A 44,318-nucleotide genomic window follows, 5' to 3' on the forward strand; every position below is an offset into this window, starting at 1 on the left:
AATTTTGTAATGATTTAATGCGCTATTCTTTCTAAAATAATCAATATAAATAGAATTTGATATACCCCGTTCTTTCGTCATAATTCCAGTTGACTGATTATTTATTGTTTTTAAGAAAGTTGTTCCAACCCCCTCACCTTTCAACTGATATTGAATGCTATCCCCTATAGCGTCATTTCCAACAGCACTCACAAATTGTGAACCAACACCTAATTTAGCTAAACCAATCATTGTATTTGCTTCAGCACCTGCAATGTAAAAACGAGCAGTATCACTATATTTTAATTTATTATCGTTAACTGCAAATACACCCATAACTTCTCCGTATGAAACTATATTCAAAAGATATCCACTCCATTTCTAGTTAACCCCATGGCTTTCGAAATAAAATAAGCATTTTTCTTCATTTTCATTGGGATATTCTTATTTTTTATTATTCTATGCTTTGGACCAGCACAGCTAATTGCCCCAATAACATTTTTTTCATCATTCACAATAGGTGAAGCAATACAGTATAGTCCTTCTTCATTCTCCTCATCATCAATTGCATAACCTTGTTTCTTAAATAACATTAATTGTTTTTTCAATGCTTCGTAATCTTTAACAGTATTGCTGGTTATTTTTTCAAATATTACGTTTTTAAATAGACTATCTAAAGTTTCCGAATCATACATCGAAAGACAAGCTTTACCCAATCCAGTAGAATATATAGGTTTGTTAGCTCCCGGTTGTGCATTTGTTCTAATAGACCTATTACTATCGAGTTTCGTTAAATAAATCATTTCATTATATTGAGGATATGCCAAAAAAATAGTTTCATTTAATTCCTCATTTAGACGTTTTATATAAGTCAAACTCTCATTATATAAATCTAAGTCTTCTCTTGCCCTATTTCCTAAGCTTATTAATTTATATCCCAATACATATTTATTTTGATAGTCTTTTCTTAGATAATTAACTTCTAACATAGATTTTAGTAAGTTAAATAAACTACTGGGTGGAATGTTTAAAGCATCACCGATTTCTTTTTCACTTAATGGATTTCTTGAATCTTTCAAAAGTTCTAAAACCTCAAATACTCTTTTAGCAGACTTAACGATTATCAACACCCTCTTCCTATTTCACATATATGAAATGAATTTATGTATATGAAAGCACATGAATATAATCATATAGATTAAAAAAAGTCAATAATCTATTAGTTATTTAATTACAAAATATAAACCTAACTACAATTATCTAAAAATTAATATTTTATTAATACAAAATTAAAACTGTTTTATTGGATAAATTATAAAAAAGTAATATTGTTTTTATATGAAAGGGGTTACATAAAATGAATGAATTTAAAGGTTTCGACATTAATTTTAATATTACAGACAAAGTTGCAATCGTTACTGGAGGCGCGAGTGGTATCGGGGAAGCAATCACTGACCTTTACGTTAAAAAGGGTGCTCAAGTTGCTGTCATCGATATGAAGGAAGATATAGCAGACATTGAACATCATAAAGACAATGTTTATGGCTTTAAATGTGATATTACAAATACTAAACAGGTAGAAGATACGGTAAACGCTATTAAAGAAAAATTTGGAAAAATAGATATTTTAGTAAATAGTGCGGGCGTTGCGCTACTTGATAAAGCAGAAAACATATCTGAAGCGCTATGGAATAAAACACTCGATTTAAACTTAACTGCCTCATTTAAATTAGCACAAATCGTAGGTCGCATTCTTATTGAGCAAAACGAAGGCGGCAAAATCATCAACATGGCTAGTCAAAATGCATTAATTGCTTTAGATAATCATATCGCTTATGGCGCAACAAAAGCTGCGATTGTTAACGTAACTAAAAGCTTAGCCTATGAATGGGCACAATACGGTATCAATGTGAATGCTATCGCTCCAACTATCGTTGCCACTGAATTAAGCGATAAAGCTTGGGTAGGAGCAAAACGTCAAGAACAACTTGATAGTATTCCTTTAGGTAGGTTTGGTGATCCATCTGAAGTCGCAGCTGTGGCACTATTCTTAGCAAGTGACGCCACTAATTTCATCACAGGTGAAAACATCGTCATTGATGGTGGAAATACGATAAAATAGATCTTTATGACTGAGGGGAGACTCACCCCTCTTCTTTTTTGCATAAAAAACACACCAAACTGCGTTTACAGTCTGGTGTGTCACCTTTAATATGATTAATTTAATCTTCTAATCGTGATTGATCGTAAATATAATTTCCAATAAACTTAGAAGCTTCGCCTGTTTCTAACGAACAGAATTTTTCATAAAACTGTTCAATTTTATCTTTATATTTCTCTTTATGCGCATCTAAATTTTTAAGCGCTTTAGCCAGTTTAAGTTCATCTGTGAAAATCTCACCCGGCAAATCTTTCATATAGTCCATATAGAATCCTCTTAAGCCCTTATCATATTTTTCGATATCATAAGCAAAGAAGAATTGAGGTCTTTTAAGAATACCAAAGTCGAACATTACAGAAGAATAATCAGTAACGAGTGCATCTGTGATTAAATATAGTTCAGAAATATCGTTATAATTTGATACATCGTAAGCAAAATCTTCATAGCCTTCTAAGTTTAAGGCGTTTGAAATCAGATAATGCATACGCAGTAAAACGACGTAATCATCGCCTAATTCTTTCTGTAAATTCTCTAAATTAATTCTTAAATCAAATAAGTATTTTCCCTTTTTGACAAACTCATCATCTCTCCACGTCGGCGCGTACATAATGATTTTTTTACCTTCAGGAATATTTAAATCTTTTCTTAGACGATTTTTAAAGTCTTCGTCATTAATTCTATTAACTAAGACATCATTTCTTGGATAACCGATTTCCCATACTCTTTCTTCATTCATCCAAAATGCCGATTCAAAGATTTCAGTAGAATACCTGTTAGGAGAAACAAGTTTATCCCATCTCATCGTTTCTTCATGAAAGTTCTTTTTATAATTAGCCGTTGTAGTGCCAGGCATTCTAACGACCTTCATATCATTACCTAAACGCTTCAATGGTGTTCCATGCCAAGTTTGAATATACTCTTGATTGTCTTTTTTATTTAGATATTGCGGTAATCTAGCATTTGTAACCCAATATTTAGCTTTAGAATAAGCATCATAATATGCCTCAGAACCTTTTTTAACTTTTTTAGCATTACCCATGATTAAATTCTGTTTGGGATTATTAAATACCCAAATGTAGTTTAATTGTGGGAAGTGATTTTGCATATATTCATAAATATATTTCGGACTATCACTATAATTTTTACCACCAAAAGATTCAAAAATAATCGTGTCTTTATTTACGTTTTCTTCCTTATCAAACAATAAGTACTTAGAACGATTTTTCATTTTATTCTTTTTCACTATATTTTTTACATGTCTACTTACATTTCTAATATTGTTAATAAATTTAGCATTTTCAGTCGAATTCATATATAAAAATAGCATTTCTAAATTATAAAGCACTTTAGAGTCTTTCAGTAAATCCCATTTTAAATATTTAACAACTTCTACGAGCGGTTCTTCAAGCACCTTGTATCTCGAGTCGATATCTTTTAATGATGGATCAAAACCATTTTTTATTTCATCTTTCATTTTGTCAGTTAAGAAGTTTTTTATTTTTTTGTCATCAGTTCTTTGAATAGCATCAAAGTAACTTTTAACATAATCGCCAAAAGTATAAATGAATTCTTGATTACTTAATGCATTGCCTTCAAATGGATCATATATTTCCCCCCTGAAATAGAACGGAAAATTCAACACTCTCACAAATTTTTCAGCGTATTTTACGTAATCAACTATGAATGAAGTATCAGTATATATATTTAAATCTTCATTAAATCTAATATGATGCCCTTGAATAATAGCCGTTTTAAATAAAATATTACACACAGTGTTTTTTCTTAAAAATGAATTAGGATTAGACTTTTGTGTTAAATATTTAACTCTAATTTGGTCTTTATCAATATATTGTGGTCTATCTTTAAGACTAAACTTATGAATAGGTGCCACGAGTCCATCTAAGCCATTAATATTAGATAGATAAAATTCAACGGCATAGCTAGCCAATTGGTCGTCAGCATCTAGGAACATAACATACGGCGTTTCAACCTCATCAAGTGCTTTGTTCCTAGCATAAGCATGGCCATGGTTCGTTTCCAATGTAATATAGTTAATATTTTTAGTCTCATTTTTAAAGGCTTCTTTCACTACGCTTGCAGATGCATCAGTTGAACCATCATCAACAATAATTAAATCAAAAGCTTGATTACGTTGCTTTTTCAAACTTTCAAGACAATCTAAAATGTGATCTTCCTTATTATAAAAAGTAATAATAATAGATAATTTATTCAATGTTATCTCTCCATTTTTTAAGGTTTACTGCTCTTACTTGTCTAATTATATTAATTTATAATTTTTTAATAAATATTGCTATTTATAGGTATTATTCTATAATAATATCAAATTCATTGTAGAATTTTAACATATTTCTTTGCAGTTAAATAATAATCTTTTAACAATAGTAACTTATTTGTTGATTTATTGGGAGCGCGACAAAAATCTTATTGTTATAAGAAAATTTTGTAGTCCCGCCCCGGCAAGGATGACTAGAGTTGAAAACAGCTTGATACAAGCGCATTTTCAATTCAGTCCTCTACTACCTATATAAAAATAGCTCCTGAATATAATATTATGTCTCGCTCCCAAATATGTTCACCTTGTTTGAGTGGTTGAGTTTTTTCTATTTATTTCATCCTAAACAAAGTAATTAATTAAAACTATATCAAGATCAATAGCTTTACATTCATGACAATTAACCTTATATTGAACTTTCAATTTTATGTAGTTAATTGTCTTCTATGAATAATAAACTGAAACAATTAAGTGAAAGGGATGACCTTATGAACTTCGGTATCATTGGCGTTGGAAACATTGGTTCCATTTTATCTGATAAATTATATGAAGCAGGGCACCAAGTGAAAGTAGCAGATGCAAGAGCTATAGGTCGTTTGGAAGGTAAATCATATAGTGGAAAAGCTGTGGAAATCGCAGAAGTTATTAAAGACATTGATATATTAATCATTAGTATACCTATTGCAGTAATACCTAAAGTAAAATCAATAATTCAAAAAGTGGATGCTCATGTTCCAATTATTGATACGTCAAATTATTATCCAGCTCGAGACAATAAAATTACCGCTATTGAAAACGGTATGACAGAAAGTGTATGGGTATCTAAACAATTAGATAGAGAAATAGTTAAAACATTTAATAACTTACTCGCATATACATTAAAACATAAAGGTCATCGAGACAAGACTCCCGGACGTGTAGCAACAACTATCGCTGGCAATAACGACACACAAAAAGACATCGTTAAACATATTATCAATCAATTAGGCTTTGATTACGTAGATACAGGAAACCTTGAAAATTCATGGCGCCAACAACCAGGCACACCAGCATACTGCACAGAACTTACTAAAGAAGAATTGAAACAAGCATTAGAACAAGCAGACAAGGAGAAAGCACCTAAACGACGCGATAAAATATTAGAACTCGCCATACTGAACAAAGATAAAACATTAAGCCATGAAGAACGAATTCACTTAAATAGAAAAATTTATAATTCTTAGTAATTTAAGGAACCGCAGAATTTAAAAATTAAACAACTATGATGAATGGCTAATGGACAATATCCACTAGCCATTTTTATATGATGATATTTTAAAACATTTGGGATACAACAAAGTGTATATTCAACGTCTCACTTTATATAGCACACCATCTTTATTTGTGCTTCCAGTTATCTTTCATGATTGTTATAATGCACTAATAAGTGTGTAAATGGACGACGTGTTATTTCTTAATTTTGTGACACGATTATCAAGTGTTTTTCGTCCTTCTTAACGTATTCATTGGCATAACTTCTACATTCTATACCAACACCTTAGTTAAACTTGAAAGAAAATTTATTAGGAGAAAGAACAAATCATCATGAAACATAAACTTAGTATTAAAGAAAATATATTTATAGGATCGTTGTTATTCGGCTTATTTTTCGGTGCTGGCAATCTTATATTCCCAATACATTTAGGTCAATCAGCTGGTTCAAATATTGTTCAGGCGGACTTAGGTTTCTTAATTACAGCTATTGGTTTACCTTTTTTAGGTATCATCGCAATTGGCATATCCAAAACAACTGGTATATTCGAAATTGTTTCAAGAGTTAATATTAAATACGCTTATATTTTCACCATATTGCTGTACCTAGTCATTGGTCCTTTTTACGCATTGCCAAGACTTGCGACAACATCATTTGAAATAGCTTTTTCACCATTTATTTCACAATCATCTGTGCCACTATATTTATCAATTTTTAGTATTTTATTCTTTTTTGTGGCATGGTTTTTCTCGAAAAAACCTTCCAAAATTTTAGAATATATTGGCAAATTTTTAAATCCAGTATTTTTAATACTGCTAGGCTTGCTTATTGTATTAGCATTTATTAATCCAATGGGTCATATTTCCAATGCTAAAGTTAGTACGGATTATGAAAATAGTGCACTATTAAAAGGATTTATAGACGGCTACAACACATTAGATGCTTTAGCAGCACTTGCTTTTGGTATTATCGTCGTTACAACGATTAAAAAGCTTGGCGTTACCAATCCAAGTCATATTGCGAAAGAAACGGTTAAATCCGGTACAATCAGTATTATTTTAATGGGAGTAATTTACAGCCTACTCGCATTCATGGGTACGATGAGTTTAGGCCATTTCAAAATGAGTGACAATGGCGGTATCGCACTAGCGCAAATTGCACAATATTACTTAGGTGATTACGGCATTATTTTACTGTCACTAATTATTATTGTTGCCTGTTTAAAAACAGCGATAGGTTTAATCACTGCATTTTCAGAAACATTTTCGGATCTATTTCCAAAACAAAATTATTTAATGTTTGCGACAGTCGTTAGTATTATTTCTTGCGTTTTTGCTAATATCGGTTTAACAAAAATTATCGCTTACTCAACACCAGTATTGATGTTCTTGTATCCGTTAGCCATAACGATTATTTTACTCACACTATTGAGTTCATTCTTTAACCATTCAAAAATCGTCTATCAATTTACTACGTATTTCACGATGGTTGCATCATTTGCAGACGGCATTAAAGCTAGCCCAGCGATTATTGCTAACACACAATTCGCTCATAGCATAATCACATTCAGTGAAAAATACCTACCCTTCTTTACGATAGGTATGGGTTGGGTAACACCTGCGCTATTAGGATTTATTATCGGGTTTATTGTGTACAAAGTTAAAAAGACGACCGTTAAAACATCTTAACTTTTAAAACAAAGCGACTAGATCCAAATAACTGCACAACAAAAATAAACAAGCATACCACTTAACCGATTTCCCAGGAAATAGCGTGGTATGCTTGTTTTTGTTTATTAAGACTTGTTATTTATCACGCTTTTTCCACGAGCATGCCCATTTTTGCTTATTTTATGCGCTTCTGGAACTTAAGATAGAAGACAGTTTTTATTTCAGCACATGCCTTAATGCTTTTAAATTATGCTAAGGTAATTTGTTTTTATATTTTAGCGAGTTTAGTATCGCTTTTAGATAGTCATTCATTCAATTTTTTGGAAAAGTTTACTTTCTGCTAATTTCTTTAAAGTTGAATTTATGAATATGCTTCGTACTTAATTTCAAAGATACTTTAATAGAAAATCTGTTTGTAATTTTTACTTTTACTTTTCTTCCCCAACTACTGTAAAACGTTCATTTATATTTTGTGGATTTTCAATTTCATCTACTAATGCTAGCGCAAAATCAGCATAGCTAATATAACTATTGCCATTAGCATTAACTAATAAATTGTCTTTTCCTGATTGATAGCTTCCTGTTCTAACACCTTCTGCATTAAAATCGGCAGAGGGACTTAGGAATGTCCAAGTTATATCTTGTGAAGCTTTTAAATCTTGTAAATTTCTGCCTTGTCCATTGGCAGTTGGTGCGAATGCCTCGGGAAATTCAGGCGTATCTTTCAATACAGTTGTTTGTGCTTCATCAACATATAAACTGCCTGCACCACCCACAACAATCACTCTAGTATCTGTGCCTTTTAATGCTTCAATTAATGCTCGGCCAGCTGTTACATGTTCTTCTTCCTCACCAAGCGGTGCACCAAAGGCGTTAACAACTACGTCTAAATCTTTTAAGTCATCTGAAGTGATGTCATATATTTCTTTTTCTATTACTTTGACACTACTATCAGATATTTTTGATGCATTTCTAACAATTGCTGTTACATCATGTCCTCTTTCAATTGCTTCTCGTAATACTAAATTACCAACTTTTCCACTTGCTCCAATGATTCCAATTTTCATAAATAAAAGCCTCCTATTTTTTTAAAATTAATGCTAATCGTGATAAAACAATAATTCCTTTCAATTACGATGATTGAGGGGGGTGATATTGTTTTAATATCATTTTGTAAACATCTTCTAGTTGTAATTGTAATAGTTACAGTTACATTATAGGTTTACGGATAAGTTTATCCGTTATTAACTAATATTTTATCTACTATACTTTGTAAAGTTACATTTTTTAATACGGTCTCCATTGCTTCTTGCGCATTTTCTAAAATAACTTCTAACACAATTTGAATGTTTGCACCGACTGTACAATTAATATTAGTATCTTCATGGATTTGAAATAAACGCCCTTTTTCAACAACTTCCACAGCATTGTACACGTCAAACAACGTAATTTCATCTAAAGGTTTCAAAAGTCTAACCCCTGAGTTGCCTCGAGAGACTTCAATATAACCAGCATCTTTAAGCTTTCCCATCAGTCTGCGTATGACTACCGGATTCGTGTTCACACTATTTGCTATTTGATTTGACGTTAAATTATATTCTCTTTCTACTTTAATCAAAGTTAAAATATGAACAGCTACCGTAAAACGACTGCTAATTTTCAAATCAACCACCTCATGTAACCATTATAGTTACACCTTGAGTTAATGTCAATATAATTAATTCTCCTTCTTCATTGCTGAAAGTATTACCTTCAACTATATTTTAGACTACAGGAAGACATCCTTCGCCAAAGTTGTAACGAGACAAATTCCTTTTGTATAAGTGCACAATTTGTGGTAATATCATCATGGATAAAAATTCGATTATACTAATAAATAAGAAGGTTTAAATATATCATGAAAGAAAATTTTTGGAGTGACTTACCACGTCCTTTTTTTGTTTTGGCACCTATGGAAGACGTTACGGACATCGTCTTTCGCCACGTAGTCAGTGAAGCAGCTAGACCTGATGTATTTTTCACTGAATTTACTAACACTGAGAGTTTTTGCCACCCCGAGGGCATACACAGTGTTCGTGGACGCTTAACATTTAGTGAAGATGAACAGCCTATGGTCGCTCATATTTGGGGCGATAAACCAGATCATTTTCGAGAAATGAGTATCGGCTTAGCAGAGATGGGCTTTAAAGGGATTGATTTGAATATGGGCTGCCCCGTAGACAATGTAGCAAAGAAAGGTAAAGGATCAGGCTTGATTCTACGACCTGAAACTGCGGCCGAAATTATTCAAGCAGCTAAAGCTGGAGGTCTACCCGTAAGCGTTAAAACGCGTCTTGGTTACTATGAAATAGACGAGTGGAAAGACTGGTTAAAACACGTCTTCGAACAAGACATTGCTAACTTATCTATCCATCTACGTACTCGTAAAGAGATGAGTAAAGTAGATGCACACTGGGAATTAATCGAAGCCGTTAAAAAGTTACGCGACGAGATTGCACCAGATACATTATTAACGATTAATGGTGATATTCCAGACAGACAAACAGGCCTAGAACTCGCCGAAAAATATGGTATTGATGGGGTAATGATTGGTAGAGGTATTTTTAACAATCCATTCGCTTTTGAAAAAGAACCACGTGTACACACGAGCAAAGAACTATTAGATTTATTGAGATTACATCTAACATTGTTCAATAAATATTCAAAAGAAGAGACACGCCAATTCAAAAGCTTACGCAGATTCTTTAAAATTTACGTCCGTGGCATTAGAGGGGCTAGCGAACTACGCCATCAATTGATGAGCACAGAAACGACAGACCAAGCACGCGCATTAATCGATGACTTCGAAGCTCAAATGGACGACAGTGTCATATCTTAATATAAGTTAAAGTGAAAAATTAGGAATTATTCTTTATATTTTATCGCATGAAAATCCCCTGCTAACATAATGGTTAACAGGGGATTTTTGGTTATATATGGCAGTATATGAATGGGTTGAAAATGCCTTGTATTGAGCTTTTTCAATTCCAGTCATCTTTGCCAAAGCGAAACTACAAAATCTTTTTTATACAAATAAGCTTTTGCTCAGCTTCCACTTTTTATATTACATTGTTTTTGTATCAATGACGAAACGATATTTAACGTCTGAAGATAGGACTCTTTCATACGCTTCATCGATTTGATCTGCTGAAATTAATTCGATTTGTGGTGTAATATTGTGTTCTGAACAGAAATCTAACATTTCTTGAGTTTCTCTTATACCACCAATGGCTGAACCTGCAAATGATCTACGATGACCAATTAAATTTGCCACATGCACAGATACAGGTTCTGCTGGCGCACCAACATTAACAATAGTACCGTCTAATTTTAATAATTTAAGGTAATCATCAATTTTTAAATTAGCACTTACAGTATTAATAATTAAATCAAATGAGCTTGCAAGTTGTTCGAATGTTGATTCATCACTTGTTGCATAATAATGAGAAGCGCCCAATTTCAAGCCGTCTTCTTTTTTATTTAATGTTCTTGATAATACAGTGACTTCTGCGCCCATACCATGCGCAATTTGAACAGCCATGTGTCCAAGTCCACCCATACCGATAACAGCTACACTTTTACCTTCATATGCTTTCCAATGATTTAAAGGTGAATAAGTCGTAATACCAGCACATAGTAAAGGTGCAGCCGCATCTAAACTAATATTATCAGGAATACTTAGTACAAAATCTTCATGTACGACGATATGTGTTGAGTAGCCACCTTGAGTGGGTTCACCATATCTATCCGTACCAGCATATGTACCAACCATGCCTTTTGTACAATACTGTTCTTCACCGTTTTTACAATGTTCACATTCACCACAAGAGTCTACCATGCAACCAACACCGACACGGTCATCTACTTGATATTTACTAACATCTGAACCGACCTCTTTAACAATACCAGCAATTTCATGACCCGGTACTAAGGGATAATGAACTGGTCCCCATTCCCCACGTGCAGTATGAATATCTGAATGACATATACCTGCATATTTAATTTCTATTAAAATATCATGTTTATCAAGATCTCGTCTTGTAATTTCTGTAGCATAAAAATCAGAATCCGGACTATTTACCGCTCTAGCTTTTGCATTTAACATCAATCTATTCCTCCATTAAAAACTTTAATAGAATACCTTCATTTGTATTCTTATTGCACAATATTAGACCTGGCATACCCCAACGTCAATTTATATGACTTGGTGTGATGTATGTTGTAAGTTTTGTATAAATCACTTTGCTTGATAGGCCTATAAATAAAAACACGACGAGACAAAAATGCAAAAGTTAACAGATAGAAGCAAAAGTGAATGACTCATCGTTACTACACTTAACTTTATAAAATACCGATTAATTTCATCCATACTGAGCCTAGACCAATCCAAATGATGAAATAGACGATACCTAATATGAAATTCATCGTCCACCAACGTTTTTGGGTGATATAGCCTGCTGAATATAGTATTGGCGCTGGACCACTACTGTAATGCGTCGTTGAAGCTAGCAAGTTACCGAAGAAACCTAACATGAGTGCACTGTATAAAGGTGGTGCACCTGCAGCAACTGCAACGCCTAATAAGGCGGCATACATTGCACTAACATGTGCTGTTGAACTCGCAAATAAATAGTGTGAATAAAAATAAAATAATATAAGAATAATTAGCACTATTGGCCAATTGAAGTTACCTAAACTTGTTGCTATGAGTTTACTTAACCATGGAATAAATCCTAATTTATTTAATCTATCTGCCATAAGAACAAGTACTGAGAACCATACTAACGTATTCCACGCACCTGTCTCGTTCAAAATATCTTTCCATTCTAGTACACCCGTTAACAATAATAACGATAATGCTATAAATGCTGTTAAGGTAGCATCAATGTGAATAAGGCTACCTAGCACCCATAAGGCTAATGAGATAATAAAAATAATAATCATGAATTTTTCTGAAGTTGAAATATTGCCCATTTTAGATAATTCAGTGTTAGCCCAATGCTTAGCATTAGGTGTTTCTTTAACAGCTGGGGGATAAATTTTATAAATAATGTACGGTACGACAATCAGTGATACTAATCCAGGTACTAAAGCGGCTAAAAACCAATCCATCCACGTAATATTTATATGGGCTGTGCTTTCCGCAAGGTTTTGTGCTAATGGGTTACCTGCCATCGCTGTTAAAAACATTGCGGCAGTAATTAAATTACCTTGGAATTCAGTAAATATAAGAAAAGCACCCATTTTACGTTCTGTGCCTTGTTTCGGATTTGAATCAAATGATTCCGATAAAGATTTAATAATTGGGAACATGATGCCACCTGCACGTGCGGTATTACTAGGGGTAGCAGGTGCAAGTATAAGATCAACACCGACAAGCGAATAGGCCAAGCCTAAAGTTTTTTTACCAAAGAGCTTTACAAATTGTAGTGCAATACGGCGACCTAAACCTGTTTTGACGAAACCTCTAGAAATAAAGAAGGCTATCGCAATAAGCCAAATACTGTTATTTCCAAATCCTGCTACTGCAGTTTTTATGTCCGTTACGCCAGTTAAAACCATTGCTGTAAAACCTAATATAGATACAGCACCGATAGGCATCGGCTGCGTAATACAAGCAACAATAGTTGTTACAAATATAGCAAACATTAACCAAGCTTGTGTACTTAAGGCATCCGGTTTAATAGGAGTAAGTGCACAAATGATTATACCGATAATTAGGGGTAAAATAAATTTACGGTATTTTATTGAATTTTGCATTTTGAAACTTTCCTTTCTTCCACACATTATTACTACTTACACATAATAATCTACGCCTATCGTTATAATATGTAAATATGAAATAAGAAAAAGCTTTATATCAACTCAGTTTTTTAAATGATTTATTTTAGTATTAATATAATCAAAAAATAATTTAAACACCGAATTCTCTCTAATATCACTTATTTATATTCATATAAATAAGCTCAATTTTCATATAAGCTGCGTATGATCTAATTTATACATATGTTACACTCGTTCTAATTCTTAAAACTTTTTATATAAGGAAAGACAAGGGGGTATCCGCATGAAAAGATTTTCTATATCTATAGTATTAATAATTAGTGCTTTATTACTTTCATCTTGTTCACATCAATCCGATAACCATCATAATACTAAAAATAAAGGGGAGCATACTGCTAAATCATGAAACAGTGATAACAATCAAAAGAAACATAAAAAGGTCGTTAAAGATGGTCGTACGTATGTAGATGGAATTTTAATTGTAAACAAAGAAAACAAATTACCCTCCTCTTATAATCCAGGTGAAAATCCAAAAGCACAAAAAGCGTTACAACAATTATTAGATGATGCACAAAAAGATGGTATTAATTTATATAAAATGAGTGGCTATAGAAGTTACCCTACACAAGTTAAGCTTTATGATAGTTATGCGAAGCGTGATGGTAAAAAAACAGCTGATAAATATAGTGCACGCCCAGGCTATTCTGAACATCAAACAGGTCTTACATTTGATCTAGGTGGAAAGAATTCAAATAAAAATCTATATGCTAGCTTTGGTAAAACTAAAGAAGGTCAATGGATCGCGAATCATGCATATAAATATGGATTTATTGTGAGATACCCTAAGGGCAAAGAAAAAATTACCGGATATCAATATGAACCTTGGCATATACGCTATTTAGGAAAAGATAAAGCCACAAAAGTACATAAATCTGGCAAAACATTAGAGGAATATGTAGGCTTAAAATAATAGAACCGTAAAACTCCTTCTATTCGAACTAAAATAAAGACGAAATGCTATCCAGCATTTCGTCTTTTTTTGTTCTCAAACGCTTTATCTTAAAATATAATAAAAAAGCAAAGTGCATTACATACCTTGCTTATTATTGGCAATTTAGACTTTTTATACTTAACAGATACTAAAAACACTTTTATTAATAAGCATTATTTATGATACGCTTCCCCTTATCAGTGATTTTGCTAAAATTTTTATATCGCTAAAAAATAGGCAAGTTAGTATTTAAATAACTCGCCTATATGTTTGCAGAAATATCATTTAATTCAAAAATTATGTTATTTAAATTCTAAACTAATATTAAATGATAGGTTTCTGTTTACAATAGATTTATCAGCACCTTGTTTGGTTCCTCTATTTTTATGGGATGCTTTATATTCCTGAGACTCTTGCCAATGTTTGTAAGCTGCTTCGTCTTGCCAAAACGTAATGATAACATGATGTTCATGTGTACTATGTGGCTTTAGAAATAATAGATTTTCAAACCCTTCAGTATTCTCTAGATGTTTATCTCTATTTAAGAACACACGCTCGAAGTCTGCCTCTAAACCAGGATTAGCATATAAATGGTTTAAAACTGCATAACCATATTGTGGCAAATCATTAATTTGTTCTAATATAGTATAGTGATATGTCACATTAAATCTATTAATAGTTACCTCATTATTATTTTTGTCTAAATAAATACGATGTATTTCATTTTTTAACAAATGAATCACTCCTTTTTATTGGATGACATGTCAAAATTGCTTAAATTTATCCATAACATAATCTCTACTATTTTTATGATTCACGATAGTCTGTGGATAATCTTTTCCAATTTCAATGTGATAAATTTCTTGTAACTTGTCTTTATATTTAGTTGGATCATGAATGTATTTTCTACTCACATCATTAAATATTTCTAGCTGTGTTTTAATAAAATACCCTTGCGCATCAAAGCGCTCACTTTGACGTATAGAATTAAACATTCTGAAATAAGGCACTGCATCTGTTCCGGTTGATGCTGACCACTGCCATCCATGTACATTAGATGCATTATCATAATCTATCAAATACTGTCTAAAGTACTCCTCACCCCAAGTCCAATCAATAAATAAATTTTTCGTTAAAAATTGTGATACGACCATTCGTAAGCGATTATGCATATATCCTGTACGATTCAGCTTCTTCATTGCAGCATCAACGATTGGGTAGCCAGTTTGACCTTTTTTCCATACTTCAAAATGTGTTTTATTATAAGACCATTGCATGTTTCGATATTTTTCAGAAAAAGATTTAGTTGCCGTTTCTGGATACTGCGTCATTAACACATAATAAAATTCACGGAATATAACCTCTCTTATAAAAGCTTCATAATTTTTTTCATCGCTCTCATAACCTTCAAGTAAATCATTTATAATTTCACGAATATCGAGTAGTCCATATGCTAAATATTTACCTAATCCACTTACAAAATCCTGCGACACATCGTCAGTCAATTTATCATAACGAGCTATGTCACCATTTAAAAAATCATCCCAAGCTTTACACGCTAACTTTTCTATATCTTTATTATTTTCAAATTTTAAGTCACTTTGATTTGAACCCTTTTCCGCAATTTGAGACAACTGCTTAAATTGATAACTTTTTTTAGGGGTGTGTACTAAATCCTGACGATTTGCTTTATAAAAACTAGTAAATACTTTATAAGGCTGTTGTTGTTTATTAAAAGTCTTTGTTGGCTCAAAATAATGATTCACGCGCTGTTCAATTACTGTAACTTGGTAATTTTCAAAAGCCTTTTTTACATGAGGATAGTCATATATTTCTTTGTGATAACTCATAATATCTTTTGCTACTAATACATGAGATAACGCCAATGTTTCAGCTAATTCACCTAGCTTTTCATATGTGACAATATGAGGTTGTATATCATGCTTATCTAAAGCATTTACAAATCCTTTTACAACTTTATGGTAATAGTCACGTTTTACTTCTGATGCGTCAGTTAAATCTTCTAAAGTTAAGATAAAATACAATTTATTTATCTCATTTTGATGCTTCACTATATATTGAAAAAGTGGATTATCTTTCGTTCTAAAAACTCTGTTAAGTATGACTCCTAAATGCATTTTATTGCCTCCCAGCTTGTTTCATACAAATTCACTTTATAATTGCCCTTTAACTTAAGATTGTGTTTTCAATCATATACCCGTTTTAACTTTTGTATAATTCACTAAAAAAAATAAATTTTAATACCTTACATATTATAGGCAACTTCAGGGTATATTATTATCAGAGGTGATTAAATTATGAATAACGAACAATTACAAAATGAAATTGAAAATATATTAAATACATCAAAAATAGGTGTCCTATCTACTGCACATAACAATACACCTAATAGTAGATACATGGTATTTTATAATGATAGCCACACACTTTATACTAAGACAAGCATTGAGTCTAAAAAAATTGCTGAATTTAAAGATAATCCCAAAGCTCATGTACTTATAGGTTACGATGAAATGAATAATCGTAGTTTTCTAGAAATTGATGCGAATGTTGAAATACTGAAAGATCAAGAGACTATTGATTGGATTTGGAACAAACAAGATAAGTCCTTTTTTGACTCTAAGGATGATCCAAACTTGTGTGTAATTAAAGTAATACCAAAATCCATAAAAATTATGAACGATAAAAAATTAGACACACCACAAACCATTACGTTCGATTAGTTAAAAAGGCGCTTAAAATCACATTATTAAAAAGTGATTTTAAGCGTTTTTTATATACCATTATTAATATCTTCTAACATAGCATCAACTGTAATTTTAGCACTCGTCAGTACAATTGGCACTCCTGCCCCTGGATGAACACTAGCTCCAGCAAAATACAAATTTTTGTAATCTCTACTCACATTAGGCGGTCTGTAATAGTTACTTTGCGCTAAAGTAGGCATTAAACCAAAGGCTGCTCCAAATTTAGCATTATAATCTCCTTCAAAATCCTTAGGCGTATAAATAATTTCTGTCACAACTTGCTTTTTCAAATCTTCTAACGCTTTAATCGTAGAAAGCTTATTGTAAATAATATCTTTCACTTGTGTGATTGTTGACTCATCAGACCAATCCGTATCACCTGTTTTCAATTCTGAAACGGGCATCAGCACATAAATACCTGTTTGACCTTCTGGCGCTAACGACTGATCTTCCACACTAGGAGCGTATACATATATTGATGGATCTTGGGATATTTCCCCGGAAAATATTTCATTGATATTATTATCAAAATCCTTTGAAAATATAACATTATGTAACAAGATATCTTCAGATAAATCTTTATCAACCCCTATGTACATTAAAAAGGCTGAGCAAGAATAGTCCATATTATCAATTTTCTGTGTCGTATACTTCTTAGGATGATGTTCATTTTTAATTAAAGATGAAGTAGCATATGGAAAATCAGCAGTACAAATTATTTTGTCATACTTTTCTATATGTCCGTTTACTTTTAGTCCATCCGCATGCTTATACCTACTATCAATGATAATTTCTTCAACGTTTGCGTTGGTATAAATTTGAGTACCTAATTCTTCATTTAGCGTTTGAAGCGCTCTGACAAAGCTATACATACCACCTTTTATAAAGTGAACACCAAACATTAACTCTATCATGGGTATAATTGAATACAATGACGGGCTTCGTTTAGGGTCGATACCTATATATAATGTTTGAAACGCTAAAATCTTTTGGATTTTTTTATTATCAACATATTTTTCAATTAAATTATCTGCTTTATCAAATGTTTTGAGTTTCATACCTTGATATATAGTAAAAGGATTATAAAAATCCGTAGGTTTCCTAAACGTACGTTCTAGAAAATATTTTCGTGCTATTTCGTATCTTTCGTATATATCTGTTAAAAAGGACATAAAACCATGCGTAGAGTTAGGTTCAATATCTTCAAGCATATCTCTTAATTGAGCAAGATCTGTAGGAACGCGAATTTGATCTGTTTCACTAAAATAAACATCATATATATGTGATAATTGTTTAATTTCCAAGTAATCATTCATATTTTTTTGAGCGTAATTAAAAACGTCTCGATAAATCTCAGGCATCATTACGATGGTTGGTCCCATATCAAATGTAAAGCCATCTTGCTTAATCTGATTCATCCTACCACCTATTTGTTGGTTCTTTTCATATAAATCTACTTGATGACCGTTTGCTGCTAATCTTGAAGCTGCAGCTAAACCTGAAACACCGCCGCCTATAACTGCAATCTTCATAATGTTTCACTCCTATTATATTTCGCACTAAGTTCACGATAAATTTTCATTTTTTTCAATTTACTCACATATACTTTCTTATGCAACGTATAGTTTGCCTTCCTTACTTCCACAAGTATTTCATGATAAGCTATCGCAGCTAATTCGATAATGTAACGTACCTCTTCGTCAAAATAATTAATACCGTTTAATGCAATATCATATAACCTAACTGACTCTGTAGCGTAACTTTCCCACAGTTCTATATAATTTGGCGTAATCCCTTCATAATATATAGAATGTAGATTAACTCGATATTGAGCTAATTTTTCTACACTTAGATAAATTCTTCCATTTTGAAAATCTTCGCCGACATCTCTTAAAATATTAGTTATTTGCATTGCCTTGCCTAAAGCAATCGCAGCTTCTTCAGCTTGCTCGAAATTATTTTCATTTGATGAAGTTAATATAGGAGTTAACAATTCGCCGACAGTACCTGCCACACCATAGCAATACTCATATAAATCTGAATCAGTTTGCATTTCTTTTAAAACTAAATCTTCCTTCACATATTGAATTAAAGATTCGAAAGGTTTTTTAGGTATTGAATATGTATTCAATGTATTACTTAAAGCATTCATAATAGCTGCATCACTTTGATACGCTTGAATATAATCACAATCGCTATAAATCACATCTAAATCTCTAGCTATGCCGTCTAATTGCTCAAGGTCTTTGTATTTATCAATACTGTCATCTATAATTCTGCAAACTGCATAAATAGCCCAAATTGCTTTTTTTCTTTTTAGATCCAAAAAATCAAAGGCATATGAGAACGTTTTTGAATGTTCTTTCATTATATTGTGACAATGGTTATAATCTCTCTCTAATTGATTCATTTATTGGCCTCCTCAGTAAGCCTAGAACTTCTTGACATTTGTATAAAAAACTAACCTATAAATCTATTCTACGGCCTTTCCAATATATACGTTTGAATACATTGATATCTAACCATGATTTAAAAAATATCACGACAAAGCATATGAAGAGCAGTGGATGACATAAACTCGCAACGATATTAAAATTTCCTGTTCTTCGAATAAATATATGAAATTGTATCGCATATATAAAATATAGAGTAACAGCTAATAATATATATAACGAGCCTAAATTAATTGAAAAAATTATCGCTAAAACTGTTGTAAGTGAACCAAATAGCCATAAAAATACAAACGTAAGCGTAGACTTTTTAGTTACTTGAGAGCCAAGTGCAAAGTGTTTACTCCAACCCTCTAATAGCGCTTTATATCCTTGAGAATACATTCTAAAATTCACTACACCTTGGCCTTCATGCAAACTAACTGGCAAACCTTGCTTATTATATGCTTTACTTATTGCAAAGCCTTCAATGATTTGATTTTTAGCTTTCAAATGTCCTTGTGTCAATTTATAATCTTGCTTATTTGTCACAAGGACGGGTCCAAACGCGCCTTGCTCATTATTTGCTGATTTCGTGATTGAAAATTGATTCATACCTACGATTGTCATTAAATTAAAAATCGCCGATATATTTTCATATAGCTTTTTTATCTTGTGATAAGGTTGTATTGATAACAAGCCTTTACCACCTTGTAAATCATATTGATTGGCTATATTTTGAATACTATCATCACAAGCAAACTGAACATCAGCATCAACAAACATCAATAAATCATGCGTTGCATATTTGCTACCTTGCCAACAAGCATGTGACTTACCTTGCCATGTCGTATCATTTTCAACAGTATATACGCTCGCACCATAATATCTAGCAACAACTTTTGTCTCATCAGTTGAACCATCATCCATAACAATTACTTCTATTTCTTGCTCTTTACTTATACTGTTAAGTAATTTAGGTAAGTTCTCCGCTTCATTTCTAGCAGGCACAATAATACTGACGGCTGTCTGACCGCTTTCTTTTTCGGAGCTATTTATTACCGCTCGACGTGTATACATACACATGCCACTAATTAGTGATAATATCGTTAATCCTATTGCTATTATATAAAGTATCATTTAATCTCAACTACTTTCTCCACTAAGAATAGCTTCTGCTACTTGCATACCGCTCAAAGTGACCATAGGCATGCCTGCGCCAGGATTTACGGATCCACCTACAAAATACAAATTTTTAAAATATTGACTTCTCTTAGGAAACTTGAAACCTTTATTTTTCTTCTTATTAGAAACTACGCCATATATAGCTCCTTTATTAGAATTGTATGTATTTTTAATGTCATGTGGCGTCCATATATCTTCATATACAATGTGCTTCCTCAAATCTTTTAAGCCCATAGACTCTAATTTATTCAATATACATTCTCGAAACTGCATATATTCCGCTTCACTAAATGGTTTATTCTGGATGTAGGGTATATGTGGTAATATCTTTATATTTTCGTGTCCTTCTGGTGCTTGCGTGTTATCTGTTTTGTTAGTATTCACTACATAAATTGTCGGATCTTCAGGCAAAACATACTGGTGAAAAACCTGTTCATAATTAACTTTAGAATGATTCGAAAAGAAAAAGTTATGATGTTGAAGCTCTGGATAACTTTTGTCCACACCAAGATGCATTACATAACCTGAACTAGCTGGCTCAAATTTACGTTCCAATTTATTTATTTGATTTGCATCAAAATTCAATAAATATTTATAAACAGGGATTACTTCCATATTAGATATAATGTAATCTGCATATATTTCCTCATTACTTTCTATTGTTATCCCTGTCACCTTATTTTGACTATTATAATTGATACGTTTTACAGGGGTGTTAAAATGTATGCCCACACCTAATTTTCTCGCTAATTGTTCCATCGCTTCCGCTAACTTATGAATGCCACCATCTACGTACCACAAACCTTCCTCATGTTGCATTTGAGGTAATAAACTCAATACAGCCGGAGCATCATAAGATGAGGAGCCTACATATTTTATGAAATAACCTAGCATTTCTCTTAAATACGGGTTATCCACCCTTTTATTAATGACTTGTTGCATTGTATGAAAATAGTCGAATTGTTTTAAAGCTGAAAATGGACCATGATAACGAATGATTGCATACATCGTATCTAACCCCTTATCAAAGTAGCTTTTTTCAGCCACTTGATGTATCTTTTGAGCATAACTAAAAAATGAAGAAAGTTGCTCTATATCTTTATTTGTTAATGTCTCGTTATTTGTTAACATATCTTCCATGGATTCATATAAATCTAAAATTTGGCCATCTGGATAGACGTTTCTAATCTGTAAACTTAACTTACGAATGCTAACATAATCTTCTAGCCTTTCATCACATCGTTGAAATAAGCGTTGAAATACTTTCGGCATGGTTAAAATTGATGGACCGAGATCAAATCCATAGTCATCTGTGTCTAACCTATTTACCTTTCCACCGATATGCTTATTTTGTTCATATAAATCCACTTGATAGCCTGCTTGAGCCATACAAATTGCGCTAGCAATTCCTCCCAAGCCACCTCCTATGACAACCACTTTCTTATTTCCCATTTAATCACCTTTTCTTTTTTGTAATTTATTATAAATACGTATTAACTTAGGGCGATTATAGCGCTGAACAATCATACAAGGCACATTAGCTATAATGACATATATAAAATTAATTATTTTAACGCTTTTTGACGCTTTAAAAAACGCAATAACAGGAAATATGGATAGCAGATGAACAATCTCTGCACGTCTAGTTTCTAATATAAATCGCTGTATATCATTCATATTTTTAGATAAATCGAATGTCGCTTTACTAATGATATTAGGGTTAAGATTTTGACCGTCTGGCAAATGATCTTTCCAATATTGTACTTTAACTAATTGTTGCCATAATTGACCCTCTTGTTCAAAATTCCAACTTCGAAAATACTTATTAACTTTTTCTAAGAACTTATAACTAATACGAGTACCCAGTTGAGCAATAATCATTTGAACTATAAACCAATATAGCGCGTTATATAACAGTTTTTTTATCAATTTAATTCTCAGATTTTCCTGTATAACTTGGGTTATCTTTATTTAAAAACCAGTTGCCCGCTGTTAAGTAAGTAGCAAAAGCGCTCCAAAGCATATATGGAACTAGTAAAATGCCAGCAACTTTTTTTACATTGAAAAATTTTACAGTTGTTGTAACTACTGCGCCCAGTAATACAACACTCTCTATCAACGCACTAAAGCGTAATTTATATTTGAAGTATAATATCGACCATAGATAATTCAGGCTTAATTGTGAGTAATAAGCACCTTTCAAAACCTTACTAGTAGATTTATTAGTCACTAATGCATAAGCTACGCCCATCGTTGTATAAAGTATTGGCCACACAATTGGAAAGACATAGCCGGGTGGTGAAAAAGGTGGTTTAACATTATTTTTATAATCTTTTCTCGCGTTTTTCACTGCAAATTTCCCTATAAATTTACCGCCTGTAATTGGTGTTATAACTTTTATAATTGTTTTAATTATCTCGTTTGCTTTCATAGTTGATCCCCTCTTTTTTGTAAAAGTAACTAGCTATTATATCTAATAGCTATAGTTCGGCATTAGACATGTTATTTTTTCTAGCTAAATACTTCTTCAATCCATATAATTTCAAGACAATAGCACCTGAAATAACAATTGGTAAAATAAATTTCTTCATATTTAATTGTTTTCCTTTGTTAGTTCTTTGAGTACTTATTTTAAATTTAAAAAGATTCATTACACTTTTATGAACTTTTGCTTGGGTATACTTACATACCCACCAAGGTAACGTCGGTTCATATTCTTGTAACGCTATGATACATGCGTCACTATTAGGTAATCTTCTAAACTCTAATCTCGCATTACCACCATCTGAATCTAAAGCGAAATCTCCACCAACAATTCGATATAAAATTCTCTCGTTATTAGAAGCTTTAAAATCTTTACTTAATAATAGTAAATCCTTATTTAAACACGGCACACTAATCGTAAAGTTATCTTCGTTAAAATCACTATTAACCACATTTAATGTAATTCTATTTAAAAAATTTGCATATGATTCTGCCAATTGAATCATATTTACATCTTTAGGTAAGACTACCCTTGATATTGCTCTAACATCTTTAATATCGCCCTTAGGTGATGACTTACCTTTCTTTTGTGTCTTATTTTCTTCTTCTAATGCATTACGCACACTTTCTTTATAATCAATTTTACCTATAGAAATATCTTTCACAATATTTTCATCGTTTCTAATCATATCATGAATTAAGCTATCCATTAACGGATAAACCATTTCTTTTGGTACCCCAGAAATAAGTTTCACCCAATATTTACTTAGCCAAATGGGAATAATAGGCAAATCTATCGTAGGTAATCGTTTATCTAGTACCTTTGCAGTTTGCTTGAAAAGGTCTTTATAAGTCATATGACTAGGTCCACCAATATCTATCGATTCATTCTTATTCGGCTGACGCTCTACAATTTTATATAAACCGTCAATCACGTCGTCTATTGCAACTGGCAATGTTGTATTATAAGCCCATTTTGGCAGTAACAGGCCCAGTAATCTATCTACTAATTTTTTTAATATAGGGTAAGAACTTCCTTTAGAGCCTATAATCAAACCAGCTCTTAAAGTACTTACTGGTACACCATATGATCCTAAAATCTGTTCGCACTCTAAACGGCTTCTTAAATGTGGTGATAATTCACTTGTATTAGGTATCAAACCACTCATAAATACAATATGCTGAACTTTGTTATAACTAGCGGCTTTAGCAAAATTATCAGCTAATAATGCATCCATATCTTCAAAGCTCGCCTGCGTCAACTTAGCTGAAGGCATCATAGAATGGACAAGGTATATAGCAATATCAATGTCTTCCATTACCTCTGTTATTTCATTTAAATCAAACAAGTCAGCTGCCTTCCAAGTAACATTGTGCTCATTTGATTTATTTTCTATATTTCTAGAAATTGCTACAATTTCATAGTTTTCTTTTAATTTATTCATTAAATGACTGCCGATATATCCCGAAGCGCCTGTTAATAATACTTTTTTCATATATTTAGCCTCCAAATAGAAAAAGGAAATAAGCTTACTCGCTTTAATTACATCACTAGTATAAAAAATTCTTTATCTTTTCCTGTATAAGCTGGAATTAGTACCATACTTACTTTAGCACTTTATAATCACTCTCGATTTAATATATATCTTGATATTCTTCAAAAATATTTGAGCAATTTAAGTTTATTTTTACAATGTATCTCCTATAACTATATATTTGAAAGTCATCATTTTCTATACTCCCTTATATGTTTCTACTTCAAAAAAGTTTGAAGAATGCATGTAATATTACTTTCACTTTATATTACACCGAAAGTCAAAGTTAAATTATATATATTTCAACTTATTTTCTCAGTGTCCTTTCGTCATTCAATAACATCTATCTAACAAATATCTTCAACACGCTAACTACTCATGACTCAATGTGAAGCTTATATTGATATGACGAAAGAACATCCCAAAATAAAATACAAGCGGGATAGTAACGGGATTGGATAACTTCATGTATAAGAAGGATTACGCAAGCGTAATCCCAAAATCCCGTTATTATTTATAAATAAATAATATAAAAAGAAAAAGTAAATCATAACCACACCTACAAATCCAAACTATATATAAATATATAGCTATATTTCCTAAGAAATGATCGGGATAACGGGATTTCATTGTCATATCAACAATTATCACGACTTTCGATTGGGATCTTTTCTGTATTTCAGTGGGATTTCTAAGCGAAACAAACGTTATTTCAAACTTATATTATCAATAAGATGTATCACGTACATACATCAATCAAATACATTAGGAGGTCATAACCATGACACTAGAACAACAACTCAAGCATTATATAACCAACTTATTCAATCTGCCAAAGGAAGAAAAATGGGAATGTGAATCCATCGAGGAAGTCGCTGATAATATCCTACCTGACCAATATGTAAGGCTTGGTCCACTTAGTAATAAAATACTTCAAACCTATACCTACTACTCTGACACACTTCACGAAAGCAATCTCTATCCTTTCATTCTCTACTATCAGAAACAACTCATTGCCATAGGCTATATCGACGAAAATCACGATATGGATTTCCTATATCTACACAACACCATCATGCCCCTTTTAGATCAACGATACTTATTAACCGGAGGACAATAATATGCATAAATATATCAAAATTACACAATTAGTCATCACAATTCTTAGTGAAGTTATTATTTGGATGAAAGAATCAGAACGAAAGGAAAATGCTTATGAATAGATATATCACCCGTGGTATTGCCAATTACTTACCTACCACATTACAACATCATTTATGGCAACTTGTAGCGCAACGTGAAAACGAACAGTCCAAGGAATTAGAAGCAATAGATTACTTTCACATCTTCCAGTTCAACATGCACAATAATCAATTATATATCAAACACAAACAAGAACGTCCTGAGTACATCAAAACACATAAAGCTAATTATTCAAAAGCTATCAATATGAATAAGGTCTACATTATCCGAGAAGATGATGTAGACCTTTCTTATTACGTCATGTTACTACCCGAAGAATATTAATAGGAGGCATCAATCATGTAGAATATACAATGTATATTAGAAACTGAAGCAATATTTAGTGACGATAATCAACATCGTTATTTACTCAAAAAAACGTGGGACAAAGATAAAAAGATAATTTCAGTTATAACTTGTTATACAAATTTTGAAGGAACCAAAAAATTAGATTTAACGACTCAATTAATTCTAAATAAAGTATCTGAAATGAAAGACTTCGGATCAATTAATTTTGTGAACCTATATTCAAACATGATAACAACCACAAATATAAAGCATATGGCAAATAGTCATGATAAGCATACTGACATTCAAATCATGAAGGCAGTGAAAGAATCAGATGCAGTGGGGCGCTTACGCTAAAAAACCGATTGTTGAAGCGCGTGTCAATGAAATATTAGAGATGTTGAAACCACATAAAAAGAAAGTGAAGCAACTCATGAACCCCGTAACTAATGAAATCATGCATCCCCTTAATCCAAAAGCAAGACAGAAATGGACTTTGAAAGCCTAACCTATATATGAAGGATGGAGGTAAATTATGAAAGAAATCAATATCGTTTCACTACAAATAATAAAAACAGATACATTAAGTTATCTAAAAGCTCGTATTTCAAACCCTGAGGATGCGGCAGAAATCATGCGTTCATTCATTGGAAACAGTGACCGAGAGCATCTCATTCTTATCTGTATGAATAATAAAAATGAACCTACACATATTCAAACACTATCAATTGGATCTATTAACCAGACAGTGATTCATCCTAGAGAAATATTCAAAGCAGCGATACTCAGTAACGCAAATAGTATTATGCTAGGTCATACTCATCCAAGTAGAGATGTAACGCCTTCTCCTGAAGATATCAATGTAACTGAACGGTTAATGCTCATCAGTGAAATGATGGGCATTTTATTTTATGACCATATTATTTTCTCTACTAGTCATACTTATTCCATTAGACAAAATGATTTAAAGTTAGAGGTTTAGCCGTATTTTGTCACTACCGTTAATTTATTAATTTCCAATATTTAAAAAAACCATTCATATCAATGCTTCCATATCAAAAATATTTTTCACAACTTTTATTAAATATGCGTAGGATTGACTTATTGTGACAAACCTATTTTGTAATATATAACTTAAAGGAGGTGACATATTGGATCGTGCATTTCGAATATTAACAATATACAATCGGTTACTACAAAATAAATCCGTCAACAAGCAATCACTTACATTAGAACTTGAGACAAGCTCTCGAACGATACAAAGAGATATCGATGATAGCAGAAACTTCTTATATGAAAGTAAATCATGGATAAGTGCACCTAAAGAAATTACGTACGATTATAAATCAGAAAGTTATAAGCTTGAACAAAATAAAAGTGAAAATATGCATTTTATGTATGATATTTTGACTGCTTTATACCTAACCACACCAAAATTAAGCCATTACTTTTATCAATATCTTAAATTGTTAATCGTCAAACATCATTCAGGTAATCGAACTGCATTATTAAAATATCTTGATTGGTTTGAAATTGATAAAAATCAAACAGGTATTTCGACATCATCATTAGTTGTTCAAGCAATGAATGAAAATAAATATCTTCAATACCATCAAAAACTATTATTACCCTTATCGATGTACTATCAAATGTATGCTTTTCACTTAGTATATCGAATGGACAATGAAATTTATATCGATGATATTAATCAAATGAATTTGAGTTTGTCTGAAAAATCTATAGACATACAAGAAAAACCAAAGGTACAAACTTATATTACTTTTGAAATTTCTAAAGATGTGTGGTTAAAAATGCATCGATATTATCAAATTCATGTAATAGAAAATTTTGATGCACATTATCTTATCGTCACTTTTAAGATGACAAGAATCGAAGCGATTCAACTCTGTTTTATGTATCGATCCAATATACGTATTATTTCACCTCCTGATTTGAGAGAACAAGTGATTGATGAATTACTTTTATTGCAGTCAACATATTTAAAACAACAGGTTCGAGAGTGAACAAAGCACACAATGCTTTACAAATAACCTTAATAATAATGAAAGGAATGGAAATCATGAGTAACATCATAAAAACGATAGGCAAAGGAATTGGGAAAGGTGTCGGGGCAGCAGCATATTATTCAGTTGCGACAGTTGGCGCTGCCATCGGTGCAATTTGGGAAACAACAGGCGATAGAGGTTTTATGAGAGACGCTTTAAGTGATAGCTCAAACCAAGACTTAATGGAAATATATGAGATACAGAAGAAAGATGACGGTGATTACGATACTTATCTTGCGGCTAAATCTCTATTACAAGAAAGAGGATTCACTTATAATCACGAAACGAATAAGTGGGAAAAATAGTAAGGAGTGAAATAAATGGAATTTGCATATTATGAAGCGAAATCTTTAAATGATTTTGAAAGCGAACTAAAAACACTTGCTTTAAATAAAAAATATACATTCAGTAAGGAAGCTGAAGTTCTAAAAGAAGAAGAAATTCTTGAAAAATCGAATAGCCATGAGCGCGAACTATTAAAAGTATTTAAAGATAATGCACAGATAACAACTTATCATTTTAAGAGTCATAAAAGTAATTATTTAATTATTATGGGAGAAACAAAAACACCTAATGTCATAGGTCTAACAGTTATATTTGATAAGAAGCCTTTTAAACAAATAGGGAAAGTTGCGTTGGGTTCCTTGATTGGATTAACTGCTATGTCTGGAGGTAGTCTTCTACTTGCAGCAGCTGGTCTTGGAATTTTAGGGTCTTATTTTAAAAGAACATTCACTATTAAAGGGCCACTAGGTAAAGAAATAACAAGAATTATAGAAAGTAAATTGGGTCAACCGATAAAAATTAAAGAACAATAAAGAAGTAATATTTTTCAAAGACATATTGACTTCAAAATATGTCTTTTTCAATTATTCTAATAATAAATATAGAAAAGCGTAGCAAAATAGATTAATATAAAATAATTTTAGAAAGAATGGGGATATTAAGTTGAAAAAATTTTTAGCAAGTTTAGGTGTTGTTTTATTGGTTGCAATATTGGGAGTTGCAGTTGTATTCGCGTATGGGAGTTATAAAGATTTAGAACTTAAAAAAGAAGAGGCTAAAGTAACTGAAAACAAACAAAAAGATAGTAAGAATAAAACTTCAAACCAAAATGAAAATCAAAAGTCAACAAACACAAATGAAGAACTCAATACTAATGATGTGCGAACAACAGAAGATGGTGAAGAAATTAAAAAAACTAAGAATGGTATAGATTATACTGGTGAATTTGATTCTCCTGAGGAAGAGGAAGAATTTGAAAAAGGTGTTATTGCCCAATCTGGTGGTGGAGCTACAAATGGAGAAAATACAGAAGAAAGCGCACCTAAATATACAGCTGAAGATGCTAAAAACATGTCTGATGATGAATTTTTAGAGGCATATAAAGAAGGCATGTCAAGCGAAGATGCTGATGCAGTCGATGAATTATCTAAAGATCCAGCTTATAAAGAATATTTAAGAGGTCAAGTTGAAGCACGTTCTAATGGTCAAGATGGCAATTATTAAATTTGAGGATGAATAGATTATGAAAAAATTATTAAGCACAATAACAATAATTTCCATCATTGGTATATTAGCAGCTGTTGGATTTTTTGGATACAACAAATATCAGGAAGTAGAGTTAGAAAAAAATAAATTACAAGCTCAACAAAAAGAAAACGAAGAAAGTAATTCTCAAACTACTAGTGAAACATCTAATAATGAAAATCAATCGAATCAAAGTCAAAATAATAGTCAAGATCAATCTACAACAGAAGAAGATACAAATGATGAACAACAAGTAACTAGAGATAATGTTTTTGATTACGCTATAGCTGCGGTGAATGAAGTTAGGGATGCTGATTTATTAAAATTTCAAGAATCAGAATACAATCGTTCAGAATGGACGATTAATGCAAATAATAAATCAGGAGCAGGCGCTAACACAATCTTAGTTAAAGATGATGGAACTGTTCAAATTTGGAACGGACCTAAAACATCTATCGACCATTAAACTAAAATAGAATTATAAGCAAAAATTAATAACTGCCTTAAAAATGTCTAATTATGATACATCTCAATAAACTGTACAGTTACCTTAACTACTATATTTAAATTAAAATCCAACAACTGAGAAATGGGAAATCTTGGCGAATAATAAAAGTAGTAGAGGGAATTATGTATTTAAAGTAACGCCTAATGGGATGTTGAATTTTATAATAGTACAGGGCAAGATATGAGATAAAGTGTACCGGTTGATACGTTAGCATATGATAGATAGGACATTCTCACTAGATAGTGAGAATGTCCTATTTTTAAGTTATTTTTTTATTTTTTACATACTTAGCAATAAGAATTACTATTGATTAAAGATTGGACCTAGGATCAATCTTTAATATTCAATCAATTTCTTTTCATTTATAAACTATCTCTATAACTCTGTGACAAGGTACGATACTACAATAAACAATAGATTTTAACAATTACTAAAGCAACTGTCCTAACTGAATTTAGTTTTTGAATGTCTTGTATAATATCACTACTTGATGCAGTTTAAAATAGCCGCTTATTCAATTCAAATCCATACAAAAGCATATGAACTCAACATTCTTAGTTTCATATGCTTTTTATTATTAATCTATCTCAATGTCTTCTGCAGGTAATTCTATTTGATTAAACATACTTTCTCCACCTTTAGAAGATGTTCTAACATCTGACATACCTCTCGTAATTGCATTTGTTTCATATGATCTCAAAGCATCCTCTAGTTTTTTATTTCCTAATTTGTAGTCAATAAATGCTTGGGTTAATTTGTATGCATCGTAAAGTGCAGCATTACCTCCGATACCAATTGGTGTCATTGGATGTAAGGCGTCTCCTAACAGTAAGATGTTTGTTGTTTCTTTCCAAGATTTGTAAGGAACAACATTTCTAATGTGGTACATGCCTGTAGACTCTGCCGATGCAAAATCTAACATTTTTGCTATTTGTGGATGCCAATGTGATGTTTTTGTTTTAGCTAAATCTAGTAATTCAGACCCACTTAAATTAAATAACGTCTCATCTGAATTATCGAACCATGTTTTATGTCCTGCGAAAACTACGTATAAATAGTCTTGTTGGGGCGTGATATGAACATTTGGTGCAATGTTTTGCGAATGTTGTTCTAACGGTTGATTAAATTTCATATCTTCTAATAAAAGCATAGCCGGTGCATTTTCATCTGACATACCACGCATTCCTATTCCAGTTAATGCACTCAAACTTTCTCTTCGCTGTTCATCCAAATACACTTTAGTATAAAGTGCTCGCCCATCGGTATCCATTACTGATATTTCGGGTTTATACTGTTTTCTTACTCGAGAATTCGCTCCATCTGCTCCGATTAATATATCTGTAATGTGACTTTCTCCATTTTCAAACCATATTTTAATTTTTCCATTTTCAATTTTTTCGTAACTTTTAAAAGTGTAACCATATTCTATTTGTCCATCTAGTTCACCTAATAATACTTCTCTAAAGGTAAATCTATTTACTGATTGATTTTCTTCAACTTGATCATCTTTATTTGAACTTTTTAATGTATATGCATCCAAAAAGAATGGATGTAGTGGGCTTTTCACTGATGTTTTGATGTAAAGTTCATATAAATGTTCTGGTAAGCAGAATTTTAAAGCTTCCGTACCATGCTGATTAATTTTTATACGATAACCTGTTTGTTTCATACTATTGCGTTCTTGACGTTCAAAAACTGTAACATCGATATTATGTTTTTTTAAACCTTGTGCTAAGGCAAGACCGCCTAATCCACTGCCAATGATTGAAATTTTTAAATTTTCCATAATTATAACCACTCCAAAATATTTATCCGATTTTATTTGTAACAATGTAACATAAATAATGTAACTCCGTTACAATAAACTGTCAAACTTTATCAATTACAATTTAACTTATATTCTTCTTTCAGTTAAAATAGAGATAATATGTATTTAGGAGTTGCTATATAATGAACAAAGAATCTAAAAAAGCTCAAATTATTGATATTTCATGGGATTTATTGCAAAAAGAAGGTATTGATGGATTTTCTATGCGTAAACTATCAGCAGCCTCAAACACTACCATTTCTTCACTCTATCATTATTACAAAAATAAGGAGTCCATATTTCAAGCAATGGTGGATAAAGCCTTGGCTGAAGTTGTTTTTCCAGTTAATGCCAATGGTGTTGATGATAAATTAAAGCAATATGCTTACAACATCTTAAGCACTTTAAAAAAATATCCAAACTTGGAATGGCTACTCCTTGTTTATCCACCAACCCAAGTAAATTATACAAAATTACTAGATAACTTATTAATGATTGTAGATGGACTGGATATCAAGCGTGAACAAAAATTGTATTATATAAATATCTTTATTAACTTCATTCTTACATTTCAAATCGACCGTCAAATTCAAATCGACGATCAAGCAAAAAATAATCGCCATAATGAATCAAGCTGGAATCATTCAATTGCTCCGTATTTAAATTACTACTATAAGAATAATATTATTGAAAAGTTAAGTGAGGAAGAAGTCTTTGATTTTGGAATTTCTTTACTAATCAACGGGCTAAAAACTAAGTAGTCAACTTAATTAGTCCCGTTGAGTCAACTTAACAGGACTAATACAAATATGCTAAACAATTACCTCATTTTTTAATACATTTAAATAAACTAAAAAAACTACAGAAATCTGTAGAAGAACAACAAGACTCAAACGCTATATCATATAATAAGTTCTTAGAAGCTTACAAAGTAGACACGTCTTCTGATTATACTAATACAGTTGATGAATTAACAGAAAATCCAGTATATATTGAGTACTTAAGAGGTCAAACAGAAGCTAGAGAAAAAGGTCAAAGTAGAACTTATTAAGCATATTAAATTAATTAACTTGATACTTTTCAATAAAAAATAGAGCACCTCCATAACGTAGAGAATGCACTATTTCTTATAATGTATTTACTAGTCTTTCAAGTTCATAAGTATTAACTAGAAATATATTCTTTAAAAATTTAGATATATCTATTTTCGAGAAATAGTTTCTTTTACTTCATTTGGTAAAATTCCCATAAAGTAATTTTCTATATTATCCCAAAACCACTCAGTATAATTTAGTGTTCTTTCTGTTACGGTTGCTCCAATCTGCTTTTTAGTAAATAAATACTTGAGCATCTCTACACTCGTATGATGTTTTGATTGAACATCTTGTAATATAGTATTTTGATAAAAATCACCTTGTTTAATTGCTTTTTCAAGAGGTGCTACTGAGTTCATTCTTAAATAAATTTGTGGTGTATTACCTCCAACAACTTGATAATTAAGTAATTTTCTAGCTTCGCCAATACCTAAAGCAGCAATCTGCGAATCTATATTATTTGTATTTACTCTAAGATGAAATGACGTTACAGTATCTCCATCTTTTACAAAATTATAATTAGGTGTTAATGCACTTGTAATAGAATTCATTATAAAATTAGTGAAAATATCTCCATCCTGATTGAAAAAATACTTTTGATTATTTTCATTATTAATTCTTTCAGTTATAAACTTAATTTCTTTAATTTTCCCAAACTCAAAAGCAGCGTTAATAATAGTTTGAGCAAATGCTCTAGCTTCAAATTTATCAGATATTTTTAATGATTTCATAAAATGATTGCCTAGGTCTACAACTGTGAAGTGTTTGTCAGTTATTTTTAGTTGATTCACAAATTTTTCAAATGAATCTAAAATAATTTTATATTTTGATTTTATGTCTTCTATTGAAATATCGCTATTCAAACTTACTTCAACACCTGAAGTATATATTAATTTTTCAAACAACTTACTATGCTTTAATTTTTCTCTTTCTTTAGCATTAAATAATGCATACTTAAAACTTGGATATGACATTCTTTTGTAATACTTTTCCCATATGTCGCTTAAATTCACTTGATAAATAGAACTATATGAAGGACTTTCAATATCATATCTTTTACTAAAGTATCTACCAATATCAGATTTAATAAATGAAGACTCCATATCCGGAGTTACCATAATCATATCGTTACCAAACAAACTTCTTGGTCTCGCAACAAACGGTGAATATCCAAGTTTATTAGGCGATGAAAAATCTTTTTCTATCATCAATAAAACTGTCTTAACTTTATTATCCAATGAATCTTCATCACGTTTACTTTGTACGAAAATATATTTAAAATCTTCTGGACTAATAATAACGTTACGATTATTCCCTTTTTCCTTATAAACTGACAAGACTTTTTTCATTACTTCTAATATTTGAGATTTTCTAATTGCTGACATTCCTTGTAATCTTTTTACTTCATTCATATCTTTCGATAGAAAATCAATTACTCCAAATCCCTTTGCAACTTTGTCTTTATCTCTGGCTGCACGTCCAATTTCTTGAATATAATCAACGACATTTCCTGTTGGTGCATAATGATAAACATTATTAATATCTGGAATATCTATCCCCATTCCGAACGCTTTAGTTGCTAGTACGAATTGTATATCTCCAGATTTATATTCCCTAAGAACCTCATCTTTTTCTTCTTTTTGAAGTGTGCCATAATATTTACCTGTTTTCTTAGCAATTTCAGGTTCATTTAAATTAACAAAATTATAAAATTCTAAAAGTAGCCTTACTGTTGGGAAATATAGCAAAGATTTTTGATTTAATTTTTCAGCTTGCTGTAAATGTTTTAAAGCCAAGGTATTTTTTGTTTTTCTATAATCTCTTCCTTCAGCATCTAAATCTTTCTGACTACTACGTACTTTCATTATTAGATCTTCTCTTCTCACATCACCAAAATATGATATAGGACTAATCATATTTAAACTATTTCTAGTATCTAAATACATATCTTCACGTCCACCATATATTGCAGTTGCTGTAAATGTTACAATTGGAAACTTATATTCTTTTCTTAATTTCGCTAGATATATACCAAGATACCAATAGTCTGCTCTAAATGATTTACCCCAAGTTGTAACAATATGCGCTTCATCTATTATGACAACCCCAATATTTCTATCCCCAATAAGCATTTTAATATCACTCCGTGCTTGTAGTGTTTCAGGAGATAAATAAAGAACATCAATTTTTTGGTTTTGAACGCCTTCTATTATATTCTCTTTTTCATAAGGTGGTGTATTTCCATTTATAGTAGCAGATGAATTCACGCCTTTTCTACGCATATTTTCAACTTGGTCATTCATAAGTCCAATTAAAGGTGATATTACAAGTGTTAGTGGTTTATTATCTATATATTTGTCAGCTAAATATAATGCAGGTACTTGGAACATCACTGATTTTCCTGCACCAGTTGAAGCAGTAATATATATATCCCTAAATGCCTCACCAAACATTGCATTTTCAGCCTGATTAACAATATCATCAACAATTTGTACTTGGGATATTGCAACTGTTTCTTTTGATTGATTTTCTATATTTTCATAAAATGCTATATCTCTAAATCCATCATATCCATAAACATCTTTTAACATTCTTTCGTAATTCTCTTTATTATCAATAACCTGTTTTTTTATAGACAATGTTGTAAAGTAGAATTTTGCATTAGTCACTTTACTAAGAATATTAATTCTTTCAAGATAATTATTCGGTAACTTATCAAGTGATCCAGATAAAATGAATACAATATTTTCGTTCTTTTCACTATTAATTATTTCATCTTGTAAATCTAAAAAAGGAATTTCGTCATCTGACAACTCAATTCGTTTTGCATTCTCTGAAGGATAGTTATCAGTTACTTGTACATCATATGCATGATTTTCATAAAGATTATAGACTTCTATATTTTCGTTAATTTCTGGATATGTAACAAAATAGTTACCCGACTGCTTTGAATAGTCTATCTGACCATAAAAATTTGAAACTGCCTCAAGTATTTTCACTTGTTCCGGTTCTAGTGTATTGTCTTCTTCAAAATAAAGATCATGATATATATTTTCAACATTTGATAATGTATTTTTATATGGATACTGTTTTCCGTAAAGATTGTTTTTCAAAATAATTATAGGCATTTTATTTATTGAAAAATAATCCTTAAATATTTGATATTCTTCAATAGTCATCCATTTATAATCTTCACTAAACGTTCTGTTTAAAATAATTTCATCTACTACTTGTTCTTTTAAAACATTTAACTCTACTTTGTCATAATAGTCGATATTAAATGAAAAATATTTATTCTCTTCTGGAATTAAATTCTTATCTATACCTTCAAGAACTATAATACTACTACCATTTTCACTAATAATCTCTTCTATCTTATTATTAACCATAATAATATTCGCCTAACCTTTCTTTAATTTTAATAAATTTTAATTTTTTTAAAGCTTTCGACTCAATCTGTCTAATACGTTCTCTTGTAACACCAATTTCTTGTCCGATTTCTTCTAAAGTATAAATTTGACCGTTTTCAAACCCAAAACGCATTAATAATACTTTTGCTTCCCGCTCTGTCAACTTATTACTGAAAAGATTATCAATCTCTTGTTTTAAAAATAAACCTGCAACTTGGTTTTCAGTACTTATACTTTTTTCATCAGGAATAAAATCAATTAATAGACTATCTTCATCTTCTCCAATAGTTGTTTCTAGACTTGTTAAATTCGATATAGTTTTGACCTTTTTCAGCGTTTCAATTTCATCTACTTCACATTCCATTTTTACTGCAAGTTCTCTATTAGTTGCTGTTCTACTATTGGTATTAAAAAATTCATTTTCAATATATATAAGTTTAGTTATCTTTTCACGCATGTGTACAGGTACTCGTATGGTAGTACTAAAATCAGCAATTGATCTCGATATACTTTGTCTTATCCAATGTGTAGCATATGTTGAAAATTGAAATCCTTTATCTACATCAAACCTTTCTACAGCTTTTAATAATCCTTGCATGCCAGCTTGAAACATATCTTCCTCGTTAAATGATGGGGTAGACAAACCTTTATATTTCAACACAATTTTGTAAACTAACTTTTCATTTGCGAAAGCTATGTTATCTAATAATTCTGACTTTTTTGCGTAATCTTCTTTGTATTTTTCATAATCACTTAGATACTTAATATTATGTCTTTTATCTACTATATCTTTTAAATCTTTAAGATTTTCTTTAAATTCATCATTATCCAAGAGATCATCTAATTCTTCAGAGTCTTCAATTTCTAACAGTTCTAACTCTTTATTTATAACCTTTTTATTTATATCATTAATAATTGTATAATCCATATCTTTAAGTAATTTTCGAATAGTAGCTTTTACTTCGGCATTATCAACTTCTTCGTCAAACCACTTTAATAAATCACTTTCTAACAATTCTTTATTTTCGTCAAACAAAGAAAATAATCTCTTCAATTTATTTTTATATGAATCCTGTGACTCAATGATTGTAATATCTAAAGATTTCAGTTCATCATAGACAATGTTCTTTTCATCATTTTTTATAGAAAATTGATTAAATAAATTCTCTAATTTCTCCCGTTTGATTTCACTACCATAGATTATATTATCATTGATATAGTCAATGAATAATGACAAATTATCACTCATAACAGTCCCAACCCCTTTATTTTGATAGACTAATTATCTTCATCATTGTAAAACAAATTACACCCTTTAAATTTAACTCAACTTAAATATCGACAAATTAAAAAACAATAAAATTACTTGAATATTATTCATAATATATTAACAACTTTATTATACTGCTCTTTATATATAAAATCATTAATAATTAAACAAGCCTTAAAATATTTAACTTTTTTGTGATTATTACACATTATCTTATCTGCTCTTTATCACCATAAAAATAGAAAAAACAAGATTCCTAAAGAATATAGGAATCTTGTTTCAGACTGTGGACAAACTGATTTTTTATCAGTTAGCTTAGTTAGCTTAGTTAGAAAGTTTTATTTAAATTACAGTTTCTATTTTTATTAGATCACAATTTTATTTCAGCTCTTGTTCAAGTAATCATTTTTCGCTAAAAACTTTATACTGAACAGCTTCTACATTAAATACTTTATCAATGAGATCATCTACATCTTTAAATTCAGAATAATTTGCATATGGATCTATAAAATAAAATTGTGGTTCTTTACCGGAAACATTAAATATTCTTAATATTAAATATTTCTTCTTATATTCTTTCATAGCAAACATTTCATTTAGCGATATAAAAAATGGTTCCTCAATACTAGAAGATGTAGATGTTTTAATTTCAATAAATTTTTCTACAGCTTCATCTGTATTTGTTGGATCAAAAGCTACTAAATCATAGCCATGACCGTGTTGAGAGCCTGGATTATCATTTAAAATATTCCTAAACTGTTCTTTCTTATCTTCGTCTATTTTATTATCAATTAGCTCATTAAAGTAATTTAGCGCTAATTTTTCTCCAACTTTACCGGTTAATTTATTCTCTTTATTTGACTTTTCAATTTCTGAATCATTTTTAGTAGTCTTTGATACACCTTTTTTATATTTTGGAATTATTCCTTTAGGTGCTTCCACTTCCTTGAGTGTCTTATCTTTTTGTGCTGTTCTAATTTCTTCAATTTCGCTGTCTTCCTGTATTTCGTCTATGCTATTGACCAAGCTATCATAGGATGTTTTTGTAACTTTTGAAGCTAATTCATTAAATAGTTCTAAAAATTTCTTTAAATCCTCTAGCATATCTTCTTCTGTGAATCCTTCATTCAAATCATAATATTTGAATCTTATTGATCCATGAGAATATCCTGATGGATAATCATTTTTTAAATCATAAGATGAATCTTTATTTTCTGCGTAATAAAATCTTCCAGTATTAAATTCATTTGATGTAATATATTTATTGAGTTCGGAAGATAAAGTTAATGCTCTTTGTTTTGCAGCATTTTTATCCCGCGGAAACATATCACTTATCTTTGACCACCCTTGATTCAAAGATAAGTATATGCCTTCTCCTTCCGGATGAAAAAGATATACCAAATAATATCCATCCTTTGTTTCTTTTGTTATATTCTCATCATATATTGAAATCCAAGGAACTTTACTATAGTTCCCAGTAGCAACCTTCCCTACAACTGAATATTTATCTTCTTTTATATGCACTTTTAACTGCTTGGGTAACTTATCATGGACTAAAGTTTTATATAGATCACCTTTATCCCAATCAGATTTTTTAACTACATTATTGGTACGTTTCTCTTTAATTAATTTAAGGACCTGCATAAAGTTGTCTATCATTGGAAATTCCCTCCTATTATAAAATATCTCATTTTCTTCAATATGTACTTATTTATATTTTACCGTAATTTACTATATTTAGTTACAGAAAGAATTTTCTCAAAGCTAGAACTTTGCTTCACTATAAGTATTCAGTATAAAGAATATTTCGCTATTATTTACTTAAAATGAAAGACTGCGGAGGCTAACTATGTCAAAAATCATGAACCTCATTACTTGTGATACGCTTCTGCTTATCAGGTAGTGATGCGGTTTTTAATTATATAATTTCAATTAATAAGGTAATGAACAGTTTTTTGATAAATGTTATTCTTCTAAAATTCTTTTTAATTTACACACTAAAAAATATCCTCCTTAACAATAATAAGTTATTTAAATTATTGATTAAGGAGGATATTTTTATATCTATTTATTTCTCAATTTAGAACTAGATTTTTATCGTGCTTTCAGCTCATTTCCTGTCATCCATTTATGATTTTTAATGATTTTACCATTATCTTTGGATTTGTAATCAACTACGTAAACAGTAGTCTTTTTCACGTTATCTATATTGGCTGTAGCACCTTTCATACCAGACATATGACTTGCTTCTAATTTAACAGTATCGCCCTTACTAAATCCATCTTTAGGTGCATCTTTAATCTCTTCGTTTACGACCCATTTATGATTGTTTACTTTTTCATTTCCATTTGTGGGTTTATAACTTACAACATAGGCATATGTTTTATACGCACCTTTTACAGTAGCTTCTGCACCTTTCATACCTGGCATATGCCCTGCTGTAATCGTTACTTTATCTCCCACTTTAAATTCACCCTCATTAGTCGATTTCATATCTTCTGGAACTTTACTTTCATCATTATGCTTCATATGGCTCTCACTTTTTTGGTCATTAGTGTCTTTATCTTTTTCATCATTATTGGAGCAAGCTGATAATATTAGTAATGATCCTAATATCATAAAAAATAATTTTTTAATCATAATAAAACTCCTATCTTTTATTTTAATTTTAATGTAAAGGCATTAATTGCAACAATAACCGTACTTAGTGACATTAAAATAGCACCTATTGCAGGTGATAAAATCAAGCCGATAAATGCTAAAATACCAGCTGCTAAAGGTACAGCAACAATATTATAACCTGCACCCCACCATAAGTTTTGCACCATTTTTCTCATAGTATTATTTGAAAGGGTCAAGAAATGAATAATATCTGATGGATTACTTTTAACAAGTATGATATCACCTGAATCCACTGCAACATCTGTGCCTGCACCAATTGCTATACCAATATCGGCTCTTATAAGACTCGGCGCATCGTTGATACCGTCTCCGACCATCATGACTTTATTACCGTCACTTTGATAATCTTTTATAATGCTTTCCTTATCTTCTGGCATGAGTTGTGCGTGGACATCACTAATACCTAATTCTTTTGCGACAGCGTGTGCCACTTCATTATTGTCACCTGTAAGCATGACTGGTGTAATATTTCTTGATAGTAAATCAGCTACCATTTGTTTTGAGCTTTCTTTAATTTGATCTCCTTGAGCAATCATGCCAATGACTTGTTGATCCTCAATTAAATAGCTGATTGAATTACCTTGTTGAGCTAATTTAGTAAACAAGTCATCGTCATAATTAAGTTTATGTTTATCAAGATAAGAGACATTTGTTATTTTATATGTTTTATTATCAATTAGACCTTCTAATCCGACACCTGGAATATTATTAACGTCTTGTGGATTAGTAAATGAAACATTTTTACTTTTCGCAAAATCAACAATACTTATAGCTAATGGGTGATTAGATTGACTTTCTAATGAGGCGAAAAGGCTTAATATTGTATCATTACTCACATCATTTTTAAAGCTCTCATAATGATTCACAGAAAAGTTACCCTCAGTTAAAGTACCAGTTTTATCCATCATTACATAATCGATATGTTGAGCTATTTCTACAGACTCTCTATTTTTAATAATTAAACCATTATGTGCACCAATTGAAGTAGAACGTGCAGTGACTAAAGGTATTGCCAAGCCTAAAGCATGTGGACAAGCAATGACTAACACAGTTACAAGACGTTCTAATGCAAAATCAACATCATTTTGAATGAGCATCCAGACAATAAAAGAAATCACGCCAACACTTACAGCAAAGTAGAATAAATAACCCGCTACTTTATCAGATAACAATTCAGCACTAGATTTATCACTTTGTGCTTGATTAACAAGTCCCATAACTTGAGAAAGATATCCATCTTCTCCCACAGCTGTAACCTTGAGTTGTATTGTTCCAGACCCATTAATAGAACCCCCGATGACGTTGTCATTTTGATTTTTTTGTACTTTTTTAGATTCTCCAGTGACTAGGGATTCATCTATAGATGTTTGTCCTTGAACGATAATACCATCTGTTGGAATGCTTTCTCCGGCTTTTACTTCGACGATATCATCAGTCATGATGTCTGATATTTTAACTTCTTCGCGTTGGCCATTATCCATAACTTTAATAGCACTATTAGGTAACAGTTCTGCCATTTTCTTTAAAGCATCTCCAGCATTTCCGACAGCATTCATTTCTATCCAATGTCCTAATAGCATAATTAAAATTAAGGTTGCTAATTCCCAAAAAAAGTCCATTGTATGACCAGTTGCACTACTAAAGTTATTCATATAAAAAGCATACAAGCTATAAATATAAGCTACTGAGATACCTAGGGTAACTAAGGTCATCATGCCTGGTTTTTTTGTAGCAATTTCATCTTTACCACCAGACAAGAACGGTTTACCACCATAAAAGAATAAAATTGTACTTAATATTAACACTACCCATTCAGAACCTGGAAATGTGAATTGAAAAGGTAAGTTAACACCCATCAGTGGCGATAAAAGAATGATAGGTATTGCAAAAATTAATGAAACAAAAAACTTAACTTTAAAATTTCCATGATGATGTGCATGGCCACTATGATGATGATGTGAGGCATGGTTATCATGATGCATTTGATTGGAATGATTCATGTGATTTTGATGATTATGCTCTTCACCATTATTATTCAAATTAACCCCTCCTAATGAAAATGTTATAGTAAAGTTACTTATACTATAACATATACCCACCCAGGGTATAAAGGTTTTCGATTTATCTCCTTTTATGGATTTATATAATTCCGAACCTTATATCTACACGTCCTACATTAGACCTTGTCATCGATATTTAAAACAATGTTTTAATTAAAAGATCTAATCTTAACTATCACATGACAATACACTCTAACCAAGGTTATCATTACCAACACAAGTCATATATTAATATTCTTAAAGAAAATAGCGCATTTCAAAGTATGCCTAGAAACGAGAATTGTCTTGATAATTATTAGAGAAGCCAGTAAATGAGTTTATAGTAAACTCATTTACTGGCCATTTTTCTAGTATTTATGCTCAGTCTCTTCAAACTATATTAATCATTTTTTGATTCTCATATTCTACGCCACAATAGCTGCATTCTATTAAAGTTACTATATATTCAATCAATTTCAAAGTGAGTTATATACAACCTATTTTTTAGTTTTATTTGTGATACGCTTCTGCTTATCGGTAAATAATGCGGTTTTTATAATTCAAATTTTGTATCACTTTTCTTTAGAATAAATTTGACATAAACTCTGGAATTATTTTTCCAATCTGCTTAACTTTTGTAACAGATGCTATTAACACTTTATTTACTTCCATTTCTTACTCCATATTTGAATTTTAGTTAAGTTTTATAATTTATGAAAAAAATTTATAAACGATGCGTGTCTATTTTGCGAATAAATTAAACTTTTTCAGTTATTATTATCCCAGTATTTGTCATTTCAATTTTCGATAATTTCGGTATTTGTTCTATTTTAAATACCCAGTAAAAATCTCCTACACAAGACATTCCATGTATCGTAGCCATTGTTACAAAAAACACTTTTGGGAAAACCCCTATGTAAAGAGTGATAATAAATATTGTAGTAATAATCATAAATGGCGCTATTGTACAATATATCATTCCTTTAGCAACTCCAAAATGCACCTTGTTTTCTGGCCAAAATGCTTGATCAACAAAGCTTTTCATTGTCGGAGGCACATTGAACCAATATAGTGGATAAATAAAAATTAATGGCTCTAATTCATTTAAAGTATTGATTATATGTGTTTGCTATTTTGTTGGTTCTGAATAGTAACATTCTCAAATATTAATGGCAGATCCATTTACTGCAAATTAAATATATGTAAATCATTTTTATCTAACTTCTTTAAAATTGTCTGATATAACTCAAAGCATATTCCTTACTGGTTACCTCCGTATATAATACTAATCATTATGTTCTCTCCTTTGATTGAGTTCTTTTAGAATAGTTTCTTTATTTAGTTCATATTGGTTATCTTTAGATAATTCATCTACTGCATCAGCATCTTCGTTCGACATGCCATACTATTACCACTGTCTGAATACTTTATTTAATTTAAATTGTAATAATTTTTATTTTTATAAAAATGTACAGTAATTTCAGTAAAAATATTTTCCTTAGATTTGATGGTTATATCATGACCTAATTTACTAGCCAATTGCTTAGCTAAAAAAAGTCCCATTCCCGTAGATTTTGGATAGTTTCTTCCATTATAACCAGTGAATCCTTTTTCAAAGACGCGATTTAAATCCTCATTTTTAATACCAACACCGTTATCTTTTATAATAAATCTTTTTTCTTGATTATCCTCTTCAAAGTAAATAATAATCTTCCCATTATCATCTGTGTACTTGAGTGAATTAGAGATAAATTGATCAAGGATAAATAAAAGCCATTTATTATCGCTTTGAACGTGTTTTTCAATTTCATC

At 31.1% G+C, this 44,318-nt stretch carries 38 protein-coding genes and 3 pseudogenes; 16 read left to right on the top strand and 25 right to left on the bottom strand.

What is annotated here, in order from left to right:
• The coding region (locus RPL90_RS01390) for a PfkB family carbohydrate kinase (RefSeq protein ID WP_313541781.1) at positions 1 to 342 on the bottom strand (342 nt) is incomplete at its 3' end.
• On the bottom strand, positions 339 to 1,106 hold the full coding sequence (locus RPL90_RS01395) for an IclR family transcriptional regulator (protein ID WP_313541784.1): 768 nt from the start codon (positions 1,104 to 1,106) through the stop codon (positions 339 to 341). The genes RPL90_RS01395 and RPL90_RS01390, both read right to left, overlap by 4 nt.
• 230 nt (positions 1,107 to 1,336) lie before the next feature.
• Between RPL90_RS01395 and RPL90_RS01400 the strand changes: the two genes are divergently transcribed.
• The gene (locus RPL90_RS01400; RefSeq protein WP_313541787.1) at positions 1,337 to 2,101 is read left to right on the top strand and encodes a GolD/DthD family dehydrogenase; all 765 of its coding nucleotides are present in this window, start codon (positions 1,337 to 1,339) and stop codon (positions 2,099 to 2,101) included.
• A 100-nt stretch (positions 2,102 to 2,201) separates the two neighbouring features.
• Here RPL90_RS01400 and RPL90_RS01405 read toward each other — a convergent pair whose 3' ends face one another.
• Positions 2,202 to 4,373, bottom strand: coding sequence for a bifunctional glycosyltransferase/CDP-glycerol:glycerophosphate glycerophosphotransferase (locus tag RPL90_RS01405; protein WP_313541790.1), 2,172 nt, complete (start codon positions 4,371 to 4,373; stop codon positions 2,202 to 2,204).
• Between the two features lie 548 nt (positions 4,374 to 4,921).
• Between RPL90_RS01405 and RPL90_RS01410 the strand changes: the two genes are divergently transcribed.
• Both RPL90_RS01410 and brnQ read left to right on the top strand, forming a co-directional pair.
• A complete protein-coding gene (locus tag RPL90_RS01410; RefSeq protein WP_398573842.1) occupies positions 4,922 to 5,656 on the top strand; it encodes an NADPH-dependent F420 reductase in 735 nt (244 codons plus the stop codon).
• Positions 5,657 to 6,014: 358 nt separating this feature from the next.
• Positions 6,015 to 7,373, top strand: a complete 1,359-nt coding sequence (gene brnQ / locus RPL90_RS01415; protein WP_313541883.1) for a branched-chain amino acid transport system II carrier protein — start codon at positions 6,015 to 6,017, stop codon at positions 7,371 to 7,373.
• A gap of 410 nt (positions 7,374 to 7,783) precedes the next feature.
• On the opposite strand, the gene RPL90_RS01420 is transcribed toward brnQ, so the two are convergent.
• Positions 7,784 to 8,422, bottom strand: a complete 639-nt coding sequence (locus tag RPL90_RS01420) for an NAD(P)-dependent oxidoreductase (RefSeq protein ID WP_313541795.1) — start codon at positions 8,420 to 8,422, stop codon at positions 7,784 to 7,786.
• Positions 8,423 to 8,589: 167 nt separating this feature from the next.
• The gene (locus RPL90_RS01425) at positions 8,590 to 9,018 is read right to left on the bottom strand and encodes an Rrf2 family transcriptional regulator (RefSeq protein WP_313541797.1); all 429 of its coding nucleotides are present in this window, start codon (positions 9,016 to 9,018) and stop codon (positions 8,590 to 8,592) included.
• Positions 9,019 to 9,252: 234 nt separating this feature from the next.
• Here RPL90_RS01425 and RPL90_RS01430 point away from each other — a divergent pair, with 234 nt between their 5' ends.
• Positions 9,253 to 10,233 (top strand): tRNA dihydrouridine synthase, encoded by a 981-nt coding sequence (locus tag RPL90_RS01430; RefSeq protein ID WP_313541799.1) that lies wholly within the window; start codon positions 9,253 to 9,255, stop codon positions 10,231 to 10,233.
• Positions 10,234 to 10,458: 225 nt separating this feature from the next.
• On the opposite strand, the gene RPL90_RS01435 is transcribed toward RPL90_RS01430, so the two are convergent.
• Together RPL90_RS01435 and RPL90_RS01440 are read right to left on the bottom strand one after the other, a co-directional pair.
• Positions 10,459 to 11,499: an NAD(P)-dependent alcohol dehydrogenase gene (locus tag RPL90_RS01435; protein WP_313541802.1), complete on the bottom strand. Its 1,041-nt coding sequence runs from the start codon at positions 11,497 to 11,499 to the stop codon at positions 10,459 to 10,461.
• 236 nt (positions 11,500 to 11,735) lie between these two features.
• Positions 11,736 to 13,154: an anion permease gene (locus tag RPL90_RS01440; RefSeq protein ID WP_313541805.1), complete on the bottom strand. Its 1,419-nt coding sequence runs from the start codon at positions 13,152 to 13,154 to the stop codon at positions 11,736 to 11,738.
• Between the two features lie 307 nt (positions 13,155 to 13,461).
• Between RPL90_RS01440 and RPL90_RS01445 the strand changes: the two are divergent.
• Positions 13,462 to 14,148 (top strand): annotated as a pseudogene (locus RPL90_RS01445) (M15 family metallopeptidase).
• A gap of 323 nt (positions 14,149 to 14,471) precedes the next feature.
• Here RPL90_RS01445 and RPL90_RS01450 read toward each other — a convergent pair.
• The gene (locus tag RPL90_RS01450) at positions 14,472 to 14,903 is read right to left on the bottom strand and encodes an antibiotic biosynthesis monooxygenase family protein (protein WP_016911012.1); all 432 of its coding nucleotides are present in this window, start codon (positions 14,901 to 14,903) and stop codon (positions 14,472 to 14,474) included.
• A 30-nt stretch (positions 14,904 to 14,933) separates the two neighbouring features.
• On the bottom strand, positions 14,934 to 16,307 hold the full coding sequence (locus tag RPL90_RS01455) for a cryptochrome/photolyase family protein (protein WP_313541815.1): 1,374 nt from the start codon (positions 16,305 to 16,307) through the stop codon (positions 14,934 to 14,936).
• Between the two features lie 180 nt (positions 16,308 to 16,487).
• Here RPL90_RS01455 and RPL90_RS01460 point away from each other — a divergent pair, with 180 nt between their 5' ends.
• The gene (locus tag RPL90_RS01460) at positions 16,488 to 16,913 is read left to right on the top strand and encodes a pyridoxamine 5'-phosphate oxidase family protein (RefSeq protein WP_313541818.1); all 426 of its coding nucleotides are present in this window, start codon (positions 16,488 to 16,490) and stop codon (positions 16,911 to 16,913) included.
• Positions 16,914 to 16,963: 50 nt separating this feature from the next.
• On the opposite strand, the gene RPL90_RS01465 is transcribed toward RPL90_RS01460, so the two are convergent.
• From RPL90_RS01465 to RPL90_RS01495, 7 genes are read right to left on the bottom strand one after another with little or no spacing between them, the layout of a single operon-like run.
• Positions 16,964 to 18,469, bottom strand: a complete 1,506-nt coding sequence (locus RPL90_RS01465) for a phytoene desaturase family protein (RefSeq protein ID WP_313541820.1) — start codon at positions 18,467 to 18,469, stop codon at positions 16,964 to 16,966.
• On the bottom strand, positions 18,466 to 19,347 hold the full coding sequence (locus tag RPL90_RS01470) for a phytoene/squalene synthase family protein (RefSeq protein ID WP_313541822.1): 882 nt from the start codon (positions 19,345 to 19,347) through the stop codon (positions 18,466 to 18,468). Before RPL90_RS01470 ends, RPL90_RS01465 begins: the two co-directional genes overlap by 4 nt.
• Positions 19,348 to 19,402: 55 nt before the next feature.
• Entirely contained in the window at positions 19,403 to 20,506 is a 1,104-nt protein-coding gene (locus RPL90_RS01475) for a glycosyltransferase family 2 protein (protein ID WP_313541825.1), read from the bottom strand.
• Between the two features lie 6 nt (positions 20,507 to 20,512).
• Positions 20,513 to 22,003: a phytoene desaturase family protein gene (locus RPL90_RS01480; RefSeq protein ID WP_313541827.1), complete on the bottom strand. Its 1,491-nt coding sequence runs from the start codon at positions 22,001 to 22,003 to the stop codon at positions 20,513 to 20,515.
• Entirely contained in the window at positions 22,004 to 22,477 is a 474-nt protein-coding gene (locus RPL90_RS01485) for a glycosyl-4,4'-diaponeurosporenoate acyltransferase CrtO family protein (RefSeq protein ID WP_313541886.1), read from the bottom strand. It abuts the gene before it with no gap.
• Between the two features lie 4 nt (positions 22,478 to 22,481).
• Positions 22,482 to 22,982, bottom strand: a complete 501-nt coding sequence (locus tag RPL90_RS01490) for a TspO/MBR family protein (RefSeq protein ID WP_313541829.1) — start codon at positions 22,980 to 22,982, stop codon at positions 22,482 to 22,484.
• A gap of 49 nt (positions 22,983 to 23,031) precedes the next feature.
• On the bottom strand, positions 23,032 to 24,531 hold the full coding sequence (locus tag RPL90_RS01495) for an NAD-dependent epimerase/dehydratase family protein (RefSeq protein WP_313541832.1): 1,500 nt from the start codon (positions 24,529 to 24,531) through the stop codon (positions 23,032 to 23,034).
• 820 nt (positions 24,532 to 25,351) lie between these two features.
• Here RPL90_RS01495 and RPL90_RS01500 point away from each other — a divergent pair.
• The 9 genes and pseudogenes from RPL90_RS01500 to RPL90_RS01540 all read left to right on the top strand — a co-directional run bounded on the left by RPL90_RS01500 (position 25,352) and on the right by RPL90_RS01540 (position 30,162).
• Positions 25,352 to 25,690 (top strand): SAUGI family uracil-DNA glycosylase inhibitor, encoded by a 339-nt coding sequence (locus tag RPL90_RS01500; protein WP_053464901.1) that lies wholly within the window; start codon positions 25,352 to 25,354, stop codon positions 25,688 to 25,690.
• Between the two features lie 95 nt (positions 25,691 to 25,785).
• A complete protein-coding gene (locus tag RPL90_RS01505; RefSeq protein WP_313541837.1) occupies positions 25,786 to 26,097 on the top strand; it encodes a DUF960 family protein in 312 nt (103 codons plus the stop codon).
• A 24-nt stretch (positions 26,098 to 26,121) separates the two neighbouring features.
• Positions 26,122 to 26,608 (top strand): annotated as a pseudogene (locus RPL90_RS01510) (DUF1643 domain-containing protein).
• Positions 26,609 to 26,635: 27 nt separating this feature from the next.
• The gene (locus tag RPL90_RS01515) at positions 26,636 to 27,082 is read left to right on the top strand and encodes a JAB domain-containing protein (RefSeq protein WP_313541840.1); all 447 of its coding nucleotides are present in this window, start codon (positions 26,636 to 26,638) and stop codon (positions 27,080 to 27,082) included.
• A 169-nt stretch (positions 27,083 to 27,251) separates the two neighbouring features.
• Positions 27,252 to 28,124 (top strand): transcriptional regulator, encoded by an 873-nt coding sequence (locus RPL90_RS01520; protein WP_313541843.1) that lies wholly within the window; start codon positions 27,252 to 27,254, stop codon positions 28,122 to 28,124.
• Between the two features lie 56 nt (positions 28,125 to 28,180).
• Positions 28,181 to 28,471 carry a hypothetical protein gene (locus tag RPL90_RS01525; RefSeq protein ID WP_313541846.1) on the top strand — a complete coding sequence of 97 codons (291 nt, stop codon included), beginning with the start codon at positions 28,181 to 28,183 and terminating at the stop codon, positions 28,469 to 28,471.
• A 15-nt stretch (positions 28,472 to 28,486) separates the two neighbouring features.
• Positions 28,487 to 28,984: a hypothetical protein gene (locus tag RPL90_RS01530; RefSeq protein ID WP_313541849.1), complete on the top strand. Its 498-nt coding sequence runs from the start codon at positions 28,487 to 28,489 to the stop codon at positions 28,982 to 28,984.
• A gap of 130 nt (positions 28,985 to 29,114) precedes the next feature.
• Complete coding sequence (locus tag RPL90_RS01535; protein ID WP_313541852.1) at positions 29,115 to 29,675, top strand: hypothetical protein; 561 nt, start codon at positions 29,115 to 29,117, stop codon at positions 29,673 to 29,675.
• Positions 29,676 to 29,694: 19 nt separating this feature from the next.
• Positions 29,695 to 30,162, top strand: coding sequence for a hypothetical protein (locus RPL90_RS01540; protein WP_313541855.1), 468 nt, complete (start codon positions 29,695 to 29,697; stop codon positions 30,160 to 30,162).
• A 619-nt stretch (positions 30,163 to 30,781) separates the two neighbouring features.
• Here RPL90_RS01540 and RPL90_RS01545 read toward each other — a convergent pair.
• Entirely contained in the window at positions 30,782 to 31,990 is a 1,209-nt protein-coding gene (locus RPL90_RS01545; protein ID WP_313541858.1) for an FAD-dependent oxidoreductase, read from the bottom strand.
• 164 nt (positions 31,991 to 32,154) lie between these two features.
• Here RPL90_RS01545 and RPL90_RS01550 point away from each other — a divergent pair, with 164 nt between their 5' ends.
• A complete protein-coding gene (locus RPL90_RS01550) occupies positions 32,155 to 32,772 on the top strand; it encodes a TetR/AcrR family transcriptional regulator (protein ID WP_071331192.1) in 618 nt (205 codons plus the stop codon).
• A 440-nt stretch (positions 32,773 to 33,212) separates the two neighbouring features.
• On the opposite strand, the gene RPL90_RS01555 is transcribed toward RPL90_RS01550, so the two are convergent.
• From RPL90_RS01555 to RPL90_RS01590, 8 genes and pseudogenes are all read right to left on the bottom strand, one after another.
• Positions 33,213 to 36,494 (bottom strand): DEAD/DEAH box helicase, encoded by a 3,282-nt coding sequence (locus RPL90_RS01555; protein WP_313541864.1) that lies wholly within the window; start codon positions 36,492 to 36,494, stop codon positions 33,213 to 33,215.
• Positions 36,487 to 37,764 carry a sigma-70 family RNA polymerase sigma factor gene (locus RPL90_RS01560; protein WP_313541867.1) on the bottom strand — a complete coding sequence of 426 codons (1,278 nt, stop codon included), beginning with the start codon at positions 37,762 to 37,764 and terminating at the stop codon, positions 36,487 to 36,489. Before RPL90_RS01560 ends, RPL90_RS01555 begins: the two co-directional genes overlap by 8 nt.
• Before the next feature lie 423 nt (positions 37,765 to 38,187).
• Positions 38,188 to 39,444, bottom strand: coding sequence for an MrcB family domain-containing protein (locus RPL90_RS01565; RefSeq protein WP_313541870.1), 1,257 nt, complete (start codon positions 39,442 to 39,444; stop codon positions 38,188 to 38,190).
• 435 nt (positions 39,445 to 39,879) lie between these two features.
• Entirely contained in the window at positions 39,880 to 40,425 is a 546-nt protein-coding gene (locus tag RPL90_RS01570) for a YdhK family protein (RefSeq protein ID WP_000592150.1), read from the bottom strand.
• A 17-nt stretch (positions 40,426 to 40,442) separates the two neighbouring features.
• Positions 40,443 to 42,506, bottom strand: a complete 2,064-nt coding sequence (locus RPL90_RS01575; RefSeq protein WP_313541874.1) for a heavy metal translocating P-type ATPase — start codon at positions 42,504 to 42,506, stop codon at positions 40,443 to 40,445.
• Between the two features lie 757 nt (positions 42,507 to 43,263).
• On the bottom strand, positions 43,264 to 43,551 hold the full coding sequence (locus RPL90_RS01585; protein WP_313541877.1) for a metalloprotease family protein: 288 nt from the start codon (positions 43,549 to 43,551) through the stop codon (positions 43,264 to 43,266).
• Positions 43,552 to 43,563: 12 nt separating this feature from the next.
• A pseudogene (locus tag RPL90_RS12950) lies at positions 43,564 to 43,626 on the bottom strand (NAD(P)H-dependent oxidoreductase); the annotation flags it as partial.
• 311 nt (positions 43,627 to 43,937) lie between these two features.
• A partial coding sequence (locus tag RPL90_RS01590) for an ATP-binding protein (protein ID WP_313541880.1) occupies positions 43,938 to 44,318 on the bottom strand: 381 nt, incomplete at its 5' end.

This window comes from Staphylococcus kloosii, from assembly GCF_032139365.1.
Lineage (GTDB): Bacteria > Bacillota > Bacilli > Staphylococcales > Staphylococcaceae > Staphylococcus > Staphylococcus kloosii_A.

Excerpts from the sequence above, each read along its gene's own strand:
- RPL90_RS01400 (WP_313541787.1), top strand. The coding sequence starts at position 1,337 with ATGAATGAATTTAAAGGTTTCGACATTAATTTTAATATTACAGACAAA.
- RPL90_RS01410 (WP_398573842.1), top strand. The coding sequence starts at position 4,922 with ATGAACTTCGGTATCATTGGCGTTGGAAACATTGGTTCCATTTTATCT.
- RPL90_RS01420 (WP_313541795.1), bottom strand. The coding sequence starts at position 8,422 with ATGAAAATTGGAATCATTGGAGCAAGTGGAAAAGTTGGTAATTTAGTA.
- RPL90_RS01430 (WP_313541799.1), top strand. The coding sequence starts at position 9,253 with ATGAAAGAAAATTTTTGGAGTGACTTACCACGTCCTTTTTTTGTTTTG.
- RPL90_RS01435 (WP_313541802.1), bottom strand. The coding sequence starts at position 11,499 with ATGTTAAATGCAAAAGCTAGAGCGGTAAATAGTCCGGATTCTGATTTT.
- RPL90_RS01440 (WP_313541805.1), bottom strand. The coding sequence starts at position 13,154 with ATGCAAAATTCAATAAAATACCGTAAATTTATTTTACCCCTAATTATC.
- RPL90_RS01455 (WP_313541815.1), bottom strand. The coding sequence starts at position 16,307 with ATGCATTTAGGAGTCATACTTAACAGAGTTTTTAGAACGAAAGATAAT.
- RPL90_RS01460 (WP_313541818.1), top strand. The coding sequence starts at position 16,488 with ATGAATAACGAACAATTACAAAATGAAATTGAAAATATATTAAATACA.
- RPL90_RS01465 (WP_313541820.1), bottom strand. The coding sequence starts at position 18,469 with ATGAAGATTGCAGTTATAGGCGGCGGTGTTTCAGGTTTAGCTGCAGCT.
- RPL90_RS01470 (WP_313541822.1), bottom strand. The coding sequence starts at position 19,347 with ATGAATCAATTAGAGAGAGATTATAACCATTGTCACAATATAATGAAA.
- RPL90_RS01475 (WP_313541825.1), bottom strand. The coding sequence starts at position 20,506 with ATGATACTTTATATAATAGCAATAGGATTAACGATATTATCACTAATT.
- RPL90_RS01480 (WP_313541827.1), bottom strand. The coding sequence starts at position 22,003 with ATGGGAAATAAGAAAGTGGTTGTCATAGGAGGTGGCTTGGGAGGAATT.
- RPL90_RS01490 (WP_313541829.1), bottom strand. The coding sequence starts at position 22,982 with ATGAAAGCAAACGAGATAATTAAAACAATTATAAAAGTTATAACACCA.
- RPL90_RS01495 (WP_313541832.1), bottom strand. The coding sequence starts at position 24,531 with ATGAAAAAAGTATTATTAACAGGCGCTTCGGGATATATCGGCAGTCAT.
- RPL90_RS01500 (WP_053464901.1), top strand. The coding sequence starts at position 25,352 with ATGACACTAGAACAACAACTCAAGCATTATATAACCAACTTATTCAAT.
- RPL90_RS01505 (WP_313541837.1), top strand. The coding sequence starts at position 25,786 with ATGAATAGATATATCACCCGTGGTATTGCCAATTACTTACCTACCACA.
- RPL90_RS01515 (WP_313541840.1), top strand. The coding sequence starts at position 26,636 with ATGAAAGAAATCAATATCGTTTCACTACAAATAATAAAAACAGATACA.
- RPL90_RS01525 (WP_313541846.1), top strand. The coding sequence starts at position 28,181 with ATGAGTAACATCATAAAAACGATAGGCAAAGGAATTGGGAAAGGTGTC.
- RPL90_RS01530 (WP_313541849.1), top strand. The coding sequence starts at position 28,487 with ATGGAATTTGCATATTATGAAGCGAAATCTTTAAATGATTTTGAAAGC.
- RPL90_RS01540 (WP_313541855.1), top strand. The coding sequence starts at position 29,695 with ATGAAAAAATTATTAAGCACAATAACAATAATTTCCATCATTGGTATA.
- RPL90_RS01545 (WP_313541858.1), bottom strand. The coding sequence starts at position 31,990 with ATGGAAAATTTAAAAATTTCAATCATTGGCAGTGGATTAGGCGGTCTT.
- RPL90_RS01550 (WP_071331192.1), top strand. The coding sequence starts at position 32,155 with ATGAACAAAGAATCTAAAAAAGCTCAAATTATTGATATTTCATGGGAT.
- RPL90_RS01555 (WP_313541864.1), bottom strand. The coding sequence starts at position 36,494 with ATGGTTAATAATAAGATAGAAGAGATTATTAGTGAAAATGGTAGTAGT.
- RPL90_RS01560 (WP_313541867.1), bottom strand. The coding sequence starts at position 37,764 with ATGAGTGATAATTTGTCATTATTCATTGACTATATCAATGATAATATA.
- RPL90_RS01565 (WP_313541870.1), bottom strand. The coding sequence starts at position 39,444 with ATGATAGACAACTTTATGCAGGTCCTTAAATTAATTAAAGAGAAACGT.
- RPL90_RS01570 (WP_000592150.1), bottom strand. The coding sequence starts at position 40,425 with ATGATTAAAAAATTATTTTTTATGATATTAGGATCATTACTAATATTA.
- RPL90_RS01585 (WP_313541877.1), bottom strand. The coding sequence starts at position 43,551 with ATGAAAAGCTTTGTTGATCAAGCATTTTGGCCAGAAAACAAGGTGCAT.